56 protein-coding genes and 1 pseudogene are annotated in these 55161 nt (G+C 71.5%); 18 read left to right on the forward strand and 39 right to left on the reverse strand.

Annotation, left to right across the window (positions count from 1 at the left end):
- Positions 1-133: 133 nt before the first annotated feature.
- The gene (locus Pen02_RS30655; protein ID WP_203869635.1) at positions 134-1306 is read left to right on the forward strand and encodes a 4-hydroxybenzoate 3-monooxygenase; all 1173 of its coding nucleotides are present in this window, start codon (positions 134-136) and stop codon (positions 1304-1306) included.
- A 91-nt stretch (positions 1307-1397) separates the two neighbouring features.
- Here the strand turns inward: Pen02_RS30655 and Pen02_RS30660 are convergent, their stop codons facing one another.
- The 3 genes from Pen02_RS30660 to Pen02_RS30670 all read right to left on the reverse strand — a co-directional run bounded on the left by Pen02_RS30660 (position 1398) and on the right by Pen02_RS30670 (position 3284).
- Positions 1398-1844, reverse strand: coding sequence for a DoxX family protein (locus tag Pen02_RS30660; protein ID WP_203869636.1), 447 nt, complete (start codon positions 1842-1844; stop codon positions 1398-1400).
- Positions 1845-2035: 191 nt separating this feature from the next.
- Positions 2036-2401, reverse strand: a complete 366-nt coding sequence (locus tag Pen02_RS30665) for a protease inhibitor I42 family protein (protein WP_203869637.1) — start codon at positions 2399-2401, stop codon at positions 2036-2038.
- Positions 2402-2450: 49 nt separating this feature from the next.
- Positions 2451-3284, reverse strand: a complete 834-nt coding sequence (locus Pen02_RS30670; protein ID WP_203869638.1) for a C1 family peptidase — start codon at positions 3282-3284, stop codon at positions 2451-2453.
- A gap of 684 nt (positions 3285-3968) precedes the next feature.
- On the opposite strand from Pen02_RS30670, the gene Pen02_RS30675 reads away from it, so the two are divergent.
- Genes Pen02_RS30675 through Pen02_RS30685 form a run of 3 tightly spaced genes read left to right on the forward strand, consistent with a single transcriptional unit; the run spans position 3969 to position 5853 of the window.
- Positions 3969-4382, forward strand: a complete 414-nt coding sequence (locus Pen02_RS30675; protein ID WP_203869639.1) for a hypothetical protein — start codon at positions 3969-3971, stop codon at positions 4380-4382.
- An 8-nt stretch (positions 4383-4390) separates the two neighbouring features.
- Complete coding sequence (locus Pen02_RS30680; protein ID WP_203869640.1) at positions 4391-5323, forward strand: hypothetical protein; 933 nt, start codon at positions 4391-4393, stop codon at positions 5321-5323.
- 14 nt (positions 5324-5337) lie between these two features.
- Complete coding sequence (locus Pen02_RS30685; protein ID WP_203869641.1) at positions 5338-5853, forward strand: hypothetical protein; 516 nt, start codon at positions 5338-5340, stop codon at positions 5851-5853.
- Positions 5854-5889: 36 nt separating this feature from the next.
- Here Pen02_RS30685 and Pen02_RS30690 read toward each other — a convergent pair whose 3' ends face one another.
- From Pen02_RS30690 to Pen02_RS30705, 4 genes are all read right to left on the reverse strand, one after another.
- Positions 5890-6570 (reverse strand): CG0192-related protein, encoded by a 681-nt coding sequence (locus Pen02_RS30690; RefSeq protein ID WP_307837748.1) that lies wholly within the window; start codon positions 6568-6570, stop codon positions 5890-5892.
- A gap of 138 nt (positions 6571-6708) precedes the next feature.
- Entirely contained in the window at positions 6709-7608 is a 900-nt protein-coding gene (locus Pen02_RS30695) for a hypothetical protein (RefSeq protein WP_203869642.1), read from the reverse strand.
- Positions 7609-7689: 81 nt separating this feature from the next.
- Positions 7690-7881 carry a DUF397 domain-containing protein gene (locus tag Pen02_RS30700; RefSeq protein WP_203869643.1) on the reverse strand — a complete coding sequence of 64 codons (192 nt, stop codon included), beginning with the start codon at positions 7879-7881 and terminating at the stop codon, positions 7690-7692.
- Complete coding sequence (locus Pen02_RS30705; RefSeq protein ID WP_203869644.1) at positions 7868-8665, reverse strand: helix-turn-helix domain-containing protein; 798 nt, start codon at positions 8663-8665, stop codon at positions 7868-7870. Before Pen02_RS30705 ends, Pen02_RS30700 begins: the two co-directional genes overlap by 14 nt.
- A gap of 235 nt (positions 8666-8900) precedes the next feature.
- On the opposite strand from Pen02_RS30705, the gene Pen02_RS30710 reads away from it, so the two are divergent.
- Both Pen02_RS30710 and Pen02_RS30715 read left to right on the forward strand, forming a co-directional pair.
- Positions 8901-9167, forward strand: coding sequence for a hypothetical protein (locus Pen02_RS30710; RefSeq protein WP_203869645.1), 267 nt, complete (start codon positions 8901-8903; stop codon positions 9165-9167).
- A 67-nt stretch (positions 9168-9234) separates the two neighbouring features.
- The gene (locus Pen02_RS30715) at positions 9235-9420 is read left to right on the forward strand and encodes a flavin reductase (RefSeq protein WP_203869646.1); all 186 of its coding nucleotides are present in this window, start codon (positions 9235-9237) and stop codon (positions 9418-9420) included.
- A 163-nt stretch (positions 9421-9583) separates the two neighbouring features.
- Here Pen02_RS30715 and Pen02_RS30720 read toward each other — a convergent pair whose 3' ends face one another.
- The 11 genes from Pen02_RS30720 to Pen02_RS30765 form a co-directional block, all read right to left on the reverse strand.
- Positions 9584-10399 carry a class I SAM-dependent methyltransferase gene (locus Pen02_RS30720; protein WP_203869647.1) on the reverse strand — a complete coding sequence of 272 codons (816 nt, stop codon included), beginning with the start codon at positions 10397-10399 and terminating at the stop codon, positions 9584-9586.
- A 136-nt stretch (positions 10400-10535) separates the two neighbouring features.
- Positions 10536-11435 carry an ABC transporter ATP-binding protein gene (locus Pen02_RS42110; protein WP_239141567.1) on the reverse strand — a complete coding sequence of 300 codons (900 nt, stop codon included), beginning with the start codon at positions 11433-11435 and terminating at the stop codon, positions 10536-10538.
- Positions 11435-12181, reverse strand: a complete 747-nt coding sequence (locus Pen02_RS42115) for an ABC transporter ATP-binding protein (protein ID WP_239141569.1) — start codon at positions 12179-12181, stop codon at positions 11435-11437. The genes Pen02_RS42110 and Pen02_RS42115 overlap by 1 nt, the downstream gene beginning before the upstream one ends.
- Positions 12178-12342 carry a hypothetical protein gene (locus Pen02_RS30730; RefSeq protein WP_203869648.1) on the reverse strand — a complete coding sequence of 55 codons (165 nt, stop codon included), beginning with the start codon at positions 12340-12342 and terminating at the stop codon, positions 12178-12180. Before Pen02_RS30730 ends, Pen02_RS42115 begins: the two co-directional genes overlap by 4 nt.
- A complete protein-coding gene (locus tag Pen02_RS30735) occupies positions 12339-13442 on the reverse strand; it encodes a branched-chain amino acid ABC transporter permease (RefSeq protein WP_203869649.1) in 1104 nt (367 codons plus the stop codon). Before Pen02_RS30735 ends, Pen02_RS30730 begins: the two co-directional genes overlap by 4 nt.
- Positions 13439-14356, reverse strand: a complete 918-nt coding sequence (locus Pen02_RS30740; RefSeq protein ID WP_239141571.1) for a branched-chain amino acid ABC transporter permease — start codon at positions 14354-14356, stop codon at positions 13439-13441. The genes Pen02_RS30735 and Pen02_RS30740 overlap by 4 nt, the downstream gene beginning before the upstream one ends.
- Complete coding sequence (locus tag Pen02_RS30745; protein ID WP_203869650.1) at positions 14353-15552, reverse strand: ABC transporter substrate-binding protein; 1200 nt, start codon at positions 15550-15552, stop codon at positions 14353-14355. Before Pen02_RS30745 ends, Pen02_RS30740 begins: the two co-directional genes overlap by 4 nt.
- A gap of 186 nt (positions 15553-15738) precedes the next feature.
- Positions 15739-16119 carry a roadblock/LC7 domain-containing protein gene (locus tag Pen02_RS30750; protein ID WP_203869695.1) on the reverse strand — a complete coding sequence of 127 codons (381 nt, stop codon included), beginning with the start codon at positions 16117-16119 and terminating at the stop codon, positions 15739-15741.
- Between the two features lie 20 nt (positions 16120-16139).
- Positions 16140-18752: a sensor histidine kinase gene (locus Pen02_RS30755; protein ID WP_203869651.1), complete on the reverse strand. Its 2613-nt coding sequence runs from the start codon at positions 18750-18752 to the stop codon at positions 16140-16142.
- A 297-nt stretch (positions 18753-19049) separates the two neighbouring features.
- A complete protein-coding gene (locus Pen02_RS30760) occupies positions 19050-19721 on the reverse strand; it encodes a helix-turn-helix transcriptional regulator (RefSeq protein WP_203869652.1) in 672 nt (223 codons plus the stop codon).
- A gap of 466 nt (positions 19722-20187) precedes the next feature.
- Complete coding sequence (locus Pen02_RS30765) at positions 20188-21480, reverse strand: cytochrome P450 (protein WP_203869653.1); 1293 nt, start codon at positions 21478-21480, stop codon at positions 20188-20190.
- A 627-nt stretch (positions 21481-22107) separates the two neighbouring features.
- Between Pen02_RS30765 and Pen02_RS30770 the strand changes: the two genes are divergently transcribed.
- From Pen02_RS30770 to Pen02_RS42660, 3 genes are all read left to right on the forward strand, one after another.
- On the forward strand, positions 22108-23181 hold the full coding sequence (locus Pen02_RS30770; RefSeq protein WP_203869654.1) for a zinc-dependent alcohol dehydrogenase family protein: 1074 nt from the start codon (positions 22108-22110) through the stop codon (positions 23179-23181).
- A 199-nt stretch (positions 23182-23380) separates the two neighbouring features.
- Positions 23381-25039 (forward strand): NAD(P)/FAD-dependent oxidoreductase, encoded by a 1659-nt coding sequence (locus Pen02_RS30775; RefSeq protein ID WP_203869655.1) that lies wholly within the window; start codon positions 23381-23383, stop codon positions 25037-25039.
- A gap of 70 nt (positions 25040-25109) precedes the next feature.
- Positions 25110-26573, forward strand: coding sequence for an ATP-binding protein (locus Pen02_RS42660; protein WP_203869656.1), 1464 nt, complete (start codon positions 25110-25112; stop codon positions 26571-26573).
- Between the two features lie 142 nt (positions 26574-26715).
- Here the strand turns inward: Pen02_RS42660 and Pen02_RS30785 are convergent, their stop codons facing one another.
- Entirely contained in the window at positions 26716-27300 is a 585-nt protein-coding gene (locus Pen02_RS30785) for a sigma-70 family RNA polymerase sigma factor (RefSeq protein ID WP_203869657.1), read from the reverse strand.
- Positions 27301-27464: 164 nt separating this feature from the next.
- Here Pen02_RS30785 and Pen02_RS30790 point away from each other — a divergent pair, with 164 nt between their 5' ends.
- Positions 27465-28223 carry a zf-HC2 domain-containing protein gene (locus Pen02_RS30790; protein ID WP_203869658.1) on the forward strand — a complete coding sequence of 253 codons (759 nt, stop codon included), beginning with the start codon at positions 27465-27467 and terminating at the stop codon, positions 28221-28223.
- A gap of 154 nt (positions 28224-28377) precedes the next feature.
- On the opposite strand, the gene Pen02_RS30795 is transcribed toward Pen02_RS30790, so the two are convergent.
- Positions 28378-28686: a DUF6582 domain-containing protein gene (locus Pen02_RS30795; RefSeq protein ID WP_203869659.1), complete on the reverse strand. Its 309-nt coding sequence runs from the start codon at positions 28684-28686 to the stop codon at positions 28378-28380.
- Between the two features lie 439 nt (positions 28687-29125).
- On the opposite strand from Pen02_RS30795, the gene Pen02_RS30800 reads away from it, so the two are divergent.
- From Pen02_RS30800 to Pen02_RS30810, 3 genes are all read left to right on the forward strand, one after another.
- The gene (locus tag Pen02_RS30800; protein WP_203869660.1) at positions 29126-30121 is read left to right on the forward strand and encodes an aldo/keto reductase; all 996 of its coding nucleotides are present in this window, start codon (positions 29126-29128) and stop codon (positions 30119-30121) included.
- Positions 30122-30131: 10 nt separating this feature from the next.
- Positions 30132-30716: a TetR/AcrR family transcriptional regulator gene (locus tag Pen02_RS30805; RefSeq protein WP_203869661.1), complete on the forward strand. Its 585-nt coding sequence runs from the start codon at positions 30132-30134 to the stop codon at positions 30714-30716.
- Positions 30717-31104: 388 nt separating this feature from the next.
- Positions 31105-32529 (forward strand): glycosyl hydrolase family 18 protein, encoded by a 1425-nt coding sequence (locus tag Pen02_RS30810; protein ID WP_203869662.1) that lies wholly within the window; start codon positions 31105-31107, stop codon positions 32527-32529.
- A 112-nt stretch (positions 32530-32641) separates the two neighbouring features.
- Here the strand turns inward: Pen02_RS30810 and Pen02_RS30815 are convergent, their stop codons facing one another.
- The 6 genes from Pen02_RS30815 to Pen02_RS30840 all read right to left on the reverse strand — a co-directional run bounded on the left by Pen02_RS30815 (position 32642) and on the right by Pen02_RS30840 (position 37712).
- The gene (locus Pen02_RS30815) at positions 32642-33289 is read right to left on the reverse strand and encodes a DUF4232 domain-containing protein (RefSeq protein ID WP_203869663.1); all 648 of its coding nucleotides are present in this window, start codon (positions 33287-33289) and stop codon (positions 32642-32644) included.
- A 24-nt stretch (positions 33290-33313) separates the two neighbouring features.
- Complete coding sequence (locus Pen02_RS30820) at positions 33314-34312, reverse strand: MBL fold metallo-hydrolase (protein ID WP_203869664.1); 999 nt, start codon at positions 34310-34312, stop codon at positions 33314-33316.
- 274 nt (positions 34313-34586) lie between these two features.
- The gene (locus tag Pen02_RS30825; protein WP_203869665.1) at positions 34587-36026 is read right to left on the reverse strand and encodes a hypothetical protein; all 1440 of its coding nucleotides are present in this window, start codon (positions 36024-36026) and stop codon (positions 34587-34589) included.
- Positions 36023-36547 carry a SigE family RNA polymerase sigma factor gene (locus tag Pen02_RS30830; protein ID WP_203869666.1) on the reverse strand — a complete coding sequence of 175 codons (525 nt, stop codon included), beginning with the start codon at positions 36545-36547 and terminating at the stop codon, positions 36023-36025. The genes Pen02_RS30825 and Pen02_RS30830 overlap by 4 nt, the downstream gene beginning before the upstream one ends.
- A gap of 191 nt (positions 36548-36738) precedes the next feature.
- Complete coding sequence (locus tag Pen02_RS30835; protein ID WP_203869667.1) at positions 36739-36927, reverse strand: DUF397 domain-containing protein; 189 nt, start codon at positions 36925-36927, stop codon at positions 36739-36741.
- Positions 36918-37712: a helix-turn-helix domain-containing protein gene (locus Pen02_RS30840; protein WP_203869668.1), complete on the reverse strand. Its 795-nt coding sequence runs from the start codon at positions 37710-37712 to the stop codon at positions 36918-36920. The genes Pen02_RS30835 and Pen02_RS30840 overlap by 10 nt, the downstream gene beginning before the upstream one ends.
- A gap of 246 nt (positions 37713-37958) precedes the next feature.
- Between Pen02_RS30840 and Pen02_RS30845 the strand changes: the two genes are divergently transcribed.
- Together Pen02_RS30845 and Pen02_RS30850 are read left to right on the forward strand one after the other, a co-directional pair.
- Entirely contained in the window at positions 37959-38273 is a 315-nt protein-coding gene (locus Pen02_RS30845) for a hypothetical protein (protein ID WP_203869669.1), read from the forward strand.
- Positions 38274-38354: 81 nt separating this feature from the next.
- Complete coding sequence (locus Pen02_RS30850) at positions 38355-38603, forward strand: hypothetical protein (RefSeq protein ID WP_203869670.1); 249 nt, start codon at positions 38355-38357, stop codon at positions 38601-38603.
- A gap of 125 nt (positions 38604-38728) precedes the next feature.
- Here Pen02_RS30850 and Pen02_RS30855 read toward each other — a convergent pair whose 3' ends face one another.
- A complete protein-coding gene (locus Pen02_RS30855) occupies positions 38729-39826 on the reverse strand; it encodes a GDSL-type esterase/lipase family protein (protein WP_239141575.1) in 1098 nt (365 codons plus the stop codon).
- 253 nt (positions 39827-40079) lie between these two features.
- Here Pen02_RS30855 and Pen02_RS30860 point away from each other — a divergent pair, with 253 nt between their 5' ends.
- The 3 genes from Pen02_RS30860 to Pen02_RS30870 are packed head-to-tail and all read left to right on the forward strand — an operon-like array spanning position 40080 to position 42027.
- Positions 40080-40478, forward strand: a complete 399-nt coding sequence (locus tag Pen02_RS30860) for a VOC family protein (RefSeq protein WP_203869671.1) — start codon at positions 40080-40082, stop codon at positions 40476-40478.
- Between the two features lie 14 nt (positions 40479-40492).
- Entirely contained in the window at positions 40493-40834 is a 342-nt protein-coding gene (locus Pen02_RS30865; RefSeq protein ID WP_203869672.1) for a YciI family protein, read from the forward strand.
- Positions 40831-42027, forward strand: coding sequence for an RNA polymerase sigma factor (locus tag Pen02_RS30870; protein ID WP_203869673.1), 1197 nt, complete (start codon positions 40831-40833; stop codon positions 42025-42027). Before Pen02_RS30865 ends, Pen02_RS30870 begins: the two co-directional genes overlap by 4 nt.
- Positions 42028-42090: 63 nt before the next feature.
- Here Pen02_RS30870 and Pen02_RS30875 read toward each other — a convergent pair whose 3' ends face one another.
- The 12 genes and pseudogenes from Pen02_RS30875 to Pen02_RS30930 form a co-directional block, all read right to left on the reverse strand.
- On the reverse strand, positions 42091-43518 hold the full coding sequence (locus Pen02_RS30875) for a BNR repeat-containing protein (RefSeq protein WP_203869674.1): 1428 nt from the start codon (positions 43516-43518) through the stop codon (positions 42091-42093).
- A 175-nt stretch (positions 43519-43693) separates the two neighbouring features.
- Positions 43694-44467 carry a glucose 1-dehydrogenase gene (locus tag Pen02_RS30880; RefSeq protein ID WP_203869675.1) on the reverse strand — a complete coding sequence of 258 codons (774 nt, stop codon included), beginning with the start codon at positions 44465-44467 and terminating at the stop codon, positions 43694-43696.
- A gap of 155 nt (positions 44468-44622) precedes the next feature.
- On the reverse strand, positions 44623-45477 hold the full coding sequence (locus Pen02_RS30885) for a helix-turn-helix transcriptional regulator (protein WP_203869676.1): 855 nt from the start codon (positions 45475-45477) through the stop codon (positions 44623-44625).
- 155 nt (positions 45478-45632) lie between these two features.
- The gene (locus tag Pen02_RS30890) at positions 45633-45947 is read right to left on the reverse strand and encodes an antibiotic biosynthesis monooxygenase family protein (protein ID WP_203869677.1); all 315 of its coding nucleotides are present in this window, start codon (positions 45945-45947) and stop codon (positions 45633-45635) included.
- Positions 45948-45976: 29 nt separating this feature from the next.
- Positions 45977-47191 (reverse strand): beta-ketoacyl synthase N-terminal-like domain-containing protein, encoded by a 1215-nt coding sequence (locus Pen02_RS30895; protein WP_203869678.1) that lies wholly within the window; start codon positions 47189-47191, stop codon positions 45977-45979.
- A gap of 116 nt (positions 47192-47307) precedes the next feature.
- The gene (locus Pen02_RS30900; protein WP_203869697.1) at positions 47308-48612 is read right to left on the reverse strand and encodes a beta-ketoacyl-[acyl-carrier-protein] synthase family protein; all 1305 of its coding nucleotides are present in this window, start codon (positions 48610-48612) and stop codon (positions 47308-47310) included.
- A gap of 44 nt (positions 48613-48656) precedes the next feature.
- Positions 48657-49094: a cupin domain-containing protein gene (locus tag Pen02_RS30905; RefSeq protein ID WP_203869679.1), complete on the reverse strand. Its 438-nt coding sequence runs from the start codon at positions 49092-49094 to the stop codon at positions 48657-48659.
- Positions 49087-49914: an SRPBCC family protein gene (locus tag Pen02_RS30910; protein ID WP_203869680.1), complete on the reverse strand. Its 828-nt coding sequence runs from the start codon at positions 49912-49914 to the stop codon at positions 49087-49089. The genes Pen02_RS30905 and Pen02_RS30910 overlap by 8 nt, the downstream gene beginning before the upstream one ends.
- A 308-nt stretch (positions 49915-50222) precedes the next feature.
- A pseudogene (locus tag Pen02_RS30915) lies at positions 50223-51563 on the reverse strand (acetyl-CoA carboxylase biotin carboxylase subunit); the annotation flags it as partial.
- 19 nt (positions 51564-51582) lie between these two features.
- Positions 51583-52083, reverse strand: coding sequence for an acetyl-CoA carboxylase biotin carboxyl carrier protein (gene accB, locus Pen02_RS30920; protein ID WP_372445704.1), 501 nt, complete (start codon positions 52081-52083; stop codon positions 51583-51585).
- Between the two features lie 254 nt (positions 52084-52337).
- A complete protein-coding gene (gene accD, locus Pen02_RS43100; RefSeq protein ID WP_203869682.1) occupies positions 52338-54335 on the reverse strand; it encodes an acetyl-CoA carboxylase, carboxyltransferase subunit beta in 1998 nt (665 codons plus the stop codon).
- Positions 54332-54676, reverse strand: a complete 345-nt coding sequence (locus tag Pen02_RS30930; protein WP_203869683.1) for a TcmI family type II polyketide cyclase — start codon at positions 54674-54676, stop codon at positions 54332-54334. Before Pen02_RS30930 ends, accD begins: the two co-directional genes overlap by 4 nt.
- Positions 54677-55161 lie beyond the last annotated feature (485 nt).

Raw genomic sequence — 55161 nt, forward strand, 5'->3', positions numbered from 1 at the left:
GGTGAGCGCGCTCGGCGCCGGCCGGGACGGGCAGGTGTGAGGTGAGTGTGCTTGGCGGCGGCCGGGGCCGGCAGGTGTGAGTCGTAGGGTCCGAGGAGAGTTCGGAGTGGTCGGAGAAGGTCGGGAGGCAACGATGCGTACCCAGGTCGGGATCGTCGGGGCGGGGCCGGCGGGTCTGCTGCTGTCGCACCTGCTGCACCGGGCCGGTATCGACTCGGTGGTGCTGGAGTGCCGCAGCCGGGAGTACGTCGAGCACCGGATCCGGGCCGGCGTACTGGAGCAGGGTTCCGTCGACCTGCTCCGGCGCAGCGGGCTCGGCGAGCGACTGGACCGGGAAGGGCTCCGACACGAGGGCATCGAGCTGCGGTTCGGCGGCGCCGCGCACCGGATCGCGATGACCGAGCTGACCGGCCGGGCGATCACCGTCTACGGCCAGCAGGAGGTGGTCAAGGACCTGATCGCGGCCCGCACGGCCGTCGGTGGTGACCTCCGGTTCGAGGTCGAGGACGTACGCCTGGACGGGCTCGACTCGGACGCGCCGGTGATCCGGTACCGGCACCAGGGCCGCGACGAGGAGTTGCACTGCGATTTCGTCGCCGGCTGCGACGGCTCGCACGGGGTGAGCCGGCCGAGCGTGCCGGCCGGGGTGCTGACCGAGTACGACCGCAGCTACCCGTTCGCCTGGCTCGGAATACTCGCCGCTGCCCCACCGGCGACCGAGGAGTTGATCTACGCCCACCACGAGCGGGGGTTCGCGCTCTACAGCATGCGCTCCCCCGAAATCTCCCGGCTCTACCTCCAGGTCGACCCGGAGACCGACATCGCGCAGTGGCCGGACGAGCGGATCTGGGCGGAGCTGCGAACCCGGCTGGAGACGGTTCCGGGTTGGACGCTGAACACGGGACCGATCCTGGAGAAGAGCGTCACCGGGATGCGGAGCCTGGTGGTGGAGCCGATGCGGTGGCGGCGGCTCTTCCTGGCCGGCGACGCGGTGCACATCGTGCCGCCGACCGGCGCCAAGGGGATGAACCTGGCGCTGGCCGACGTCACGCTGCTCGGCGACGCGTTCGCCGCCTGGTATCGCGAGGGCCGCGACGATCTGTTGGACGCCTACTCCGATACCGCACTGCGTCGGGTCTGGCGGGCCCAGCACTTCTCCTGGTGGATGACGTCGCTGCTGCACCGGTTGCGCACCGACGACCCGTACGAGGCGAAGTTGCAGCTCTCGACGCTGCGCTACGTCACCTCGTCCCGCGCGTACGCGACCAGCCTCGCGGAGAACTACGTCGGTCTCCCCGAGGTCTGATCAGCGAGCGGCGGCAACCAGGTTCGATCAGGTTTGGCAGTGGCGGCAACCAGGCCCGGTCAGGTGGGCCGGTGGCGGCAGCCGGGGCCGGTCAGGAGGTGGCGCCCACCGTGACGGGCTCCTGGGCCACGCTGCGGCCCCGACGACGGGCGAGTGCGGCGTCCAGGGACCAGCGTCCGCCTCCGATGGCGGCGACCAGCAGGAACGACCAGCAGAACAGCGCGGCCGTCTCGCCGCCGTTGTTCAGCGGCAGCAGCCCGTCGGGCTGGTGCACGACGAAGTACGCGTACGCCATCGAGCCGGAGCAGATGATCGCGGCGGGACGGGTACTCAGGCCGACCAGCACCAGCAGTCCGCCGACGAGCTGGATGACGGCGGCGTACCATCCGGGCCAGGTGCCGAGCGGGATCGCCTCGCCGGTCCCCCGGTTGCCGCCGAAGATCCCGAACAGGGAGGCGGCGCCGTGCAGGGCGAACAGCAGGCCGAGCACGATCCGGAACAGGGTGGTCACGAGGTCGGTGACACGGGCAGTGGACATGGGACACTCCTTGCGACTGGCAGTAACAGTTGTTGGGGTCCCACGGCGAAGCCACGTTATCCAGTCGCATTGATGACTGTCAATACTTGTTCATAGAGCCTTTACAATCCTCACCTACGGTCGACCGCAGCTCCTGGATAAAAGGCGAGGCTAACGCGTCGCGCGCAGTTCAAATTGGAACAGCTCCAATTTCAGTCAATCGTCGGGGCGCCCGGTCCGGCACCCGTCGATCCAGCGGCGCCGACGTGGATCGTCACCTCGAAGCGACGCGCCGGGCGCTCGGCCGTCTCCCAGCCGCGCCGCAGCACCAGCCGCAGCGCCGTCCGGCCGGCGCCGGTGGCGGTGAAACGCAGTTGCCTCGTCCCGACCCCGCCCAGCCCCTCGTGCTCGGGCCGGAACGAGTCCCCAGACGGGGCGAGCACGGCGGTCTCCACCGCGTCGAGCTGCCACCGATAGCCGGAACTGGGAGTCTCGGCGAGCCGGACGACGAGCAGGTCTCCCAGCGCCGCCGGGTACGACCGGCCGCCGTCCGCCTCGGTCAGGTCAAGCCGCGCCACGCCGGACCACCGCCGTCCCCGGACCCGGCCGGCGACTCGCCCCGGCCGGTCAGTGCGGCAACTCGACCGCGCAGCACGCCTCTCCCTCGTTCTGGAGCAGACCGTCGAAGTCGCTCCGCTTCATCTTGAACCGGCCGCCCCAACCCCACGCCTCACCCCAGGCGTTCTGGAACAGATAGGCGTCCTCGGACTCGATCCGGTCGAGCATCAGATAGCAGTGCCCGCCCGCCCCTTTACCGGTCGGCTTGACGAACCCGTTCTCGTCCGGCTTGAACATGTCGGCCGTCCAGGCGGTACCCACCACGATCGAACCCTGGTTGTCGATCCAGTCGTCGATTTCCGCCAGCGTACGCGCGAACGCGAAGGCGGCGAGCCGGCCCCGCTCCCGGACTGCGAGCGCGCCGGAGCGTACGGTCGAACCGTTCTCCTTGCCCGGCTCGCCGTCGATCACCTTCGCCTCGTAGTAGAGGGCGTGCCCGTCGGCGTTCTGGTACGTCCCGGCGACCGGCATGGCATCCACCCAGCCCGCCCAGCCGAACCCGACGCAGTGCCCGGTCTGTCCCTGGTCGAGTTGGACACTCAACTCCCAGGCCGGCGCCTTGTCCCGGACCACCTCCGGGGTCGCCTTCGGCTGCCGCTGGGTCCGCAACCAGCGCCAGAAGACCAGGTACGCCCGCCAGTCCGAGAAGTACGGCGTCTCGGTCAGGATCTGCTCCACCGTCATCTGCCGGATCGACTCGGCCGGCTCGGCGATCTCCAACAGGCGCGGGATGTCCCAGTCCCGGGCATCCGGCCGGTAGAGCCGGCCGAGCAACTGCGGGCCGGGGGTGGCGCTCGCGCTCATCTCCGGCGGATCCACCGCGAAACGTCTGTCCTGCTCCATCGACTCGCCTTCGACCGGGCCCTGACGGGCGGCTGGATAACGGCGCACTCCTCGTCGAGTCCGCACCGGGCCGGAGCGGCCCGCCGTCGCACCGCCCGGTGGACCGGGACCGGTACTGCCCCGCCGGGGCCGCCGCGCCATCCATTCTGCGCCCCGCCGCCAAGCCGCCGGGTCCGTTCCACTGAGTCGGGCCGACGCGCCGGGCACGTACGCTGCCGGTGTTCCATTGACCGGCAGCGGTCTCCGCTACACCCGTGGACCGGTCGCGCCGCCCGTGCGGGACTGCTCGTACATTCCTTCGAGGCTCTGTCGACCGCAACCGAACCGCAGTGCCTCGACTGCCCCGAGCGGGTGACGGCTGGAAGCCGACCCGGCCGTTCCCGACCCCGACCCGCCCTCACTGCGACCATGGACATCCAGATCCCGGCCCTGGCCTGGCAGGGCATCGGCGCCGACCGGTAAGCCATGATCTCTCAGGGGCGCGCGCTGACGCCCGGCGTCAGCGATACGTCAGCGCCCTATAAGGCCGCCCGAGAAGAGTGGACATCATGCGGGCAGGCAAAGCGGCAAATGGTGCCCGGACGTTCTCATGACGGTGTCCAGTGCGATGTGTGCCGAGCGGGCGGGCCACGGGAGTCGGTGAACCCCCGGTCGTGGCACTCGTCGGTGCTCGGGGAGGCGACGATGACAAAATATGACTCCGGCGAGAGACTCGGTGCGAAACTTCAGGAATTCGTCCGAGCGGCCAATGGCGAGTTACCGATTGTGGAGGCAGCGTTTCGACGGGTCCTCGACAAGCTCCAGAACTCGCAATACATGATGAGCACCGCCTTCTTGCGTCACCCGAACTTCGGAGGGGGTGGCGGCGACAAGCACACGGCCGTCGTGGAGCAGTTCGCAGAAACCATCGCGGAGTGCGTGAGCAAGGCCGAGGAGCGCGTCAGCCTGACCGGCGATGCCTTGCGTCTTGCTGCCCAGGAGTATTCCCGGGCCGATGACGGCGCGCGCACGGAGCTGCAGAAACTGATGCGCAACGACTACACGATGAACAAGGCCAACGAAAGGCGCGATATTCCCAACATCGAGCTTCCATTGTAGAGGACACGATGAGCTACGAGGTCGAGCTGCGGAACAAGGCGCACCAGATATGGAAGAAGTGCGTGGAGTGGGCCGAGAAGATGCAGAGCAAGGAAGACCAGCCCAGCCCCCCACTGGATGCGGGCCAGCGGGCGGAGATGGCGAGCTGGAGTCAGATCCCCGGCCTGTTCGAGCCGTTCGCGCAGCTACCCGATCCGGATAGCGGCGCATTTCAGACGATGATCGAAGATCTTAAGGCGGCGATGGGCGAGCTGTCCGACGGGAAGATCATGCCCCACGACAAGCCCAACAAGCAGGGCGAGCAGATTCCCATGGTCGGCGACATGGTGCACATGGACATACGGAATCTGATCGACGGGTGGACGGGCAGCGCATCGCAAGCCTTCATCGAATTCTTCATCAAGCCCTTCCCCGCCAACCTGCAGAGTCAGTTCATCGCGGTTCACACGCTGCGCAGCGCGATCCAGGCGTACCAGAGCGTTTGGCGGAGCGCTCGCAAGGACGCCATGGAGGTTGCGGACAAGACCCTTGACTCGCTGGAATCCAACTGCAGTGCCGGCCTCAGCGCCTCCGTGGCGCTGACGGTAGTGGCCTCGGTCGCCGGGGTCGGCACGGCGTTCGCCAGCGGTCCACTACTCCCCGGCGTACTGGTCCTGCAGGTAATCGCCGGCACAGCGCAGGTCGGAGCAGCCGCAAGCCAGGAGAAGAAAACAGAGATCACCATATCGGGAGCCGATCCGTTGGTAATCGTCCCCAAGCTCCGCCAGGCACTGACGAAGCTCCAGGAGTCCATCATCGAGGAGCAGGACGAGGTCCTCAAGGTTACACAGGAGAACCTGAAACGCCTTGGGGCCGGGAAGGACGCATTGATTCCCAAGGAACCGCAACTACACAAGGTCACCAGAGGCAACGTCAGGGACATAATTGGTAATTCGTACTGAGTCAGGAGTGCGCGATGACGATGAGGCTGGGCGAGCGCATCGACATGATGGTGGTCACGGCGTCCACTCCGGACAGGAGTATCAGCGCCGAACTGTTCGACCGGGACCAGGTTGTGCTGCGCTTCGAGCCGGGCTACTACCGCCGGGTCGACGAGCACGCCCTGGAAAACCAGCTTGCCGCGTTGGCCCGGATACTCTGGGCACATCGGATGCGAGAGTACTACGCTATTCTCAGCGATCTGGCCGACACGCAGATCACCGGCGAGCCGATGCCGAGGAATGAGGCCCAGGTCGAGTTCCTGGAGCGTCGTGATGACATCACCGCAAGAGGGGTGTCCGGCGACGGCCGCATTTCCATCTCCGTGACAGGTATGCAGCAGTGGAAGGTACACATTCAGGAAGGGACTCTTCATCGACTGCCGGAGAGCGGGTTCACCCAGGCCGTCCGTGAAGCCGTGAAGCAACTTCTGGACGACCAGATGCGACAGATCACCGTACTCAAACTGGAGTTGGGCGAACGAATGGGGTAGGTCGTTACCCGCCTGATGACATCGTCTGTCCGCAGTTCAGCGGCGGAAGGCGATGGCGAGTACGACCGGGTTCGACTGTCCGCTCCAGGTACAGGTGAGCGACGGGATTGCGGCGGACGGTGGCCGAATGTAGAGCTCGAGGCAGCGCATGACCGACAGGATCACGGGAGCGGTGACGATCGTGGTGATCAGGTCACTGTCCATGACACCGCCCAGCCCCTCGATCACCGGCATGTCGCCGGTCGCCTCGACCGTCGAGGCGATGGCCATGGACGGTGCGCGGCGTTCGAGCCGGCCGTCGATCTCCACAAGTTCCTCGGCCTGCTCGGTGCCCGCGAGGACCGCGCCGGCCAACGCGGCGGCGTAGACCGGGTCGCCGCACGCGTCGTAGATCCATCGCCTTCCCAACACGGAGTGCTCGGAGGTGCCGATCAGCCAGTCGTCGCGGCCGGGCAGCGGCGCGCCACGGTAGGTCAGCGGTACATGGACAATCTTCTCAGGGCCGACGCTGACCAGCATCGTCTCGATGCCGACCTCGCCCGCCGGGTCGTCGAACCGGAAAGCGGCCACCCGGGTGAGCTGCGGCGCCGCTGGTCCGGGATACCACCGGCGCTGGGGCAACCAGCCGGCGATCAGTTCAAGCTTGGTGGGGTTCAGGTCCGCTCGATGCAGCAACGCCATACATCGATCCTCGCAGGCGCTGCCGCTTCGCAGCACCGCGCGAAGCTTGGTAAGGATCTCGTGTGACGGGAGAGCCTCCGGCTGGTGCGGGTCCTGGACGACCAACACTCGGACCGGAGGCTCTCCTCATGTCAAGATCACGCAGCGGGGCTATGAACTCCTGGCCCGGTACACCTAGTTGGTCGCCAGGTCGGCGCAGCCCTTCTCGTCAGGCAGCAGCGGACGCAGGCTGACCTGCCAGCGCTTCCCGTCGGAGGTCCACGGGGTACGGGTGTTCGCCTTGGTGGCGGCATCGAGCAGCGCGGTCGCCTCGGCACCGCGTACCTCGACGCAGCCCTGGTCGGGGCCGGACGCCGGTGGTGACCCCGGCAGGGCCGGACCAGGCCACTTGATCTCAGCCGAGGCGGCCAGCCCGTTGTCGTCGGCCTGCCACGGGATCGCCACCGCCGCGACCGCCTCCGCCTCGTACGGCTGTGGTTGCCCTGCCTTGTCCGCTCCCAGCGTCCCGGTCAGGTTGGTGAGCGCGGCGAGCAGCTCCTGCAACTTGGTCCGGGCTGCCCGCTGCGCCTCGGTCAGCCCGGCCGCCGCCTCGTTGTTACCCTCGGCGAGCCCGTAAACCTCCAGCACCTCCTTGCCGGACCCGGACGACACGGTGAACCGGGTCGACGGGACGTCGGTGACCGACGGTTGGCCGAGGTCGATCTTCTCGCCAACGCCGGCGGCGCGGGCCCGCTTGATCAGCGTGTCGACGTCCTCGGCCGCGATCCGGTTGAGCTGGAGGTTGGGCAACGCCGGCCCGGGATACATCATGGTCTGCGGCCCCTCGGTGATGACCCGCCCGTCCGCGTAGACGGTCACCATCGGCACCCGGGTCAGCAGGGTGGTCGGCGCCACGTATCCGCCGACGTGCTCCACCCGGAGCACCACCGCGTTCGGGTCGGCCGGGCCGGCGTTTCCGCCCGACCCGCCGCCCGATTCGTCACTACCCGATCCGGAGCCCTCGCGCGCACAGGCGGCGACCAGCAGAAGCAGTACGCCGACAGAGGTTATCCGGACAGCTCGCCACGTTCTCATGGCAATCAGACGGGCCGGTGGCCCGGTCGGTTCCGCCCCACCGCACCCGTCACGGTCAGGCGAACGGGTGACGGCGGCGAGTCAGCCCTGCCGGGCAGCGAGGCTCACGAAGGCCCGCCACGCCTCCGGCCCGAAGGTCAACACCGGACCCGCCGGATCCTTGCTGTCCCGTACGGCAACCACGCCGGGCAGGTTGTCGGCCACCTCGACACATCCGCCACCGTTGGTGCCACTGCGCGTCGACTTCCGCCACCGGGCGTCACTGAGGGGCATGCTGGCTCTCCACTTCCTTCAACAGGGCGAGCGACAGGCTCTCCGGCAAGGCTACGCCGCGCACACCCTCCCAGCGCCGGAGGAACGTGGCGATGCCCTCCTCGTCGCCGACGACAAAATCGGTGATCTGGTTCTCGATGTTCCCCACCCAGTTGCCGTCGGCGGACCTCGCCAGGGAGAGCTGCCCGTTGAGGCCGACGTGCAGCCCGGCGTCGGCGGGGATGAGGTGCAACTGGACATGGGGCAGCTCGGCCATCCGCAGCAGATGCCTGAACTGCTCGGCCATGATGGCCTCCCGGACGCGCAGCGCGGACTCGTCAATGACGGCGATCACCAGGGGCGGCTGATCGCGGGTCAGAATCTCCTGCCGTTCGAGCCGGGACGCGACCAGCTTCTCCACCTCCGCCTCCGACCGAGTGGGTTCGAGACGCAGCACCGCGCGGGCGTAGTTCTCGGTCTGGAGCAGGCCGGGGATCAGGGTGGGGTGGTAGTTCCGGAGCTGCGTGGCGGCTCGTTCGGCGTCCAGCCAGCGCTTGAACCAGGTCGGCTCGCTGTCCCGCTGTGCCGCCTTGAGCAGCGACATGAACAGGCCGCCGGTCTCCAGGATCTCGTCGGCCCGCTTGGCGTACGGCATGTCGATCTGCCGGGTACCGGTCTCCACTGCGGACACCGTCGAGGCCGAATAGTTGGCCCGTTTGCCGAACTCGTCCTGCGACACGCCGCGCAGGGCTCGCTGCCTGCGGAGCTGGTCGCGGATGAAGGCGAATGCGTCCTCGTGTCCCATCGATCCTCCAGAGCTTTCGTCTAGATCACCAGGTGTCACCGGTCGCCTCCGACCATCCACCAGATCAGCACCGTGACCTGCTGGATCGCCTTTCTACCCTAGTGCCGTCCATACCAGAGTGTCACCCAGCGGAACTGCTCGGTGACCGCCAAGCGCCCGGGTGGAACCGCCTCGGGGCCGGTCCCATCCCCCGCCCGGGGACCGGCCCCTTCCCCACTCCCCCGAGGAGGTTCTGATGAAGAGGCTGCTCCGGCTCCTGAGCGGACCCCGGCCCTACCACCGCCGGGACTGGCGCCGGTTCTGGCGGTACTGCCGCTGCGGCTGGCACTGGCGCTGCCCCGACTCGGTCGAACTGGTGCCCATGCCCTACCAGTCACCGCCGCCGATCGGCGCCCGGATGCCCAACCGCCCGCCTCGGTGGGACGAGCCGGCCCGCCCGCACCTGGGCAACGGCCGCTCGGGTGGACCGACGCCCGCGCGGAAGCATCGGACCCGGGCGTGACCCGGTGATCGGCCCGCAGGAACGGTGGCGCAGGCACGTACCGGCCCACCCGTCGTACCGCTGCCGGATGTGCGCCGATCCCTGGCCTTGCCAGCCCGCCCGGCTGGCGTTGGCGACCGCGTACCGCGACGATCGGGTCGGCCTGATGGTGTACCTCGGCGTGCACCTCGCCCGCGCGCTGCGCGAGTTGCCGGACACGCATCCCGCACTGCTCGCGGGGCAGATCCTCTACTGGGTACCCCGCCGTCGCTGACTGCCCGACCGCAGTCGGCCGGACATAGTGGTCCGGCGGTCGACCGTAGCGCTCCGGTCGACCGCCGGACCTGCCAGCCGGGTCGGCGGGTCCTTGCGGCTCGCCGTCGGGGAGGGGACGGCCGCCGTCGGCCCCGACCCGCCGCCCGCTGGTCGGGGAAATGTCAGTTCACGCTGCCGGGCCCCGGCCGCCGGCCCCGGGTGGAGACGAACTGGTACGACAACGACGCGAACGTCGGATCGTTGGCCAGTTCCCGGAATCCCTGCAACTGCGTCGGAGAGAGTCCGGTGGCGAGCAGCTTCGGTTCGAGTTGCCGGGAGTTCGTCTCGTGCAGCGAGGCACCGGTCGAGCCGCCCGGCCAGCTCTGCGAGTGGGTGATGGTGTCCACGTCGGTCAGCCCAGCCAGCACCATCTCGGTGTGTACGTCCTGCGCCCACGCCAGGTCCGCGCCCCGGTCCTGGAGGATGTCCAGGGTCGCCTCCATCACCTGCTGGAAGAGCTTCGCCGCGTCGTCGGTCGGCGCGGCCAGCACCCGCAGCCCGGCGGTGCAGTCGAACTCCTCCACGACCAGCCAGCCGCCCGGGGCGAGCGCACCGATCAGCTCGGCCAGTACCCGCCGTCGCTCGGGCAGGTGCAGCAGGACCAGCCGGGCATGGATGACGTCGAACGGGCCACCCTCCGGCGCGCCGGTCCGCACGTCGTGCTGGCGTACGACGAGGTTGTCCTCACTGGACAGTCGGGACGGCTCGATGTCGGTGGCGATGACCAGGCCGGTGGGGCCGACGACCCGGGCCATGTGCCGGGCGATCGAGCCCCCTCCGGCGCCCAGTTCCCAGCACGTCGCTCCGGGGGTCAGCACCGGGGCGAGCCGCTCGGCCGTTATCGGGTCGAGGAACGACTCCAGCGCACGCATCTGCGCCTCTGCCTCGGGAGAGCGGTTGTCGAACGCGTAGCTGCTCTTGACAGGGGTGGCAGTCACGATCGGTTACCTCCTTCGTAGTGATCTGTGACGACGACCCGGCCACGCGTCATCGCGCGTCGGCACCGGAGAAACATGGGGGTACCGGTGCGGACACGGAGTCAGCGAGGTGACGGGCGTCGGGATCCGACGGGCGTCAGGGTGCGGATGAGGAAGGGGATGTGGTTGTGGCGGAGCTGGTGGGATGTACCGAGGAGTCGGAGTTCAGGACGAGTCCGTCCGGGCCTCCCGTTGGCCCGGGGCGGGCGGAGTCGGGCCCGGTCCGGGCCGTGGGCTCCTGACCGGGCGGGATCGGTCCGGTCCCGTCCGGAGTGGCCGCGCCCGCCACACTGAGTACCGCCTCCACCGGGGCGGGGTCGGCGCGCACGGCGGCCGTCGAGTCCGCGAAGACCAGCCGGCCGTAGTCCAGCACCGCGATCCGGTCGGCGACCTCGATCGCGTGCTGGAGCTGTTGTTCGACGAGCAGGATGCACAACCCGGCCCCGGCGAGCCGGGTCACCAGGTCCCGGACCCGGGCGGCCAGGTCCGGAGCGAGCCCTTCACCGGGTTCGTCGAGGAGCAACACCCGGGGCTGGGTGAGCAGGGCGCGGGCGATGGCGAGCATCTGCTGCTCGCCACCGGAGAGCTGGTTACCCCGGTGGTCCAGCCGTTCGGCCAGCCGGGGCAGCAGCTCCAGCACCCCCGGGACCGTCCAGTTCGGACCGGAACGGGACGCGCCCCGGCGGCGCAGCGAGGCGGCCAGCGTCAGGTGCTCCGCCACGCTCAGTCGAGGGAACACCCGGCGTCCCTGCGGCACCAGGCCGACCCCGGCCCGGGCCACCCGGTGCGCGGGCCGGCCGGCCAGGTCCGCGCCGTCCACCGCGACGATTCCCCGGTACGGCCGCAGCAGCCCGGCGACGGCGTGCACCAGGGTGCTCTTGCCCGCGCCGTTCCGGCCGACCAGCGCCTGCACGCTACCGGCCGGCACGTCGAGGTCGACGTCGTGCAACACGGTGCCGCCGTCGTACCCGGCGGAGAGGCCCCGGATCCGCAGCATCACCGCACCGCCTCGGCGTACGCCCGCCGGACCTCGGGGGCGTGCCGGATCTCGTCCGGCTCGCCACTGGCCACCAGCCGGCCGTCGTGCAGCACCGTCACCGTGTCGGCGAGTGCGTACACCAGGTCCAGCCGGTGTTCGACCAGCAGCACCGACACCTCCCGGGGCAGTTCGGCCAGCAGCCCGGCCAGCCGGCGTACCTCCACACCAGACAGTCCGGCGGCCGGCTCGTCGAGCAGCAGCAACCGGGGCCGGCCGGCCAGCGCCATCGCGATCTCCAACTGGCGCCGCTGGCCGTGCGACAGGTGCGCCGCCGTGGTCGACGCCGTGTCGACCAGTCCGACCTGCTCCAGCAGCGCGGCGGCCGGCTCGGCCAGCCGGCTCCGGAACCGTGCACGGCTGCGGACGCCGCGGAACCCGCCGACCTGCTGCCAGCCGGCGACCACGACGTTCTCCAGTGCGGTCAGCGACGGCCACACCGCCGGGCGCTGGTGGATCCGGCCGATGCCGATCCGGGCCCGGCGGGCCGGGCCGAGCCGGGTGACGTCCCGCCCGTCGAACCGGATCCGGCCGCCGTCGACCCGGGTGGCCCCGCCGATCAGGTCGAGCAAGGTCGTCTTGCCGGCGCCGTTCGGGCCGATCAGGGCGTGCCGCTCGCCGTCCGCGATCCGCAGGTCCACCCGGTCTACCGCGACCAGCGAGCCGTACCGCCGGACCACCGCCTCGGCGCTCAGCAGTGCCGTCATGGCGTCACCTCACCGGTCGACGCGTTGCCCGTCGACGCCCTGCCGGTCGACGCCTTGCCGGTCGACGCCTTGCCGGTCGACGCCTTGCCGGTCGACGCCTTGCCGGTCGACGCCTTGCCGGTCCGGCCCGGCCGGTCGAGGTTCGCGCTCGGTCCCGTCATGGCAGCTCACCGCCGTGCCCGGTGGACCGGTTTCCCGACGGACCGACCTGGAGCGGCGCGACGCCGACGGGTTCGCCCCGGGACGGGCGGCCCTGGATTCCCGTCCCGGGGCGATCCCCCGGCCCGGTCCGACCCCGCGAGCGGGACCTGACCAGGCTGGCGAGTTCGGTCGAGAAACCGGCCACGCCACGGGGGAAGAGATAGGCGGTCAACACGAACAGCCCGCCGAGCAGCAGCGGCGCGTACCCGGGCAGCAGGCCGGAGAGCCAGTCCCGGACCGCGATCACCAGTGCGGTACCGGCGATCGCGCCGCCGATCGAAGTCGCGCCACCGATCACCACGCCGAGCAGCAGCAGGGCGGCGACGTCGAAGCCGAAGTCGGCCGGCGAGACGTACTGCTGTGCGGTGATCAGGAGTGATCCGGCCACTCCGGCCACCGCTCCGGCCCCGACGAAGGTCACCGCGAGGTAGCCGGTGACCCGGTGTCCGGAAGCCCGCATCCGCGCCTCGTCGTCCCGACTGGCCCGCAGCAGCAGACCGGCCGGCGTACGCAACAGCATCACCATGGTCGTTATCACCACCCCGACCACGACCAGCGTGTACAGATAGCGTGCCCGGTCGCTGGCCAGCGGAGCCATGCCCCAGACGGGCTGGATCGCGGGGATTCCGGCGAGCCCGTCGGTCCCTCCGGTGACCGAAGTCCACCGACCGGCGGCGGTCACCGTCAGTTCACCGATGGCCAGGGTAATCATCAGGACGACCACGCCTCGGGCGTACACCACCAGGGGAACGGTGAGCAGGGCGAAGATCGCGCCGGTCGCCGCACCGGCCAGCACCTGCACCACACCGATCGTGGAGACGTGCATGGCGACCAGGGCACCGGCGTACGCGCCGGCCGCGTACGGGCCGGTCTGGCCGAGCGTCGGCAGCCCGGCCAGCCCGGTCAGCAGAGCGACGCTCACCCCGACCAACGCCAGCACCAGCGTGCGGGCGAAGAGCGAGGTGGTGTATGCGTCCACCGACCAGGGCAGCGCGACCGCGACGACCAGCAGTCCGGCACCACCGGCCCGGAGCAGCCAACGCCGGGCGGCCGGGGTCACGCCGTACCCCCGGCCCGCAGCCGCAGGAACCGGCCGGGCAGCCCCCGGGCCCGAACGGCGAGCACCAGCGCCATCGCCGCAAAGAGCAGGAACGGCGCGAAGGTCGGCGCCAGCGCCACCCCGAGACTCTGGATCTCGCCGACGGCGAGGGCGGCCAACAGGGTTCCCTGGACCGAGCCGAGACCGCCGAGCACCACCACGACCAGGGAGAGCAGCAGCACGGTGTCGCCGGTGGTCGGTGCCGGGCCGATGATCGGTGCCCCGAGCACCCCGGCGGCCCCGGCCAGCGCACCGGCCGCGGCGAGCACGCCGAGCCGGATCCGGGCCGGGTTCACCCCGAGACAGGCCACCATGTCGGCGTCGTCGACCGCCGCCCGGACCAGCATGCCGGCCCGGGTCCGGGCCACCGCCAGCCAGAGCAGCACCGCGATCAGCGCGGCCACCCCGATGAAGACCAGCCGGTACGCCGCGTAGCGGTAACCGGCCACCTCCACCGAACGGTCCAGCGCCGCGGGAATCCGTACCGGAAGACTGTCCGGACCGAACGCGGTGACCAGCAGCGCGCCCCCGCCCAGCGCGACGCCGAAGGTGAGCAGCGCCTGGGTCAGGTGGTCCCGCCGGGCGACCGGCGCGAGCAGGCCCGCGAGCAGACCTCCCGCACCGGCCGCCGCCAGCGTCCCGACACCCAGGGCGAGCAGCAGGCTGCCCCAGCCACCGTCCATCAACCCGGCGGCCAGGTACGCGCCGATCGCGTACAGCAGGCCGTGTGCCAGGTTGAGGATGTTCGCGACGCCGAAGCAGAACACCAGCCCGGATGCCGCGACGAAGAGCAGCAGTCCGTAGGCGACGCCGTCCAGCGCCGGGATCAGGTACGGGTCGACCGGGCCGAGGACCGGTGCCGCCTGTGGCATCATCCGCCCACGGTCGCCAGGTCACCGACGACGGTGTTGGACAGCGCCCGGCCGTCCTGCCGGACCTGCCGCAGATACCACTTCTGCACCGGCGAGTGGGTCGTCTTGGAGAACTGCCAGGTGCCGCGTGGGCTGTCGATCTGGCCGAGCCCGGCGATCGCCTTGTTGATCGACTCCGCCGTCGGGTTGTCGCCGGCCGCGCCGATCGCCTTGTCCAGCACCGCCGCCGCGTCGTACGAGGCCATCGCGTAGGTGGTCGGCGAACCGTCGTGGTTCTCCTTCCAGGCGGCGACGAAGGAGCGGTTCTCGGCGTTGTCGAGGTCCGGCGAGTAGTTGAGTACGGAGTAGATGTTCCGGGCCGCCTCGCCCTGGGCGTTGAGCACACCGCCCTCGGTGAGGAAGCCGGCGGCGTACAGCGGCAGGTCCTTGATCTCCGACTGGGCGTACTGCTTGACGAAGTCGACGGCGGCGGTGCCGGCGTAGAAGGTGTAGACCGCCTCGGCACCGGACGCCTTGATCTTCGCGAAGTACGGCAGGAAGTTGGTGGTCTGCGGGAACGGTGTCCACAGTGTCTTGCCGTCCGGGTTGGCGAGCTTGCCGCCGACCTCCTTGAAGGTGTCGGTGAAGCCACGGAGCTGGTCGTAGCCGCCCTGGTAGTTCGGGCCGATGGCGAAGACCTCGCCCTTGACGTTGTCCCGGACGTACTCGGCGATCGCCGCGCCGGTCTCGTCGGAGAGGTAGGAGGTGAACCAGGAGCGGGAGACGTCCTTCAGCCCGGGGTTGCCGTTGGAGCCGACGAACGGGATCTTCGCCTCGGCGAGCACCGGGGCGACCCCGGCGACCGACCCGCCGCCGACGATGCCGGTGAGCGCCTGCACCCGGTCCTGCTTGATCAGCTTCGTCGCGGCGGGTACGGCGGTCTGCGCGCCGTTACCCTCGTCGGCGACGATCAGGTCGATCTTGTGTCCGCCGAGCTTGCCGTCGTGCATCCGCAGGTACAGCTCGAACCCGTCACGGATCTCGGTGCCGACGGCCTCGTACGTGCCGGACAGCGAGGCGAGCAGACCGATCTTTATCGTGCCCGGCGTGCCGCCGGCGTCCTCGCCGCTGTTGCAGGCGCTGCTTGCCACGGTCAACCCGAGGGCGAGCAGCACGCCGGTCAGGGCGCGACGCCGGCTCGTACCGGTGGGGAAAGGCATGACTTCTCCAGTCGAGGGGGTGAGGAAGGTTGTGGGGAAGATGTGGTCGTGGTGGTGGCCGCCGGGCTGGCGACGGCGGCCGGGAGGTGGCCGGGGCGCCGACCCTCGCGAGGACGGACCCGGGCCACCCGGCGGTACGGCGCGACGGTCCGGCGGAGAGGCTCCGGACCGCCGGCCGCCGGACCGTCAGCGGCGTCCCTGTGCCACCGCGGCGCGGGCCGCCGGTGTCAGTACGTCTCCAATCCGGTTCGCCAGTTCCGTCATCTCGTAGGAGACCTTGCCGACGTCGCAGTTGGGCGCGGCGAGCACCAGCAGCGAGGCACCGTCGTTGAACGCCATCGAGAACATGAAGCCGCCCTCAAGCTGCGTGACGTTGGAGATCACCGCGCCCGCCTCGAAGAATCCCGCTGCCCCCCGCAGCAGGCTGACCAGGCCGCTGCCGGTGGCCGCCAGTTGGTCGGCCCGGTCCGGCGGCAGGTTCCGGGTGGACGCCACCATCAGCCCGTCGGCGGAGATGGCGATCGCGTGACTGACCTCCGGGGCCCGTTCGACGAAACTGTCCAGCATCCAGCCGAGATCTCGTTGGTTCACGTATTACTCCCTGTCGCGTCGCTTGTCGCCGAGGCGTTCACCAACTTGGGACGGCGGGCGGCCACACCCCGGGCGTAGGCGGCCATCGCGTTGGCCACCTCGGCCGGGTCGCGGTGCTCCGAGACCGGCTGCTGCTCCGGAGGCAGCGCGACACCGCCCGGCACGAGGTGCCGCTGCGGCTGCCGGATCGGGAGCCCGGACGGAGTGGTGCCGACGATGTCCGGGTTGGCCAGTCCGGTGGCCGCCCGCCATCCGTCGTCGCCCCGGGTCTGCCAGCCCGTCGCGGCGTAGCCGCCGCCCGTACCGTTGGAGCCGTCGGTCCCGCTCGGCCCGGCATCGGTCGGAACGGCACCGCTCGGCGCGGGGCCCGGAGCGCCGACCGGGACCGGACTCACCGGCGCCACCGGGATGTTCGCGCCGTTGCCCGGTCCCACGCCGTTGCCCGGACCTGCGCCGTTGCCCGGACCCGCCGCGACCTGACTGCCCGACCGGTCGGTACGGAACCAGTTGTTGACCTGCTCGAAGATGACCAGCTCCTGGGTCGGGTCGTCGCCCCGGTCCGTCCGCTGCGCGGCCGGGCGGAACACCGACGCGGCCGGCAACGCCCGCTCCGACGCCTGGCGACGGGCCGGACCGTTCGGAGTGACCGCCGGGGCGGCCGGTACGGCAGTGCCGCGCACCCGGCCGTCGGGCATCGCCGTCAGCCGGCCCGGTGCCAGCAGTTGGTTCTCCGGCGGTACGGGACGGATCAGCGGGCCCGGCAACGAGACCTCGGCGATGGTGCCGAGCTTCGGGCCGGGGCGCAGCTCGACCGCCACCCCGAGCCGGCCGGCGAGCTGGCCGACCACGACCAGACCCATCGCCCGGACCGCCGCGACGTCGGTGGCCGGTGGCCGGGCCAGCAGGTCGTTGAGCTGGGCAAGCCGTTGCAACGAGAGCCCCACACCCTCGTCGCTGACCTGCACGATCACCCGGTCGCCAAGGCTGCGTGCGGTCACCCACGCCTCGGTCTCCGGCGGCGAGTACGCGGTCGCGTTGTCCATCAGCTCGGCGAGCAGGTGCACCACCTCGTCGACCTTGTCGGCGGCCACCGCCACGTCCGGGTCGACGACGCCGATCCGGACCCGGGTGTAGTGCTCGATCTGCGACAGCGCCGCCTGCACGACCTTCTGCATGGGTACGTCCTCGTGGCGTACCCGCCCGACGCCCACCCCGCCGAGCACCAGGAGGCTGGCGTTGATCCGTCCCATCCGGGTCGCCAGGCTGTCCAGGGTGTAGAGCTGCTGTAGCCGTTCCGGGTCGGTCTCGTCCCGCTCGACCCGGTCCACCTGGGCCAGTACCGCGTCCACCAGGCGCTGCTCGCGCCGGCTGAGGTGGACGAAGATGTCGGCGGTGTTGGCCCGCATCACCGCCTGCTCGGCCGCGGTACGCACGGCCGCCTGGTGCACGGCGGTGAACGCCTGGCCCACCTCGCCGATCTCGTCGCCGCTTGTTGCCTCCAGTGTGGAGACGGACGCTCGGGCGAGGGCCTCCGGATGGATGCCGGCGCTGTCGAGGCTGCGCAGTTCGGCGACCATCGCCGGCAGCTCGGTGTAGGCGACGGAGTGCGCCGCGTCCCGCAGTCGCCGCAGCCGCCGGGTGATCTGTCGGGCGACCGCCCAGGTCACCAGTACGGTCAGCAGCAGCGCGACCGCCATCGCGGCGCCCTCGGCGATCGCCCGCCAGCGCTGCTCCACCCGGGCCGCGTCCACCTCGGCCAGTACGGCGGCGTCGACCCGCTGCTGCACCTCGAAGAGCCGGGCGGCCCAGCCCTGGGTGGCGCCGATCCAGGCGTTGGTCTCGACCTCCAGCGGCGCGCCGATCTCGGCCCGGGAGACCTGGTCCTGGAGGCGTTGCAGGGTCAGCGCCTCCTTGCCACTGCCGGCCTGCTCCCACCACACCTGCCACTCGCTCGGGGCGAGGCCGAGGAAGGCGAGGCTGTTCTCGGTGAAGCCGGTCCGGGCGGCGGTGATGTCCTGCTGCATCGCCGGGGTCAACTGCCCGGCGGCGATGGACCGCAGCACCGCGACCTGTTGCTGGCCGAGCGCCTCGGCGGTCTTGGACAGCGCGGCGGCGGCCCGGATCCCGTCCGCGACGTCGGCCGAGACGACGCCCTGGGCGATCGACTCCCGGTACGCGAGCAGGTCGGCGATGATGATCCGGTAGCTGAACGTGGTGGCGGAGACGGCCGCGTGCGCGGCGGTCCGCACCTGGGTGCGCAAAGGTGCCAGATCGGCCAGCGCGTTGTCGATCCGGGCCAGCACACTGTCCGGCCCGCCGACCGACGCCGGGGCGAGCGCGCGTTGGCGCTGGTAGCGGGCGACGATGTCGTCGGTCTCGCCGGCCTGCCGGGCGTAGGTGTCCTGCTGTCGGGGCGTGGCGGCGGTCAGCAGGTCTGCGGCGGCGGCCCGTTCCCGCTGGAGCTGGTAGGCCAGTCGGCCGGCCTCGGCGCCGAGCTGCGCCAGTACGCCGAGGTCGCTGGCCTGCTCCGCCTGCCGGGCGCTGTCGGCCAGCGCCAGCCCGGCGAACCCGACGACCGCCACCAACGGTGCGGCCACGATGATGCGCATCCGAGAGGCGATCTTCCAGCCACGAGGTCGTACGGGCTGGGGCCGGGCCGCGTGGGATCGGGTGGACGTGGCCAAGACTGACTCCCACGGCTCGTCATCGAGGGGATCTGCATCTTGCAGTTAGCAAGTCCCATTGCGCCGGACAGGAAGGACGGATAACAGGGTTAACCGTGGTACAAACAGCTCGTACCACTATCTGTACCCGCCGATGAACAGGCAGTTACTTCCACAGGCAGCGTTACCCGAGAAGCCCGGGTTGGCGGCTTTCATCGACCGCCGTACCCCCTCTTTCGTCACTCAGTGTCGGCGGCGCGTCGCGCCGATCCGACCCCGTCGATGCGACTCGACCAACGGTCGGCGGACCTCGCCGGCCGGGCGTCGCGACTCGGCCACCGGCTGCCGGGTCTCCCCCGCCGGCCGTTGCTCCGTCGATCGTTGCTCCGTCGGCGGACCGGCGTCGTCGCCGTGCAGCCGGTGCGCCTCCGTCGCCAGCCGGTGCGCCTCCTCGGTGAGCCGGTGCGCCTCCTCGGGCCGCCGCTCGGACCCACCCGGGAAGTGCACCCGCAACATCTGGTCGATCAGCTCCCGCAGCTCGTCGATCGCGTCCACCACGGACTGCCGCTCCGGCGCACCGGACGTCGGGCCGGCGTCGGCCGGGTCCGGGTCCGGGTCGTCGACCCCTGCGCGCGGCCCGCGCCGCCCGTCCGCGGCGATCTGTTCAACCGCCACCCGGGGCCAGAGCGCGGTGAGCAGCCCGCCGGTGCCGAGTACGTCGTCGCAGCGCACGGCCAGTTCCTGACTGCCGTACCGGCGACCCGCCTCCACTGCCGCCACCGTCTCCCGGCTGAACCGCACCCGGTCGGCGAGGGCGCGCTGGGTCAGGCCCTTGCGGGTACGCCAGCGGCGCAGTTCACGCTGGAACTGCCGGGTGGCCATCGAGTCTGCGGTACCTGACGACGCAGCGTCCATTTGCTCACCTTCGTTGGTCAGCGATCGATCCCCAACCACCAGATCATGAGACGCGCGGAACAGATCATGACCCGGCATTTGCCGGGGCCAATTCTTACCCTCAGACGGACGGGTGTGAAGACGTACGCGCCATCTATCGTTGACGGCAAGTGAAAAACCTCGCACGCTGATCCACTTGACGGTACGAAAATGATCTACGAAGGAAGGGCACGCCACTGGTTGCCCGGATTCATCCCTTCCGCCGTGACCGGCGAATGGCGACACTCCGCAATCACCGACCGTCGGCCGGGCCCTCCGAGCCGCATCGACGTGACGACGCTGATCGATCCCTTGTGGACCATTGACGGACCGTGAGCCGGGGCGGCCGGGGCGCCGCCGGTCGACGCCCTGCCCGGTGGCCCGGTACGTCGACTCGGCCGCCCCCGAGCCGCGCCGGCCCGGATATCACCGGCGGATGCGGGATCCGCTATGCGGCGCGTACAGTAAGCGCGTCCGGGGGATCTTCCTGCCGTTCCCTCGGTGCACCGGCGATATCGACGACCGCAGGCAGCACCTGGTGCGCCCGGAACGCGACATTGGGCTTGTAGGCGCTTACGTGCCCCGGCGCCAGACGCAACCCGGGAATTGCCTCCGCGAGCCGGACGAGCGCGATCCGCGCCTCGAGGCGGGCGAGTGCCGCACCGATGCAGAAATGCGGACCGTAACCAAAGGACAGATGATCCTTCACGTCCTCCCGGTCCGGATCGAACCGATCCGGACCGGTGAACGTCGCCGGGTCACGGTTCGCGGCGCCGATGAGGAGCAGGCACCGTTGCCCGGCGGGGATGGTGACGCCGCCGATCTTGACCGGCCGCAGGGTGACCCGCAGCCAGCCGTCGATGGCGGGGCCGAACCGGAGCGCCTCCTCCAGGAACGCCGGCACACTGGTCGGGTCCTCGGCGATGCGTTCCCACCGGCCGGGTACGGACAGTGCCTGCTCCAGGCCGTGGGCGAGAAGTCCGGCGGTGGTCTCGTGGCCGGCGACGAGGAGGTTGAACGCCATCGAGGCGACCTCGTCGACGGTGAGGATCTCGTCGTCGCCGTCGCGGTAGCGCAGGGCCCGGGAGATGAAGTCGTCACCGTTCAGGTCGCCGTCGGCGCGCCGGGCGACGAGGTCCTGGCAGTAGTGCCAGAAGTCGAGCAGTCCCTGGGCGAGGCGGACCTGTTCGGCCGGGTCGGGTTGGCCCCAGACGAGGGCGATCTGGCCGTCGGCCCAGCGGCGGATCCGCGCGGTGTCCCGGTCCGGCACACCGAGGATGTCGAGTACGACCAGCAGCGGCAGCAGGGCGGTGAACTCCGGGATCAGGTCGACCACCTCGCCCCGGCGGGCGGCGATGGCGTCGACGAGGTCGTCGACCCGGCGCCGCACGATCGGCCCGTACTGGGCGGCGACCCGGGGGCCGGTGTTGGCGAAGGTGGCCCGCAGCGCCCGCCTGGTGCGGGTGTGCACCGGGGAGTCGGCGGCGGCCGTCGTCGGCGGCACGTCCAGGCGCATCACGATGGCGAGCGCCTCGGGAGACATCTCGTAGACCGGCGCCAGCGTCAGCGCGTTGCCGAAACTGTCCGCGTCCGCGAACGCCTGCCGGACGTGCTCGTGCCGACTGATCAGCCACATGCCCAGGTCCTCGGCGTGGTGCACCTGCTCGGGACGGTCCAGGAGATCCCGCCACACGGCGGCGGGGTCGGTCAGATAGGTACCGGCGAACGGGCTGAGTTCCATGGCCGCCTCCTGGCCCACGCTTGGCGCGCTGTCGTCCGGCCGCGGTGGCAATAGTTCACCCACCGGAATCAGTGCCCCCGCAACTTCCAACGACATCTGGAAATCTCACGATGCGCTGCGGCAGACGGTAAGTCAAGATATTCGCTTGTGCCATTGTATTGACGCGCGGCAGCAGCGGACCAGAGCAGCCCGGGTGCCAGGTGGCAACTTGCAGCATGCAGCTTGCCACCTGGTCACGGCGCCGGTCGGAGGGCTACCATCGGTCACCGTGCACCGGATCCGGTGCACGGTGTGCGGCACTGCCGGGGCCCTCGGCCTGCCCGCCCGGCGCAGCTCTCCCGAAGGACCGGATAATTGAGGCGAAACTGTCCCTATTGAACGATGACTAGGGTTGATCGTCGCCAATACTAAACAGCTCCGGAGTACCATGGCCGACGCCCTCCGGAAACGTGTGGGTTCCATTGTGGTCACCAACGCGCCACGCGGGCCGTCGACCGGCGCCACGACGAGGGCGTTCTCCGACCGGGGCTGCGGGACCGGCGACGACGGCGGGGCGCGACGTTCCTGTGAGGGCCGGCGATCGGGGGCCGTTCCGGGTCGGCGCCGGAGCGTGTGAGGATGATCCGCATGCGGGCGGTGGTGTTCGAGGAGTTCGGCGGCGAGCCTGAGCTGCGTACCGTGCCCGATCCGGTACCCGGGCCGGCGGGCGTGGTGGTCGAGGTCGGGGCGACCGGGCTGTGCCGCAGCGACTGGCACGGCTGGCAGGGGCACGATCCGGACATCCGGCTGCCACACGTGCCGGGGCACGAGTTCGCCGGGGTGGTGGCCGCGGTCGGCCCGGAGGTCCGGGGCTGGCGGGTCGGCGACCGGGTCACCGCCCCCTTCGTCTGCGCCTGCGGCACCTGCCCGGCCTGTCTCACCGGAAACCAGCAGGTCTGCGAGCGGCAGACCCAGCCCGGTTTCACCCACTGGGGCTCCTACGCGGACCTGGTCGCGGTCGAGCACGCGGACGTGAACCTGGTCCGGCTGCCCGACGAGCTGAGTTTCGCCGGGGCCGCCGCGCTGGGCTGCCGGTTCGCCACCGCGTTCCGGGCGGTGGTCGCGCAGGGTCGGGTGGCCGCCGGTGAGTGGGTGGCGGTGCACGGCTGCGGCGGGGTGGGACTCTCCGCGGTGATGATCGCGGTGGCCTGCGGCGCCCGGGTGGTGGCGGTCGACGTCAGCCCGGCCGCGCTGGACCTGGCCCGCCGGTTCGGTGCCGCCGTCTGCCTGGACGCCGGGACGCTGACCGGTCCCGGAGCGCTGGCCGATCCCGGAGCGGTGGCCGCCGCGATCCGCGAGCTGACCGGCGGCGGCGCGCACCTGTCGCTCGACGCGCTGGGCAGCGCGCCGACGTGTGCCGGGTCGATCGAGAGCCTGCGGCGGCGAGGCCGGCACGTGCAGGTCGGGTTGCTGCCCGCCGCGAACGGTCACCCGGCGGTGCCGATGGACCGGGTCATCGGGTACGAGTTGGAGCTGCGCGGCAGCCACGGGATGGCCGCGCACGCGTACCCGGAGATGCTGGCGCTGGTCGGCGCCGGGGTGCTCCGACCGGCCGAGCTGGTCACCCAGACGATCGGGCTGGCCGAGGCGCCGACGGCGCTGGCCGGTCTGGACCGGCCCCCGGTCGGCGGCATCCGGCTGATCGAGCCGGGCCTGGACTGAGCAGACCGGGCCGGAACTGACCGCACCGAGCCGGAACTGATCGAACCAGGTCAGGACGGAGGTGGCCGCAGGCAGACCCGGTGCAGGCCCATGACTCCGGTGACGGTGGTGACCGGCGGCGGTGGGCCGCGCCGGACGCTGCCGGCGGGATCGGCATCGGGGTTCGTCAAGGCCCGTTCCGGATGCTTTCATTGGTGCCATGGCGAACCCGGTGATCTTGACGGTCGACGACGACCCCGCGGTGTCCCGCGCGGTGGCCCGGGACGTCCGGCGGCGTTACGGCGACCGGTACCGGGTGGTCCGGGCCTCCTCCGGCGACGAGGCGCTGGCCGCGCTCCGGGAGATCAAACTTCGCGGCGACCAGGTCGCGGTGCTGCTCGCCGACTACCGGATGCCGGGGATGAACGGCATCGAGTTCCTCGAAGCGGCGATGGACCTCTTCCCGACGGCCCGCCGGGTGCTGCTCACCGCCTACGCCGACACCAACGCGGCGATCGACGCGATCAACGTCGTCGACCTCGACCACTACCTGCTCAAGCCCTGGCATCCGCCGGAGGAGAAGCTCTATCCGGTGCTGGACGGCCTGCTCGAAGCCTGGGCGGCGACCCCGGAGGCCGCACCGGACGAGGTACGGGTGGTCGGGCACCGGTGGTCCGCGCCGTCGTTCGAGATCCGCGACTTCCTCGCCCGCAACCTGGTGCCGTACCGCTGGCTGCTCGCGGACGAGCCGGAGGGCGGGCGGCTGCTGACCGCCGCCGGAGCCGGGCCGGAGGACGTGCCGGTGGTGATCACCCCGGACGGCACCGCACTGGTCAAGCCGACCGAGGTCGAGCTGGCGGCCCGGGTCGGGCTCTCCACCACCCCGGCCGCCGACTTCTACGACCTGGTGGTGGTCGGCGCCGGCCCGGCCGGTCTCGGCGCGGCCGTCTACGGCGCCTCCGAAGGGCTGCGCACGGTACTCGTCGAACGCCAGGCGACCGGCGGCCAGGCGGGACAGAGCAGCCGGATCGAGAACTACCTCGGCTTCCCGGACGGCGTCTCCGGGGCACAGCTCGCCGACCGGGCCCGTCGACAGGCGCTGAAGTTCGGCGCCGAACTGCTGACCACCCGGGACGTGGTCGGGCTGGAGGCGGCCGGCGCCACCCGGCTGCTCCGGTTCAGCGACGGCACCTCCATCGCCGCACACACCGTGGTACTCGCCACCGGGGTCGCGTACCGGCAGCTCACCGCGCCCGGCCTGGCGGACCTGAGCGGTCGGGGCGTCTTCTACGGCTCGGCGTCGACCGAGGCACCCAACTGTGCCGGACAGGACGTCTACATCGTCGGCGGGGCGAACTCGGCCGGCCAGGCGGCGGTCTACTTCGCCCGGCACGCCCGCCGGGTGCACCTGCTGGTACGCGGCCCAGACCTGCAACGGTCGATGTCGCACTACCTGATCGAGCAGATCGAACGGATCGACAACATCGAGGTGCACCCGCACTCGGAGGTCGTCGGCGGGGAGGGCACCGACCACCTGGAGCAGCTCACCATCTGCGACAACCGGGTCGGGCAGCAGCGCACCGTGAAGGCGTCCTGGCTGTTCGTCTTCATCGGCGCGGAGCCGCGTACGGAGTGGCTGGCCGACGTGGTGGCCCGGGACGCCCGGGGCTACGTGCTGACCGGGCTGGACCTGAGCAGCGACGGGCGGCGCCCGACCGGCTGGGCGCTGCCCCGCGACCCGTACCCGCTGGAGTCGAGTTTGCCCGGGGTCTTCGCGGCCGGCGACGTCCGGGCCGACTCGATCAAACGGGTCGCCTCGGCGGTCGGCGAGGGCGCGATGGTGGTCTCGCTGGCTCACCAGTACCTGGCGGCACAGTGAGGACTTTCCGGGGACGCGGCGGGGTTCTCCGGGCTGGGAGACGGTCCACGAGCGGGGATACGGTGGCGGGATGACCGGGTCGGACGAGCGGCTGGCGATCGAGGAGCTGCGTACGCTGTTCCTCTTCGAGTCGCTGGACGCGCAGAAGCTGGACTACATCCACGAGCACGGTCGGATACAACGGCTGCCGGCCGGTGCCGACGTCTACGTCGAGGGCGCCGAGGCGAACTGCTTCTTCGTCCTGCTCCACGGCACCGTCTCGCTGACCCGGCTGGTCCAGGGCGACCGGGTGGAGATCATCCGTACCGAGCAGCGCGGCGCGTACGCCGGGGCGACCCAGCCGTACCTGAACGAGCAGCGGGTGCAGACGTACCCGAACGGGATGCGGACGATCTCCGACGCCACCTTCTTCGTCCTGCCGGCCGAGGTGATCAGCACCGCCATGCGCCAGTGGTTCCCGATGGCGATGCACCTGCTGGACGGCCTCTTCCTCGGCATGCGGACCACCCAGACCGTGGTCGGCGAGCGGGAGCGGCTGCTGGCCCTCGGCTCGCTCTCGGCCGGGCTGACCCACGAGCTGAACAATCCGGCCGCCGCCGCCGTCCGGGCCACCTCGGTGCTGCGGGACCGGGTCGCCGGAATGCGGCACAAGCTGGCCATGATCGCCGACGGCCGGCTGGACGGGGCCCGACTGCAACGGCTGGTCGAACTCCAGGAGGCGGCGGTCAAGAAGGCCGCCTCGGCGCCCGCCCTCTCCCCGCTGGAGACCAGCGACGCGGAGGACGCCCTCGCCGACTGGCTGGACGAGCACGACGTCACCGCAGGCTGGGACCTCGCCCCGACACTGACCGCCGGTGGCATCGACGTGGACTGGCTGGAACAGGTCAGCACGGCGGTCCGCCAGGACGACCTGGAGCCGGCCGTCCGGTGGCTGACCTACACCGTCGAGACCGAGCTGCTGCTCGGCGAGATCGACGACGCGCTGAGCCGGATCACCGGGCTGGTCGGTGCGGCGAAGCAGTACTCGCAACTGGACCGGGCACCGCACCGGACGGTCGACGTGCACGACCTGCTCGACGCCACGCTGGCGATGTTCAACACCAAGATCAAGCCTGGCGTACGGGTGGTCCGCGAGTACGACCGCAGCCTGCCGGCGATCCCGGTCTACGCCGCCGAACTCAACCAGGTCTGGACCAACCTGGTCGACAACGCGCTCTACGCGATCGGCGAGGAGGGCACGTTGACGGTACGCACCGCGCGGGACGCCGACTCGCTGGTGGTGGAGGTCGTCGACACCGGACCGGGCATTCCGGCCGACGTCCGGTCCCGGATCTTCGAGCCGTTCTTCACCACGAAGCCGATCGGCGACGGCACCGGGCTGGGACTGGACATCTCGTACCGGATCGTGGTCAACAAGCACCACGGGGACATCCGGGTCGAGTCCGAGCCGGGGCGTACCAGTTTCCGGGTCTGCCTGCCGATCGCCGGACCGGAGCCCGAGCCCGGCGCGGTCGACACCGCCGCCCTGTCCTGAGCCGCCGCTGTCCTCTCTCCTGAGCCGCCGCCCGGGCCTGAGCCGCCGTCGCCTGCTGTGCAGCCCGGTCCTGAGCGGTCGGGTCGCGCTGGGCTGTGCGGCGACGGTGAGCCGTCGTCCGATGGCGCCGGGCGCGGGTCGGTCAGCTTGTCGAGCGGAGTCGGCGGTGGCCGGAGCCGTCGGCCCGCATCGCCGCGACGAGGTCCTCGCGGGCCCGGGCCACCCGGGACCGGATGGTGCCGACCGGGCAGTCGCAGACCTCGGCCGCCTCGGCGTAGCTCAGCCCGGCCACCTGAGTCGCGACGAACGCCTCGCGGCGGTCCGGCGGCAGGTCCGCCAGCAGCCGGTCCAACTCCACCGCGCCCTCGAAGCCGGCGCTCCCCCGGGCCAACTCGGCGTCGGCGACGAGCTGCCAGTCCGGCAGCGACGCGACCCGGGGACGGCGCATGGCCGTCCGGACGTGGTCCACGCAGGCCCGCCGGGCGATCGCGAGCAGCCAGGTCTTCGCCGAGGAGCGGGCCGCGAACCGGGGCAACGCGCGCATCGCCCGCAGGTAGGTCTCCTGGGCGAGATCCTCCGCCTCGCCGGCACCGACCAGGTGCGAGACGAAGCGGTGCACGTCGTGCTGGGTCGCCCGGATGAAGGCCGCCGCCGCCGTGCGGTCGCCGGCCTTGGCGGCCAGCGCCAACCTGGTGATCTCGTCGTTCTCGACGCCGGGGGGAGGCATGCCCCAAAGTTACCCGTACCAGCCCCGACCTCGAATACCCCCGGTGGGCATCTGATCGCCTTCCGGGTCGATCAAGGGGCCGCCGGGGGGCGTCCGAACCGACTTCGCGTCAGAATGCTTACCCCCGAGGGAACCGCCGGCGGTCCGGGGCCGACTATGAACGTGTGGGGTGCGAACAGTATCGGGAAGCGCTGTCGGCTCGACTGGACGGCGAGGAGCATCCGGCCGAGCGCGCGGGGGTGGACCGCCACCTCGCCGGCTGCGCGGACTGCCGGGGCTGGCTGGAGAGCGCGACGGCACTGAACAGGCTGGCCCGGACCAGTGTCGTACCGCCGCCGATGGAGATCGACGACGAACTCCTCGCGGTCGCTCCCGGGCCGGGCCGGGCCCGGCTGGCCGGTACGCTGCGGATCGCGCTCGGTGTGGTGGGCGTCGCCCAGTTCCTGCTCGGCGCGGCCCAGATCGCCGGGATCGGTTCGACCAACCATCCGCACGGCCTCGAGGTCGTACTCGGTGGCGGGCCCGACCACCTGTGGCACGAGTCCGCCGCCTGGAACGTCGCGCTCGGGGCCGGCTTCGCCTGGATCGCCCTGCGCCGTACCCGGCCGTTGGGCCTGCTGCCCACGCTTACCGCGTTCGTCGCCGTGCTGACCCTGCTCTCGGTCAACGACGCGATCGCCGGCCGGGTCGACCCGAACCGGATCCTCAGCCACGGGTTGATCCTCGCCGGCTACGTGATCATTATCGGGCTGTCCCGGCCGACGTTCGAGTCGGGCGACCCGCCGACCCGGCACGGTGAGCGGAGTGGGCCGGGCTGGCGGGTCAGGTTCGAGGAGGAGCCGGCGCCCGCGCCGCCACGGCTGCGACTGGTCCGCGCCCGGCCGAACACCGCCCAGGCCCGCACGGACCGCCGCGCGGCCTGAACCGGCGGACCGTCCGGTCCGGCAGCGGTACCCACAGATCCTCCGCCGGGCTACCGGCGACCGCTCTGCCGCGTTACTACTGCTCGCCCGCGCTGCTACTGCCCCGCCGGGCGTTTCCGGGAGGAGCCGGCCGGAGCGCGCACCGGTTCCTGGCCTACCGGCGACCGCCGTGTGCCGGGTTCGGGGTGTGCGGGAGCTTGCCGAGTTGCCGCCAGTCGGACTCGGCGACCTGGATGTCGTAGTGCTTCGCCGCCGCCAGGATGTTCGCGAACGCCTGGTCCCGTTCGGCGTCGCTGACGTCGTGCGTCTGGTCGAACCGGGCGATGGCGTTGCGGACGTGCGACGCGTCGGTGAGCGGCTCCTTGCGCTTGCCCGGGAAGGCGAACGCGGTGTCCGGCAGTTCCCGGGACTGCTTGCTGCTGATCACGCCGTGCTGGTCGACAGGCTTCCAGGTGATCTTCATCGTCTCCTCCTCGCCGTTCGTTGCGCCACGACGGCCCGCGCTCCGGCGAGGTCCGCCGCAGGTCACTCCGCCGGTCGGGTCCTCCCCCGCGTTCTCCTGACCCGGCTTTCTCCTACCCGCCTTCTCCTACCCGGGCGGCCGGCCGGTAACCCGCGCACCGGCGGCTGCCGACAACGGAGTTGGGCTGACAGATTTTGCAATCTGTCAGCCGTCAGTCCATACTTGCCGAAGTACGCGCGGCGGGGCGGGTGACCAGCCAGCCTGGAGTCGCCCGTGCCAGCACCTCGCGGAACCAATCGACCTGAACTGGGATTTCAGCCAGTTCGACCACGACAACAGGAACCGAGAAACCAGGCACCGAGAACCCGGGGAACCGGGCGATCGACAACCGGGAACCGGTCCGACGGGGCTACCACGGCGAATCGAACAGGAGCAGAACATGGAGAACCGGACACTCGGCAGCAACGGCCCCACCGTCTCGGCCCTCGGCCTCGGCACCATGGGCATGTCCGACCTCTACGGCGCGACCGACGAGACGGAGAGCGTCGCGACCATCCACGCGGCCCTGGACGCCGGGGTCACGCTGCTGGACACCGGCGACTTCTACGGGGCCGGGCACAACGAGATGCTGCTCGGCCGGGCGCTGCGGGACCGGCGGCGTGACCAGGTCACGATCAGCGTCAAGTTCGGCGCGCTGCGCGACCCGGAGGGCGGCTGGCACGGCAACGACGGCCGTCCCGAGGCGGTACGGAACTTCCTCGCCTACACCCTGCAACGCCTCGGCACCGACTACGTCGACGTGTACCGGCTGGCCCGGCTCGACCCGTCGGTGCCGGTCGAGGAGACCGTGGGTGCCATCGCCGAGCAGGTGACGGCGGGCCGGGTACGGTACGTCGGACTGTCCGAGGTCGGCGCGGAGACGCTGCGGCGGGCGCAGGCCGTACACCCGATCAGCGATCTCCAGATCGAGTACTCGCTGCTGTCCCGGACCGTCGAGGCGGCCGTCCTGCCCACCTGCCGGGAGTTGGGCATCGGTGTGACGGCGTACGGGGTGCTGTCCCGGGGGCTGCTCAGCGGGCACTGGACCGCCGACCGTCAGCTCTCGCCCGGTGACTTCCGGTCGTTCAGCCCCCGGTTCATGGCGGACAACCTGGAGGCGAACCTGCTGCTGGTGGACGCGCTGCGGGAGGTCGCGCAGGCGCGCGGCGCCACCGTCGCCCAGGTCGCCATCGCCTGGGTACTCAGCCGGGGTACCGACATCGTGCCGCTGGTCGGGGCCCGGCGCCGGGACCGGCTGGCCGAGTCGCTCGGCGCGCTGGAACTGACCCTCGACGCCGACGACCTGGCCGCGATCGAGCGGGCCGTACCGGTCGGCTCCGCCGCCGGTGCCCGGTACGCGGCCCCCGCGATGGAGCACCTGGACAGCGAACGGTGAAATGGTGCCCATGGCCGACACGACGCTGACTCCGGAACGGATCCTCGAAGCGGCGGAGGAGGTCCTCCGCCGCTTCGGTCCGGGCAAGGCGACCGTGGTGGACGTCGCCCGGGTGCTGGGCGTCAGCCACGGCAGCGTCTACCGGCACTTCGCCAGCAAGACCGCACTGCGCGAGGCGGTCGCCGACCGCTGGCTGGACCGGGTGCACGCGGACCTGCCGGCGGTGACGGCCGGTACGGCGCCCGCAGCGGAGCGGCTGCGGTCCTGGCTGCACACGCTGCACGGCACGAAACGCGCCACGGCGCTGGACGATCCGGAGCTGTTCGCCACCTACGTCGCGTTGGTCGCGGAGGCGAGTACGGTGATCGCCGCCTCGCTGGACGGGCTGGTCGCGCAGCTCGCCCGGATCATCGCCGACGGGGTGGAGTCCGGGGAGTTCGCCGTCGACGACGTGCCGCGCAGCGCCCGGGCGGTCTTCTACGCCACCGTCCGGTTCCACGATCCGACCCACAGCGCCCAGTGGGCCGACCCGGACATCGAGCAGCAACTCGACGCCGTCTGCGACCTCCTGCTCGACGGCCTCCGTCCACGTTGAGCGCTCCGCACCAGCCCTGCCCGACGGCCTGCATCAACGTTGAGCGCTCCCGGACCGGCCCTGCCCGACGGTCTGCGCCGACGTTGAGCACCTCCGCACCGGCCCCGCTCGACGGCCTGCGTCCACGTTGAACGCCGTCGGACCGGTCCTCGGCGGCGCGTGCCGCCGGTAGCAGCGTCGTGAGCAGGTGGTCGGCGGGCGTGAAGGATGCATTGACATTATTAGTTAACTTTCCTAATGTTTCAGCAACTCAGCGACATCGATCCCGATCCCGCTTCGCCCGGTGCCGGCGCCGGAACTCCGCTGCCGCCGCACCGGCGCTGCGGCGACCCCACCCCCACCCGACGGGATCGAGCCGCCGAGGCGCCTGCGACAGAAGGGAACCTCGATGTCACCCACCCTGAGCGCCGAGCGGGTCCGCCCGCCCGGACGCCGCCCCGGCGTCCGGTCCAGGTTGTTCACCGGAGCACTCGCGCTCGTCACCGCCGCGACCGGGACGGCCATCGCGCTCGCCCCGCTCACCCCCGCCCAGGCCGTCGTCCTGCCCAACAACTTCAAGAGCGTCGGCTACATGCCGAGCTGGGCCGGCGACGTCAACACCATCCAGTACAACAAGCTGACCCACATCAACTACGCGTTCGTACTGCCGAACGCGAACGGCACCCTGCGGGCCGTGGAGAACCCGAGCAAGCTCTCCGCGCTGGTGTCCCGGGCGCACGGCAGCAACGTCAAGGTGTCGATCGCGATCGGCGGCTGGAACAACGGCGACGACTCGGCCTTCGAGGCGCTGGCCGGCAACGCCACCAGCCGGACGACGTTCGTGAACAGCGTGATCAGCTTCGTGACGCAGTACAACCTGGACGGCGTCGACATGGACTGGGAGTACCCGGACCCGGGCACCTCGGCCAACAACTTCACCGCGCTGATGCAGCAGCTCAGCGGTCAGCTCCGCAGCCGGGGCAAGCTGCTCACCGCCGCCGTCGTCTCCGAGGGCGGTACGGTCAACGGCGTACAGCCGGCGGTCTTCGGCTACGTCGACTGGCTGAACATCATGGCGTACGACGGCGGCAGCCCGCACGCCAACTACGACTGGTCGATCAACGCGATGAACGGCTGGAAGTCGCGCGGCCTGCCGGCCAGCAAGGCGGTGCTCGGCGTACCCTTCTACAGCCGCCCCGGCTACTACACCTACTCGGCACTGGTCGCGATGGACCCGGCCAACGCCAACCGGGACTGCACCACGGCCGGCGGAGCCCAGCAGTGCTACAACGGCATCCCGACGGTGAAGCGCAAGACCCAGTGGGCGATGGCCAACGCGGGCGGGATGATGAACTGGGAATTGTCCCAGGACACCAACAACGCCACCTCGCTGGTCAGCGCCATCTACGACACGGTGATGGGCGGCGGCACTCCCCCGCCGACCGGCGGCCGGACCGGCCAGATCACCGGCATCGGCGGTAAGTGCGTCGACGTCGCGGCGGCCTCCACCGCGAACGGCGCGGCGATCCAGCTCTACGCCTGCAACGGCAGCACCGCCCAGCGGTGGACGGTCGGCACCGACGGCACCCTCCGGGCGCTGGGCAAGTGCGCCGACATCACCGCCGCGGCGACCACCAACGGCGCCAAGGTGCAGCTCTACGACTGCAACGGTACCGGCGCGCAGGTCTGGCAGGCGCAGGGCAACGGCACCCTGCGCAACCCGACCTCGAACAAGTGCCTGGACGCCACCGGCAACAGCTCGGCCGACGGCACCCGGCTGCAGATCTGGGACTGCTTCGGTGGCGCCAACCAGGTCTGGCGACTGCCAGCCTGATCCCGGCACCACGTCCGGCCCGGCCGCCACAAGCGGCCGGGCCGGACCGCGTTCAACCCGCTCCGGGTACGGCCACGTCCGATGCCCCCGTACCGGCCGGGCCGGACCGGATTCAACCCGCTTCGGGTACGGCAACGTCCGGTGGCCCCGTACCCGCCGGGTTGGACGGCGGCACGCTGCCGTGGGCCTGCACCGGCCGCCACACGTTCACCGCCAGCCGCCCGGTGTTGCCGAGGTCGATCCCGCCGCGCGGCGCGACGAGGTGTACCGGTGCACCGGGCGTCGGCGCGATCTCCAGGTAGCTCGCGTCCGTGGCCGGTTCGGTCGACTCGGTGACGGTGTTGCGCCAGAGCACCCGGGCCCGCGCCACCTCGCCGGGTTGCAGGATCACCGGCCGGGGTGGCACGTCGTAGCCGTCCGGCGCGCTGACCGGCGCCGACCCGTTGCCGACCGTGACGTCCAGCGCCTGCCGCTGCTGGTCCAGCACCCGGACCACCGGATAGCCGTCCATCCGGTAGGGGACGGTGCCGCAGTTGCGCAGCTCGATGCCGAGCGCCCGCAACCCGAGGGCGGGCTCCACCTCACCGGCGGTGATCAGAAAACCGTCCGGACATCCGACCGTCGGCGCCGGATCGGCGGTGTGGGTCGGCTCCGGTACCGGCCGGACCGGGGTACCGCAGGCGGCGAGCAGCGCCACCGCGCCGAGCAGCGTACCGAGGGGGCGTGCTCGCCCGAGCCGGGACGACGGGGTGCCGGGCATGAACGAGTGCCTTTCCAGAGCCGGTCAGCCGAAGGTGTAGCTGGTCAAGTATTCCGGCAGGACGATCCGGCTCCTCGGGGACGCCTTCCGGATCGTGTCGACCATCGCCGCCAGGCGCGGCCGGTCGGCGGGCGCGACCGGTGGCGGGTTGCTCAGCGGGGTCTCGAAGTTGTCCCAGTGCACCGGCACCACGATCGCCGGATGGCCGAGCGCGTCGAGCAGCCGTGGCAGGTACTCGTGGGTCGCGGTGCTGGCGGCCATTGCGACCATCGCGATGTCGGGCCGCAGCCCGGTCACGTTGCGTTCCACGAAGTCGCTGGCGCCCATGAAGAACACCGCCGGCCCGTTCCGGACGGTTAGCTGGTAGGCGAGGGTGTCGCCCTCCGGCAGGTCGCCGACGGTGGCCGGCTTCGGCGGCCGACTCAGCCGCAGCCCCGGGATGCCGATCGAGTACGCCGCGTTCCGGCTGTGCAGCGAGGCGACCACCTCGACGGTGTAGTCGCCGAAGTCGAGCACCTCGCCGCCCTTGAACAGACCCAGTTGCCCGGACGGGATGCCGGCGGCCAATCCGAGCTGGTACGTCGTCATGGTGCCGAGCACCCGCGCTCCGGTCGTCGCCGCGATGTGCGGTACGTCGTTGAAGTGGTCCCAGTGCGAGTGGGTCACCAGTACCGTCTCGGGGCGTCCCACGTGCTGGTCGACGGTGGCGGTGTCGACGGTCAGCGGGGTGGCCAGGTCCATGGCACCCTCGAACAGCCCGGTCCGGTAACGGCTCAGGTACGGGTCGACAAGTACGGTCCGGGTGCCGATGTCGATCCGCCAGCCGGCCGTACCGAACCAGCGGAACGTCGCGGCGGCGCCGGCAGCGCTGCGCGACCTGTCCCGGGCGGCCGGGGCCGGGCGTCCCGCCGCACCGGCCGGCGCCGCCGGTCCGGCCAGCGTGCCGGCGGCGAGCCCGGTGGCGGCGGCGCCGACGGCGGCGCTCCGGAGCAGGTCCCGGCGGTCGAGTCGGGCCTCAGGCATGGAGTTCCCCCTCCGATCGGGCTCGACCGGAGCGCTGGCGCGGCCCTCGCAGGACGCCGGCAGCGCTCCGGCCGAGCGGTCGAGTGCGGAAACCCAATCACCGCCCGGCCGGCGCCGTCCAAGACCAGCCGACCGGTCCACCGATACGTGTTCCGATATCAGCGCTGGTCAGCGACTGTGGCAGGGCCGTCGCGGGTACCGGAAGTCGGCGACCGGACGAGCGACGGACGTCCTCCTCGCACGAGCGAGGTCGGTCCTCCTCGCACGAGCGAGGTCACTCCTCCTCCCAGCCGTACTTCGTGTAGCCGTCGTCGTTCCCCGTGCCCGGAAGCGAGGCGATCTCGCCGGTGCCGATCACGCTGCCGGAGGCGTCGAGCCCTTCCAGGACGATCTTGTCGGTGGACGGCACGACGAGCAGCGCCGCCCCGTCCGAGACCTGCGCCCGGACCAGTTCCCGACCGTCCTGGACCGCCCTGACGTGCTTCGCCCCGACCGGGCTGACCACCAGCAGCGTCGAATCGGACGGTTGGAGCGGGATAGCCAGCAGCGATCGCGGGTCCGCCAGATCGACAGTGGTGTCGAAGAAGACGGCCGGACTGCCCAACGCACCTCGCGGCGTGGGTTCGTCGTACTCGACGGTGAGGATGCCGGTCCAACCGCCGCCGAGTATCGGGGCGGCGGCCACGGCGGCGGCGCCGTCGTACTCCTTGCCAGGGGTGCCGGTGGTCCGACCGCCCCAGAACAGGGTCGGCAGTTCGCGCGCGTGCGTCCGGACCGAGCTGTCCGCCTCCCGGATGGCCGAGCGCGCGTGCTGGTCGTCCGGTGTGCCGCGCGCCCCGGCGATCGCCTGGTCGAGGTGTGCCTCGGTCAACTCGCCCCGCAACGCCGAACGCGGGCCGGGCACCCGCTCCCGGAGTACGCCGTCGCAGGTGATCTGCCACCACTCGTTCCGCAGCGTGTTCGGGGGGCGTACCAGGTAGGAGCCGGTCGGCTCCCGGGTCCAGACCGGCGACGGCCCGGTCAGCGCCGACCGGGGTGCGGTGGCGAAGTCGCACCCGTCGGGTGCGATGGAGACGACGTACAGACCGCTGGACGAGCGGGGCTCGCTGTAGAGCGTGAGCTGTTCGTGCGGCTGCAACCTCGGGCTGACGGCCTGCACGGCCTCCGGGTTGCCCAACACCTCCGGCGCGGCGCCTGCCTCGGCGACCAGCCACCTGCCGGCGTTGGCCGTGCCGGAGTCGGGATCCGGTTCCGCCATGACGAAGGCCACGAAGGCGACCCGGACCGGCCCGACGTCGTCGACGAAGAGCACCCGCACGTCGCGCATCGGCATCGTCAACTGCGCGAACCGGCCGGCCTCCTGTTCCGTCCGGATCTTCTGATGGAGCGCGGTCATGTAGGCCGAATCGCCGCCGACGGCACCCCGGGGCGGGGACTGCACCAGTCGGTCGACCCAGACCTGCGCCCGTCCCTCGGGCGTCGTCGGCTTCGGGGTGGCGACGACGCTGCCGTCGGGGGTACCCCGGTGGCCGGTGCCGGCGACGACGACGCCGGTGACCACGAGCACGGCGACCACGGCGAGACCCGCCGCGACCGCCCGCCGGCGCAGCATCCGCCGATGCCGGGCCAGCACCCGGGCGTACGGGTCGGGCACGGGCGTGAGCTGCTCGGTCATCTCGACCAACATCCGACCGACCTGGTCATCCCCGGTCATCCCTTCGCTCCCATCACGTCCACAGCCTGAGGCGTCTGGCCGAGCGCCTCCCGCAGCCGGGCCAGTCCCCTGGACGCGCGGCTCTTCACCGAACCGACCGAGCAGCCGAGCGTCCGGGCCACCTCCGCCTCCGGCAGGTCGGCGACGTACCGCAGCACGATCACCGTCCGGGTACGCCTCGACAGCCCGCGCATCGCCTCGCGCAACGCCTGGTGCTCCACCACCCGCTCCGCCACGTCCCGCTCGGCGACGTCCCGCCCCGGCCGGTCCGGCAGGATCGACGTGAGCACCTCGACGGCCCGGTACCGCCGCCAGACCGTGATGTGCTGGTTGACCATCGCCCGGCGCAGGTACGCCATCGGCTCGTCGATCCGCCGCCACCGTCGCATCGCCTTGACCAGCGCGGTCTGCACCAGGTCCTCCGCCTCCTGGGCCGATCCGGTCAGGTGGTACGCCACGCGTAACAGATCCATGTAGCGCGTCTCGACGAACTCTCGGAAGCCGTCGTCGTCGACTGTCATCTGCTCTCCGCTCCTGTCAGCTACTCCCATGACCCGGGGCGGGGCGGAAAGGTTGAAGCACGACGGCAGAAAATCATCCCCGTCGGGGAAATGACGCGCGGCGACGTACCGGACGGTCGAGGTCCGGTACGTCGCCGTACGAGTGGGCTATTCGAGGATGTGGCGATCGTGGGCCGAGCGGGCGGTACGGCTCAGCGCGGGTGCACGTTCCGGACGAACGCCCGCCACGCGTCCGGCGCGAACGCGAGCACCGGCCCCTGCCGATCCTTGCTGTCCCGCACGCCGACCACCCCGGGCAGATTGCTCGCCACCTCAACGCAATTGCCGCCGTTGTTGCCACTACGCGTGCTCTTGCGCCAGATGGCGCCGGTCAGCTCCATGACGTCGCTACCTTCTTGATCAGCTCTAGAGATTGGTCAACCGGGAGGGCATAGCCCCGGATTCGTTCCCACCTCCCGACGAGGGTAGCAACGTCCTCGGCTCCGTCGCCGATTCGTGCGGCGAGCTGGTTGTCCGCGTGACCCGCCCGCCGGTTGTCCGGTAGGTCGGCCAGGGTGAAGGGTCCGCCGTAGCCCGGATACATGCCAACCGTCGTCGGCACCACCTGTAGCTGCACGAAGGGCAGTTGTGCGCAGGCCACGATGTGGGCCAACTGCTCGGCCATCATGGACTTGGCGCCTTCGGCACCACGCTCGATCACGGCTTGGTCGACCACGGCGGTGATCAGTGGCGGGCGGTCCTTGGTGAGGATCGCCTGCCGATCCAGTCTCGCTGTAACTAGCTGGTCCACCTCGTCCGGTGTGAGTCGCTCGCCGGCCAGCGTCGCCCGCGCGTACGCCTCGGTTTGAAGCAGGCCGGGCACGTAGGCCGTTTCGAACCAGCGCAGGGCGATGGCGCGGCGTTCGATCTCCAGCCAGTCGCGGAACCAGGCCGGTGCGGTGCCGTCGCGTACCAGTTCCTCCCACAGCTCGACCAGGAACCCGCCCGCGCCGAGTTCGTCGTCGACCGCACGGAGGTAGTCGAGCTTGATCGGCTTGGTGCCCGTCTCGACGGCACTCACGTGCGTGTCGGAGAAGTGCACCCGTTCACCCAACGCCGCCTGGGTCAGGCCGGCGGCCACCCGACGCCTTCTCAACTCGCGCAGCAGAAATTCCAGTGGCGACATTCCCACGATTCCCCCAGGATTCCCAGGCCGGAAGATTCAATTCCCATCGGGTTGTCGGACTCCCCCGATGGCTCTGTTGCCCTAGCGAGCCTAGAGGCTGTTCGTCCAGGGTGGAAGGTAGGCGCAGCCGTTCGGATCCGGAAAGTGAATGGTTCGAAAGGACGGGCGGGTGTTGCCGGCGGGGGCGGTGTCGGGCACTGGAAGATTCGACGCCGTCCCCGTTTCCATTTCGCGACGGGAGACGACATGAAAAGATCACGAACGATCGGTACGCGACACCGACGGGACTGGCGTCGGCTGTGGCGGTACTGCCGCTGCGGCTATCGCTGGCGCTGCCCCGACTCGGTCGAACTGGTGCCGAGACCGTACGAGCCGACGGTGCCACCGCTCGACCGTGCCGCGTACCGCCGGGCTGTGCAGGTCACGGCGGTGGTGGCGGTGCCGGGCCGGGTGCGGGCGGTCAACCAGCGCTCGGCCTGGCGGGTGCCGGGTCGGAATACCCGGCCGACGGGTACGCCGACGGATCGGTCACGGTACGCCGCCGGACGCGTTCCGAGCTGAGCCTGTCGTGCCCCGGCTGGAGACGACACCCGAGCACGATCGCGGCGACGGTTACCGGCTCGGTGAACTGGCTGGTCGGTGATGCTGCGCCCGTACGCAGGATTCCGCGCGCACACCCACACCCGCCCGCTGTTCCGCTGCCGGGCGTGCGGCGCGCCGTGGCCGTGCGGTCGGGCCCGGCTGGTACTGACGGCGATGTACCGCGACGACCCGCAAGGTCTGCGCGACCACCTGACCGCCCGGCTGGTCGCCGCACTGGCCGATCAGCCGCAGGCCGACCCGGTGGCGCTGGCCGCCCGGTTCCTCGACTGGATACCGACGGACCGTTGAACCGACCCACCTGCCCCGGAGGCTGCTGTCCGGGGCAGGTGGGTCGGGTCGAGACGCCGGCGGTCGCGATCGACACGGTCGGAGGGGGCGTTCCGGAACCGGTGCGCGGCGCCTCTCGGCAGCGGTCAGCGGGCGACGCAGCTCGTGCCGAGCCCGACGCCGCTGCCGGTGCCCTGGAAGCCGAACTCCGTCGACTGCCCGGCGGCGATCCGCCCGTTGTAGCTCACGTTGCTGAACTGGACTACGCCGCTGTTGCCGCTGCGTTGGGTGTTCCAGGCGTTGGTGACCGTGGTGCCGGACGGCAGGGCGGCGCTGACGGTCCAGCCGTTGGTGCCGGACGAGCCGGCGGTGACGCGTACCGTCGCGACGAAGCCGCCGTTCCAGGAGTTGAGCGACACCGAGGCGGTACAGCCGGCCGGCGGGTTGGTCGGCGGCGTGGTGGGCGGCGTGGTCGGCGGGACGGTGGGACCGCCGGTCGGGGTGGTGGTCGGCGTCGGGGTCGGGGTGGTGCCGCCGTCGGTGAGGCTGCCGGGTACGGCCAGCAGCGCGTTGTACCAGGTGGTGGCCATCTTGCTGTACCCGGTCGCGTTCGGGTGTACGCCGTCGGCCAGGTCGGCGGCGGTGAGCGCGTTGTACATGTTGACCAGGTACACCTGACGGCCGGCGTTCGCCCGGGTCTGCACGATCTGCGGGATGGCGGCGTTGAAGCTGCGCACCTGGGCGTCGGTACTCGCCGATCCGGCCGGGACGATCGTCGCCACGAAGAGTTTCGCGTCGGGGGCGGTGGTGGTGATCCGGTCGATCAGCGCGGCCAGCCGGTTCGGGGCGTTCGGCAGGTCGCGGTTCTGGAAGATGTCGTTGGTGCCGATGTGCAGCAGGATGGTGCGGGGCTGGAAGGTGTTGAGCCAGTTGACGATGTTGGCGTCGATCTGGTCGATCCGCCAGCCGGAGTGGCCCTCGTGGTTCCGGTCGCCGAGGCTGGCCGGGCCGTTGGTCTGGGAGCCGACGAAGTCGACGGTGTAGCCGCCGGCCACCACCTTCTGCCACAGGTCGATCCGGTACCCGCCGGGTACGTTGAAGCCGTCGGTGATCGAGTCCCCGAGTGGCAGTACCCGGACCGCGGCCGCTGCCTGCACCTGGTTGCCGGTGTGCGCCAGGATGGCCACCGTCACCAGCACGGCCGCCAGCAGCGCGCCGGCACACCGACGCATGGTCGTGGACATAGGCCACCCACCTTCCAAAGCATCCATCGCCTTCGATTGACTCCATTGAATGTCCCGACCTCGGCGGGTGGCGGACCGGCGCGGGCCTGAGCGGCGAACGCGCCGTCATGTGCGCCGAACGGGCGAGCGGGCGCCAGGCCCCGCCCGGGAAAAATCTTGCGCGACTGTCGGATCCGGGCTCGTGCCGGTCGTCTACGAGGTGACGACAACGGCCGCCCGCGCGGGCGGTGCACGGTGAAAGGGAGTCAACCAGATGAAAGCGACAATGAACGCGATCGACGTGATCGTGTCGGACCTGGACGCGTCCGTTGCCTTCTACCGACTGCTCGGCCTGGAGTTCCAGGTCGACGAGAGGATGCCCGAGCACGCCTCCTGCGAGTTTCCTGGGGGTCTGCACCTGATGCTGGACACGGAGAAGTCGACGGTGACGGCCCGACCGGGTTGGTCGCGGGCCGCAGGGAGCCCGCCGGCGTTCTTCGCGTTCGAGTTCGGCAGCCCCGCCGAGGTGGACGCCGCATACGCTGAGTTGACCGGCGCCGGGCATCGGGGGTCACGGGAGCCGTGGGACGCGTACTGGGGCATGCGGTACGCGACGGTGCTGGACCCGGACGGTAACGGCATCGATCTGTACGCCGCGTTGCCGGCCAACTGAGGAAGGGCTGGGCCATGAAGTACGTGCTGATGTTCGTGGAGACCGAGCAGTTCGCCGCCGACCTGCGGGCGATGGACGAGCCGGAGCGGGAACGGGCGTACGCGCGGGTACGGCAGTGGTTCGCCGACCACAGCGACAAGATCACGCATCACACCCACCTGCTGCCGGCGGACACCGCGACCACGGTGCGGCTGGAGGGCGGGGAACCGTTGATCTCCGACGGGCCGTTCGTGGAGGGCAAGGAGGTGGTCAGCGGCTACGTCGAGGTCGAGGTCGCGGACCTGGACGAGGCGTTGGCGATGGCGCGGGTCTGGCCGGCCTGTCCGGTGGTCGAGATCAGACCTGTCGCCGGATGACCGAAGTGTCGCACGGCGAGCTGGTCCGGGTGGTCCGGGACCACGCGGGCCGGCTCGCCGCGTCGCTGGTGCAGTTGATCGGTGACTTCACCGCCGCCGAGGACCTGGTCCAGGACGCGGTGGAGGCGGCGCTGCGGCACTGGCCCGTGGACGGGATCCCGGACCGACCCGACGCCTGGCTCTACACGGTCGCCCGGCGGCGGGGCCTGGACCTGCTGCGCCGGGACGCCGTACGGCGCGGCAAGCTCGCCCTGATGGTGTGGCCGACACAGCCGGATCCGGGCGACCAGCTCCGGTTGATCTTCACCTGCTGCCATCCGGCGCTGCCGCGTACCGCACAGGTCGCGCTCACCCTGCGGGTGGTGTGCGGGTTGACCACCGGCCAGATCGCGAAGGCGTTCCTGGTCCCGGAGAGCACGGTGGGACAGCGGATCACCCGCGCGAAACGGAAGATCGCCGAGGCCGGCATCCCCTACCGGGTACCCGGCGACGACGAACTCGGCGACCGGCTCGCCGAGGTGCTGTCCGTGGTGTACCTGCTGTTCAACGAGGCGTACCTGCCCAGCACGGCCGACCTGACCCAGGGCCGGGACCTGGCCGACGACGCGGAGTTCCTCGCCGCGACGCTGCACAACCTGATGCCCACCGAGCCGGAGGTGACCGGGCTACTCGCGTTGATCCGACTGCACCGGGCCCGGGCGTCCGCCCGGTTCGACGAGAACGGCGGCATCGTCCAGCTTCCCGACCAGGACCGGACGCTCTGGAACCAGCAGGCGATCACCGACGCGACCGCGCTGATCGCGAACGCCGCCGCCCGACGACGACCCGGCCCGTACCAACTCCAGGCGGCGATCGTGGCCTGTCACGCCGATGCCCCGCGCTGGGAGGACACCGACTGGACGCAGATTCTCGTCCTCTACGACATGCTGCTGCACCTGGCCCCGTCACCGGTCACCCGGCTGCACCGCGCGGTCGCCAACCGCTACGTCGCCGGCCCGGCCGCCGCGCTCGTCGAGGTCGACGCCCTCACCGACGCGCTGGACGGCTACCACCTGTTCCACGCCACCCGCGCCGAACTCCTCCGCGACCTGGACCGCCCCCACGACGCACGTGCCGCCGACGAGCGGGCTCTCGCGCTGACCGCCAACCCGGCCGAGCGGTCGCTGCTACGTCAGCGCCTCAACTGGACCTGACCCCAGGCGCCCGGCCGGCAGGCACTTTCTGCTGCATCCCACCGACGCCCGTCGGGAAGTGCGTCAGCCGAGCCGGAAGTCGACCACCCGGATCGGGGACGGGGTGCTGCCGCTGGAGGCGCGCTGGTAGAGGATCGACAGGACGCCGTCGCTCTCCACCCGGGTCCGGTCCACCACCACCTCGCCGAAGGCACTCAGCCCGGCACCGTCGAAGCGCAGCGTCCAGTCGGTGTAGCCGCTGGCCCTGCTGGCGGTGACGATCCGGCCGTACGGCAGCACGACGTAGGCGTTGTCGGCGGCGTCGAGGACGATCTGGGAGCGTCCCGTCGCGTTCAACGCCACCGGAAGCTCGACCTTGCGCCACACCCCGGACGAGTTGCGGAACAGGTGGAAGGCCCGGCCGTTGGCCCGCCGGGCCGAGGCGTACGAGGTGACGCACGAGGTGAACCGGCCGGGTACGTAGCTGATGACCACGTGCGGGTTGCCGGTCGAGTCGACGTCCTGGCTCTCCTGGTTGATCAGCCCGTAGTTCGGCGGCAGCGGGTCCACCACCAGTCCCGGGCCGGAAACCGAGACCAGGGTGCCGGAGTTGGTGGTGCCGACGAGCGTGCCGGCGTTGTTGCGCCAGGTCCGGCCCTGGTCGTCGCTGTGGACGTAGCCGGTGTCGTGGTTGGTCAGGCCGCCGCTGTTGCAGGTGATCGCGGAGTTGCCCTCCCGCCAGGTGAACGCGGCGTGCAGCCGGCCACCCGGCCCGTACGTCAGCCCGTGCAGGTACATGTTCCGGGTGGTGCTGGTGGCGCCGTTCGCGCTGTACGACCCGGTCGCCGCCGACCAGCGGCCGAGCCGGCGCCAGGTGGAGCCGTCGTACTCGGCGAGTTCGTTGGTGCCGTTGCCGGAGCGCCCGGTCCGGTAGTTGAACTGGAGCCGGTTGCCGGGCGCCAGCCGGAACTGCGGGTACGTCATCGCGCCCAGCCCGACCCCGTCCAGGCTGCGCTGCACGGCGCCGAACCGGCCGGCGACCCAGGTCCGCGAGGCCGGCGCGGAGACGAGCCCGGCCTCGGACCTGACGTAGTGGATCTCGCTGTCGTGGGTGTCCATCGCGATGTGCAGCCGGCCGTCGTCCGGTGAGATGCCGAGCGAGATCGAGTTGTGCGAGTCGTTGGTGGTCAACCGGTGCGACAACTGCACGGTCTGCCACGCGCCGGACGGCAGTTGCCGGCGGGCGATCACCGCGTTGCGGCTGGCCGTGTACCAGGCCGCGTACTGGTAGCCGGCGTGGCTGACGATGCCGTCGGCGTACGAGTTGTTGTTGACCACCCCGTCGTAGGAGACGAAGTAGAGCGCGCTGGCGTCGAGCTGGGTGTCGCCGAGCCGGGTCACCCCGGGCGCCGCCGCCACCGCCGGTCCGGGCGGCACGACCAGCACCCCGGCGAGTACGCCGAGGACGAGCGACGCCGCCGACGCGGCCCGACGGGACGACGGGGCGGGCATGGCTTCTCCCTCGCGCCGGGCGCCATCGGCGCTCCCGAATGAATGGATTCAACTTACATCTATGTCCATCGATCCAAAAGCCGTGGCCACACCCCGGAACGCGGACAGCCCAGCCGCCAACTCGGCCGGCCGTCGGTGGCCGGGGCGACGTGGGTCGTCCGCGCCGGGCCGTGGGCTACCCCGCCACCGCCTCCCGTACGGCGGCGACCAGGCCACCGTCGATGACCAGGTCCTGCCCGTTGACGTAGGACGCCTCGGCGGAGGCGAGGAAGGCGACCGCGTCGGCGACGTCCTCGGCGGTACCGAGCCGACCGGCGGCGATCCCGGCGACGACACCGGCATGCGCCTCGACCGGAATGGCGTCGTGGAACATCGGGGTCGCGATGTAGCCGGGGCTCACGGAGTTGACCCGGATTCCCCGGGGGCCCAGTTCGGCGGCGAGGGTGTGCGTCAGGTTCTGCACCGCCGCCTTGGTCGCCGCGTAGAGCGAGGCACCCGGCAGACCGCGGTACATCGTCCAGGACGCGTTGATCACGATCGCCGCCCGCTCGGACAGCAGCGGAACGGTCCGCTGGACGGTGAAGAAGACACCCTTGAAGTTGATCTCCACCACCCGGTCGAAGTCGGCCTCGGTGAAGTCTCCGTTCGGCCGGAACAGCGCGACACCGGCGTTCGCGAAGACCACGTCCAGGCGGCCGTACCGGTCCCGGATCGCGGCCGTCACCGCATCGACGTCGGCCAGGCTCGCCACGTCGCCGCGCAACGCGAGTACCCGGTCCCCGCCGCCCAGATCGTCGACCGCGGCGTCCAGCCGGGTCCGGTCACGTCCGGTGATGACCACCCGGGCACCCTCGGCGAGCAGCCGCCGCGCGGTGGCCAGGCCCATTCCGCTGGTACCGCCGGTGATGAGCGCGATCCTGTCGTCGAACCGGAAGAAGCTGTGCGTCATGGGAACGAGCGTGTCAACCGGGGTACGGAGCGAACAGTGCGCAGCTATCCGGGGAGCGGCACCACCACCCTCGCCGACGCCCTCGTCCGCGCGGTTCTCGGCGCGGGCGGAAGCGCGACGTGCCGACGAAGACGCTCGTCGGATCGATCGATCGGTCAGACCGGCACGGCGGCGCGGGTCGGCAGCAGCCGTTCGAGCCGGGCTCCGGTGCCGGTGCCGGAACGCGGGTGGGACAGCTCCAGATACCAGTCCGGGTGGTCGACCACCGCCAGGGTCGTGGTGTCGAGGAACAGGTCGCCGACCTCGGGATGCCGCACCGCCTTCACCACCTGGCCGGGAACGCCGACGTCGTGCCGGGCCCACAACTCGGCGAACTCCGGGCTGACGGCGTGCAGGTCGTCAACCACCCGGCCGAACTCCGGGTCGCCCGGGCAATGCGCGGCGTCGGCCCGGAACGCGGCGACGACGGCCGGCGCCGCCGACGCCCACTCTAGGCACACGTCCCGGTACCGGGCGCTGGTGAAGAACGTGATCAGGCAGTTGTGGTCGGTGTCGCCGTAGCCGAACACCGTCCGCGCCGCCCCGTTGACGGCGAGCAGATTCCAGTACCGGTCCCGCAGCACCGCAGGGCGGGGCGCCCAGGCGTCGAGGAGCTGCCACAACTCCGAGGTGACCGGCGCGGCGCCGGCACCGCCCGGCCGGGGTGGGTGGAGACCGGCCAGCAGGTACAGGTGCTCCCGCTCCGGCCCGGTCAACCGCAGCGCCCGGCCGATCGCGTCCAGCACCTCGACCGAGACGTTGATGTCGCGGCCCTGTTCGAGCCAGGTGTACCAGGACACCCCGACCCCGGCCAGCACGGCGACCTCCTCGCGGCGCAGCCCCGGCGTCCGGCGCCGGCCACCCGCCGCCATGCCGACGTCACCGGGGGTCAGCCGCGCCCGCCGGGTACGCAGGAAGTCGCGGAGCTGCTCGCGGCGACGCCGCGCCACGACCGGGGATTCGCTGGCCATATGTCACGGTAGCCCGGCCATATGGCTCGGTAGCAACGCCCGGAGACCGGGCAGCGGGGTGGTGCGACGGTACTCACGCGCGCAGCAGCGTCACGGGCGGCGGATCGTGCGGCGGTGCCCGCGTGCGTAGCAGTGTCCCGCGCCCGTCAGCCGTGTCACGGGCGGCGGGCCGAGGTTTCCTCCCGGACCACGAACCGGATCGACCTGGCCTCGGTGATGCAGGCGCGCAGCGGCGCGGCCAGTTCACGGTGGCCCGGGCTGCGCTCCCACGCCTCGAAGTCGGCAAGCGACGCCCACTCGCTGGTGATCAGCCACTGCTCGGTATCGCTCGACGCCTCGCAGACCTGGTCCACCAGGTGCCCCGGCACCCCCTCGGCGACCTGGTAACGGATCTGCTCGTACGCCTTCAGGAAATCCTCGGTACGCTCGCGCGGCACCCGGATCAGGAACAGCACTCTTGCCTTCGACATCCCGGTCGTCCCTCCGTCCTCTCCCCCGGCTACGCCGGACCGCGCCGGACCACCACGGCGCTGTTGAAACCGTCGAACCCCCGGGCGCCGACCAGCGCCACGTCCACCCGCCGGGGCCCGGACTCCCAGACGAAGTCCAGCTCGCAGCCGGGCGCCGGCCGGTCCACGCCGGCCGTCGGCGGCAGCACCCCGTGCCGGATGGCGAGCAGCGCCGTCGCCACGTCCAGCGCCGATCCGCCCTGGTGGGCCCGCCCGACCAGCGGCTTCTGGGTGGTCACCGGCGGCGGCCGTACCCCGAACACGCCGCGGAGCGCCTCGGCCTCGGCGCGGTCGTAGCGGAGTACGCCGAGCGCGTCCGGGAAGACCACGTCCACCTCCGCCGGAGCCACCCCGGCCCGGTCCAGGGCGAGCCGCATCGCCCGGGCGTACTGCACCGGGTCGCCCGAGGTGAGCCGGTCGGTGTGCCGGGCGTCGTGGCTGGCACCCCAGCCGGCGACCTCGGCATAGCCGCGCACCCCCCGGGCGCGGGCGTGCGCCAGGTCCTCGACGACGAAGACCGCGCCGCCCTCCCCCGGTACGTAGCCGCTGGCCGCCACGTCGAACGGCCGGTACGCCAACGCCGGCTCCGGACAGGTGCTCAGCAGCCCGCCCCGCATCTGGCAGGTCAGCGCGTACGGGCTCAGCGGGCACTCGGTGCCGCCGGCCAGCACCACGGGTGTGCCGCGCCTGATCATCCGTACCGCGTGCGCGAGGCTGTCCAGCCCACCGGCCGACTCGGCGGCCAGGACCCCGCACGGGCCCTTGAACTGGTGCCGGATGGAGAGCTGGCCGACGCTGGCCGCATAGAACCAGGCGATCGACTGGTACGCCCCGACGGTCCGGGCCGGTCCCCGCCAGAGTCGTTGCAACTCGCGTTGCCCGAACAGGTTGCCGCCGGAGGAACTGGCCAGCGTCACCCCGTACTCGTACGGGTCGGCGGCCAGCTCCGGCAGCCCGGCGTCGGCGAGCGCGAGCCGGGCGGCGGCGAACCCGAGGTGCGTCCAGCGGTCGGTCTGCACCAGTTGCCGGCTCTCGGTGTAGTGCAACGCGTCGAAGTCGGCCACCTCGCCGGCCAGCCGACTGGGATAGCGGTCCGGGTCGAAGAGGGTGATCCGGCCGATCCGGTTCTGCCCGGCCAGCACGCACTTCCAGTGCGCGTCCGCACCGATCCCGCTCGGCGCCACCACACCGACACCGGTGATCACCGCCCGGCCCTCGCCCGAGCGGTCCGGAACGCCCGCCGGGCGCCGAACCCCGCCCCCGCCCGAGCGGTCCGGAACGCCCGCCGGGCGCCGAACCCTGCCCCCGCCCGTCCCGCCGGTCACCGGTCCGGCCCGCCGAACCGGGTGAAGACCATCGCCGACTGGAAGCCGCCGAACCCGCTGCCGACCGAGAGCGCCACCCGTACCGGCAGTTCCCGGGCGGTGTTCGGGGTGTAGTCCAGGTCGCACTCGACGTCCCGGTTGGCCCAGTTGGCGGTCGGCGGCACCACCCCGTGTTCGATCGCCAGCGCGCAGGCCGCCATCTCGATCGCGCCGATCGCCCCGAGCGAGTGCCCGACCATCGACTTGATCGAACTGATCGGCACCTGGTACGCCGCCGACCCGAGCGACCGTTTGAAGGCCGCCGTCTCGTGCCGGTCGTTCTGCCGGGTACCCGAGCCGTGCGCGCTGACGTACGACACGTCGGTCGGGTCGCACCGGGCCTGGTCCAGCGCGTCGTCGATGGCCAGCGCCATCTCGACACCGTCCGGGCGGAGTCCGGTCATGTGGTACCCGTTGCTGCGGTTGGCGTACCCGGCGGCCTCGCAGTAGATTCGCGCGCCCCGCCGCCGGGCGTGCTCGGCCTCCTCCAGCACCAGCACGGCCGCCCCCTCGGCGAGTACGAAGCCGTGCCGGTCCCGGTCGAACGGCCGCGAGGCGTGCGCCGGATCGTCGTTGTCCGGAGTGGTCGCCTTGATCGCGTCGAACGAGGCGACGGTGACCGGGGAGATCGGACTGTCCGAGGCGCCGGCCAGCACCACGTCCGCCTCGTCGTCCGCGATGAGCTGCTGGGCGTACCCGATGGCGTCGATTCCGGAGGTGCAGCCGGTGGAGACCACCTGGGCCGGACCGTGCAGCCCGTGCCGGCAGGCGACGTCGGCGGCCAGACTGCTCGGCATAAGCGCCTGGTAGAGAAACGGGCCGGCCCGGTTCGGATCGACCAGCCAGTCCGCGCCGGAGTCGCTGACCTGCACGTACTCCCGCTCCAGCAGCATGGTGCCGCCGACGGCCGAGCCGAGCACCACCCCGGTGCGCTCCCGGGTCGCGTCGGACAGTTCCAGCCCGCTGTCCGCCAGCGCCTCGATCGACGCGGCCAGCGCGAACTGGACGTACCGGTCGGCCCGCTGACGCTCGGCGACGCCGAGCCCGGCGCGGACCGGATCGAAGTCGCACTCGGCCGCCACCTGGGAGCGGTACGGCGACGGGTCGAAGAAGCTGATCCGGCGGGTCGCCGTCCGGCCGGCGGTGATCGTCGCCCAGAACTCGTCCCGGCTGGCCCCACCGGGGGCGACCACCCCGATCCCGGTCACCACGCTCCGGCGCCCGCTCCCGCCCACCGCGCTGCGACTCCCGGCCCCGTTCATCGCGCTCCGGCGCTCGCGCACGGTTTCCGCGCTCTGGCGCCCGGTCACGGTCCGGCCTCCGGAAGCCCGGCCGGCACGCCGACGGCGGACGGTTCCGCCGCCGACTCGGTGTCGACGTGCCCGAGTTCCGGGCGCGGTGCCAGCGGACCGAGCTGGAAGACCACCTCGGCGGGCTCGTCCGCCACGTTGCGCAGCCGGTGCCGGACGTTCACCGCCACGTACAGCGCCTCCCCGGTGCCGACCGGCACCGGCTCGTCGTCCAGGTCGACCACTATCGCGCCCCGGGCCACGTAGAGGAACTCCTCGCTGTACGGGTGGTAGTGCTCGGCGATCCGCTCGCCCGGAGCGAGGTTCGCCACCCCCATGAAGCCGGAGATGCTGCCCACGGTGCGGGGGCCGAGCAGTACCCGGATCTCGCCACCCCGGCGGCGGTCCGAATCGATGTCGCGGGCGGCCACCAGCCGGCGGCCCGGCTCACTCATCGCCGGCTCCGGCGACCGAGGCGGCGGCCGGCGGGGTGACCTCCAGCTCGGCGGCGATCCGCTCGATCTTGTCCCGGATGATGTCCAACTGGATCCGGCTGTTGGCGTTGATCCGGTCGGTCATCTGGGCGGTGGTCACCGGCGCCGTCGGGCGCATCTCGAAATCCTGCGTCCAGGTCATCCGGGTGCCGCCCGGCACCTCGGCGTAGCGCCAGTGGATCCGCATGTACTCGAACGGCCCGGTCTCCACCCGGTGGGCGTGCACCTCCCGCCGGACCGGATCGGCCGTACGCTCGCTGACCCAGCTCCAGGTGACCCCGTTCTCGTCCGGATACATGGTCAACCGGAACCGTACGGTGTCACCGCTCCGCTCGATGATCTCCACCGACTGGTACTCGGTGAACAGCCCGGTCCAGCCCGCGACGTCGTTGGTCAGGTCCCACACCAACTGCGGCGGGGCCACGATCAACACACTGTTCTCGGTGTGCCCCGGTCGGCCGGTGGCAGCGGGGGCCAGCGACGCCGGTTCCTCGCACTGGTGCGCCACCACCTCGGCGACCTCGGGGATGCTGAGCCGTCCAGCCTCCTCGGGGAGCTGCACCCGGTAGCGGTCCGCCACCACCGCCTGTAGTTCGAGCAGCGCCAGCGAGTCCATCCCGAGTTCTTCCAGCGAGGCGTTCGGCGCGGCGGCTGCGGCGTCGGCCGCCAGTCCACAGTGCCGGACCAGGATCGCGGTGATCTCCGCTGCCGTCACCGGCGACGCGGCCGGCTCCCGCTGGGTCGGTCCGGTCAGTGCCGGGTCGTCGTGCCTGACGGTCATCTGGTCCTCCTCGGAGAATTGGTGGTAGTGGACGGGACAGCTCGCGGCTCGGCGGCGGCCTGGCCAGTAACGGGGCCGGGCTGGTCGGGGACGGGACCGGGCTGACCGGAGACGGCGACGGCGTCGGGCTGACCGGAAGCCGCGCCGGGCTGGTCGGGGGCGGGAGCGGGGGCGGCGGGGGCGGACTGACCGGGGACGGAAACGGCCTCGGGCTGACCCGGGGCTGAGTCGGCGTGGTCGGGGACGGGCGCGGGCTGGTCGGGGACGGGGGCGGGCTGGTCGGGCAGGGGCGGCGCGGCGGCGGTGCCGAGCAGTCGGTCGACCAGGCCGGTCGAGTACCGCCCCTTGCGGAAACCCGCGTCGTCGAGCACCCTCCGCAGGAACGGGATGGTGGTGCGTACGCCGGGGCCGTCGACGTCGAACTCGTGCAGCGCCCGTTCCATCCGGGCGAGCGCCAGATCCCGGTTCGGCGCCCAGACCAGCACCTTGGCCAGCAGCGAGTCGTAGTACGGCCCCACCAGGTAACCCGGGTAGCCGTGCGTGTCGACCCGGGTGAACGGCCCGCTGGGCGGGGCGAACCTGGTCAGCCGACCGGGAGTCGGCGCGAAGCCCCGGTCCGGGTCCTCGACGTTGACCCGGCACTCCACCGCGACCCCGGAGATCCGGACGTCCGCCTGGCGCAACCGCAGCGGTACGCCGGCCGCGACGTGCAACTGCTCGTGCACCAGGTCGACTCCGGTGATCATCTCGGTGACCGGGTGCTCGACCTGGATCCGACAGTTGACCTCGATGAAGGAGAACCGCTCGGCCTCGTCGACCAGGAACTCGAAGGTCCCGGCACCGCTGTAGCCGACCCGCAGCGCGCCGCGCAGCGCGGACTCGGCGAGCGCGTCGAGGGTACCGGCCGACAGCGAGGGCGCCGGACCCTCCTCGACCAGCTTCTGGTGCCGCCGCTGCACCGAGCAGTCCCTGGTGCCGAGGTGTACGCCGTTGCCGTACCCGTCGCAGAGCACCTGCACCTCGACGTGCCGGGCCTGGGTCAGGTACCGCTCGACGTAGACCCGGTCGTCGCCGAAGACCGCCTGCGCGGTGATCCTGGTCCGCTCGTACGCCGAGGCGAACTCCTGGGCCGACCGCACCACCGTCATCCCGCGCCCACCGCCACCGGCGGCGCACTTGACGATCACCGGGTACCCGATCTCGTCGGCGACCTCCCGGGCCCGGGCCGCGGTGTCGAGCGTGCTCAGGCTGCCCGCCGGCAGGGGAAGGCCGGCGTCCCGCATCAGCGCCCGCGCCGTCGCCTTGTCGCCGAGCGCCTGCATCACCTCCGGCCGGGGTCCGATGAAGACCAGCCCGTTGTCGGCACAGATCTCGGCGAAGTCGGCGTCCTCGGAGAGGAACCCGTAGCCGGGGTGCACGGCCTGTGCCCCGGTGCGGCGGGCCGCCTCGACGATGGCGGCGGCGTTGCGGTAACTCTGCCGGCCCTCCGGCGGCCCGATGCAGACCGCCTCGTCGGCCTGCCGGACGACGGCCGAGTCCCGGTCCGCGACCGAGTACACCGCCACGGTACGCACGCCGAGCTCGCGGCAGGCGCGGGCGACCCGGAGCGCTATCTCGCCCCGGTTGGCGATCAGGATCTTCTCGAACACCGCCGCACCGTCCTGGAGTTCACGCGGGTAGCAGGGCGATCAGGGGCTGCCCGAACTCGACCGGCTCGCCGTCCCGGACGAGTACCTCGACGACCCGGCCGACCTGGTCGGCGACCACCTCGTTCATCAGCTTCATCGCCTCGACGATGCAGACCACCTGACCGGGCTGTACCTTGTCGCCGACGTCGACGAACGGCGCGCCACCGGGCTCGGCGGCCCGGTAGTAGGTGCCGACCATCGGTGCGGCGACGATCCGGCGGCCGTCGTCACCGGCATCCCGGGCCGGCACGGTGCGAGCGGCCGAGTCGGCCAGTACCGGGGCGGGGGTACCGACCCGGTCGGGCGGAGCAGCCGTACCCTGCCACTCGACCTCCAGCACCGTGTCACCGCTGCGCAGATGGATCCGGCGCAACGGCCCGGGCGTCTCGGCCACCAGCCGGCCCGCCTGCCGGCGCAGCTCGGTGAGTTCCGTCTCCCGGTCGCCCGAACCGTCGAGCAGACCGTCGCCCGAACCGTCGATCGATCCGTCGATCCGACCATCGAACGAGCCGTCGCCCGAACCGCCGGACGAGCCGTCGACCGAACCATCGAACGAGCCGTCGGCCGGCCCGGCAAGCCTGTCGGTCGGTTCGGCGAGGTCGGCGTCACCGCCGACGTCCTGTGGTTCCGCCGCCACGGTCGGCCGGGTGAGTTCGGCACCGCCGCCGACGCGCTGCTGTGCCGCCGCCGAGGCCGGCCCGTCGGGGCCCGGCTGCCCGGGGATCGCCGGGGCGGTCACTCGGACCCCGTTCCCGCCGGCAGCACGCTGGCCGCCGCACCGTACCGGCGGAAGCGCCCGCGTCGGCGCCGGACCAGGTCCCCGGCGGGCACGTCGAGCAGCGGTGCCAGGTTCTCCAGCAGCGCCCGGCGGAGCAGCCGGGCAGCACCGGCAGGATCCCGGTGCGCGCCCTCGGGCGGCTCGGCGACGATCTCGTCGGCGACCCCGAGCCGCAGCAGGTCGGGTGCGGTGAGCCGGAGCGCGTCGGCGGCCCGGGGCACGGCGGCCCGGTCGTGCCAGAGGATCGCGGCACAGCCCTCGGGGCTGATCACCGAGTACACCGCGTTACGCAGCATCAGTACCCGGTCGGCCACGGCCAGCGCGAGCGCTCCGCCACTGCCGCCCTCGCCGATGATCACCGCGACGACCGGGGTGGGCAGTCCGGTCATCGCCAGGATGCTCTCGGCGATCGCAGCCGCCTGGCCCTGCTGCTCCGCCTCCACCCCCGGGTGCGCGCCAGGGGTGTCGACCAGGGTGACCACCGGCAGGCCCAACCCGGCGGCCAGCCGCATGACCCGCATCGCCTTGCGGTAGCCGGCCGGGCTGGCCATGCCGAAGTTCCGGGCCCGCAGCTCGCTGGGCTGGTGTCCCTTCTGGTGCCCAACCACGGCAACGTACCGGTCACCGAGCCGGGCCAGTCCGGCGACGATCGCCGCGCAGTCGACGCCGAGCCGGTCACCGTGCAGCTCCACGAACCCGTCGAAGGCGGTGGCCAGGTAGTCCAGCGTGGTCGGCCGCCCGGCGTGCCGGGCGGACCGGACTATCCGCCAGGCGTCGCTCCCGTCCCGGGGGTCGGCGCCACCGGTTCGCGCCCGCGCCGCCGGGCTCGGCACGCCATCCACCACCCCGCCCGACGAACCGGGAAGCACTCCGCCCGACGGCCCGGAAAGCACTCCAGCCGACGGACCGGGAAGCACTCCGCCCGACAGCTCGGGAAGCACCCCGCCCGACGAAGCGGGAAGCACTCCGGCCGGCAGATCGGGGGGCGCTCCGGCCGGTAGATCGGAGGGCGCTCCGGAGACCCGGCCGAGCCCCGTCCCGGACAGCCGGTCGGGAGCCGGTGCCGTTTCGGCCGGGTGGTCCAAAACCGGCACCGTCGGGGCCGGACGGCCGGGAGCCGGGGCGGCGGCGGCCAACAACCACCGCAGCCTGGCACGCAGGCCGTGCCGCTCCACCACCATGTCGACCTGACCGTGCCGGAGCAGGAAGTCGGTGGTCTGGAAGTCGGCCGGAAGCGTCTGCCGGATGGTCTCCAGGATCACCCGGGGACCGGCGAACCCCAGCCGGGACCCGGTCTCGGCCAACACGATGTCGGTGCAGGTCGCGAACGAGGCGGCCACGCCGCCGTAGGTGGGGTCGGTGACCAGGCTGACGGTCAGCAGCCCTGCCTCGCGCAGCGCGGCGATCGCCTGGCTGATGGTGGCCATCTGCATCAGCGCCAGCACGCCCTCCTGCATCCGGGCCCCGCCGGACGCGGTGACCAGGAGCAGCGGCAGGCGGTCGGCGAGGGCGTGTTCGGCGGCCCGGGTGATCAGTTCGCCGGTGACCGAGCCGAGGCTGCCGCCGAGGAACCGGAAGTCCATCACGGCCAACGCCAGGGGGTACCCGCCGAGCGTCGCCGTACCGCAGAGCACCGCCTCGGTCAGGCCGGTCTCCGCGCGGGCGGCGGCAAGCCGCTGCGGGTACGGCATCGAGTCGACGAACCCGATCGGGTCGACCTGGGTCGCCGGGTTCGGCAACGGCCGGAACGAGTCCCGGTCGACGAGTTGGGAGATCCGCTCCGGCGCATCCAACCGGCGGTGGTCACCACACTCGGGACAGACGTCCAGGTTGCGCCGCAGCCGCTTGCGGTAGAGCAGCGCCGGGCAGGAGCGGCAGCGGATCCACGGCTGCTGGTCGAGGTCGGCGTAGCCGCTCCGGCGCGCGATGGTGCCGGTCGGGGTACGCCGGCTCATCGCTGGGCCCCGGCGAGAGTGGTCGGCGCGTCCCACCGGTAGAAGCACCGGGCCATGGCGTCCGACGGCACCCGCCAGTTCGCCAGGTACGGCGTGATGTGCGGGGCGAGGCGCTCGCTGACCCGGACGAACTCCGGGTGCCGGCGCGCGTTCTCCACGGCGGCGGAACCCGGGCTCTCGGTCTCGATCAGGTGGACGTACAGGTCGTGCAGCCGGTAGAGGGATCGGTGCCGTACGCCCACCAGCCGGGGCAGGTCGGTCCGGTCCGACTCGGCGAAGATCTGCGCCACCCGCCCCTCGGCGTCCGGTACGACCTTCGCGACGATCAGTGAGCGATCCATGGCGCAGCCTCCCTGGGCGATTCCCGCGCTCCGGATGGGTGACACCGGCACCGGGCCGCGACAGGGGCCTCTCCCCGGTCGATCCCCGACCCCCCGGTTGGTTCCCCGGTCGATCGTCGATCTCCCCCGGTTGATCCCCCGACTGCGACCTCGTCCGGACGACTGGTGACCACCCTGCCGACGGGGTGTCAACGGAATGTCACCCGATCGCGTACCGCAGCCACCCGACACGGTGACGCTCCGGTGACGGCAACCGGGCAGAATGCCGGATCGCGACGCTCCGGACACGCCCGGGATGACGCCGCGACTATCGGACTCGGAGAGCTAATGCCCAGCTCAGAGCATCTCTGCGCCGGCCCGTGGGGTACGTCGGATTGCCGACCAGCCGATTGACTGAGCGTGACGGCGATTGATAACCTTCGTCACAGTTTGCGGTGCCGGTCGGCCTACCGGGCGGCGCTCGGAGCGGCATCGGCATACCGGAG

It is taken from the genome of Plantactinospora endophytica (assembly GCF_016862915.1).
GTDB lineage: Bacteria > Actinomycetota > Actinomycetes > Mycobacteriales > Micromonosporaceae > Plantactinospora > Plantactinospora endophytica.

Bases quoted from the DNA above. Each gene is read 5' to 3' on its own strand.
- Pen02_RS30655 (WP_203869635.1), top strand. From the start codon at position 134: ATGCGTACCCAGGTCGGGATCGTCGGGGCGGGGCCGGCGGGTCTGCTG.
- Pen02_RS30660 (WP_203869636.1), bottom strand. From the start codon at position 1,844: ATGTCCACTGCCCGTGTCACCGACCTCGTGACCACCCTGTTCCGGATC.
- Pen02_RS30670 (WP_203869638.1), bottom strand. From the start codon at position 3,284: ATGGAGCAGGACAGACGTTTCGCGGTGGATCCGCCGGAGATGAGCGCG.
- Pen02_RS30675 (WP_203869639.1), top strand. From the start codon at position 3,969: ATGACAAAATATGACTCCGGCGAGAGACTCGGTGCGAAACTTCAGGAA.
- Pen02_RS30680 (WP_203869640.1), top strand. From the start codon at position 4,391: ATGAGCTACGAGGTCGAGCTGCGGAACAAGGCGCACCAGATATGGAAG.
- Pen02_RS30685 (WP_203869641.1), top strand. From the start codon at position 5,338: ATGACGATGAGGCTGGGCGAGCGCATCGACATGATGGTGGTCACGGCG.
- Pen02_RS30695 (WP_203869642.1), bottom strand. From the start codon at position 7,608: ATGAGAACGTGGCGAGCTGTCCGGATAACCTCTGTCGGCGTACTGCTT.
- Pen02_RS30700 (WP_203869643.1), bottom strand. From the start codon at position 7,881: ATGCCCCTCAGTGACGCCCGGTGGCGGAAGTCGACGCGCAGTGGCACC.
- Pen02_RS30705 (WP_203869644.1), bottom strand. From the start codon at position 8,665: ATGGGACACGAGGACGCATTCGCCTTCATCCGCGACCAGCTCCGCAGG.
- Pen02_RS30710 (WP_203869645.1), top strand. From the start codon at position 8,901: ATGAAGAGGCTGCTCCGGCTCCTGAGCGGACCCCGGCCCTACCACCGC.
- Pen02_RS30715 (WP_203869646.1), top strand. From the start codon at position 9,235: ATGTGCGCCGATCCCTGGCCTTGCCAGCCCGCCCGGCTGGCGTTGGCG.
- Pen02_RS42110 (WP_239141567.1), bottom strand. From the start codon at position 11,435: ATGCTGCGGATCCGGGGCCTCTCCGCCGGGTACGACGGCGGCACCGTG.
- Pen02_RS42115 (WP_239141569.1), bottom strand. From the start codon at position 12,181: ATGACGGCACTGCTGAGCGCCGAGGCGGTGGTCCGGCGGTACGGCTCG.
- Pen02_RS30730 (WP_203869648.1), bottom strand. From the start codon at position 12,342: ATGACGGGACCGAGCGCGAACCTCGACCGGCCGGGCCGGACCGGCAAG.
- Pen02_RS30740 (WP_239141571.1), bottom strand. From the start codon at position 14,356: ATGATGCCACAGGCGGCACCGGTCCTCGGCCCGGTCGACCCGTACCTG.
- Pen02_RS30745 (WP_203869650.1), bottom strand. From the start codon at position 15,552: ATGCCTTTCCCCACCGGTACGAGCCGGCGTCGCGCCCTGACCGGCGTG.
- Pen02_RS30750 (WP_203869695.1), bottom strand. From the start codon at position 16,119: ATGCTGGACAGTTTCGTCGAACGGGCCCCGGAGGTCAGTCACGCGATC.
- Pen02_RS30755 (WP_203869651.1), bottom strand. From the start codon at position 18,752: ATGCGCATCATCGTGGCCGCACCGTTGGTGGCGGTCGTCGGGTTCGCC.
- Pen02_RS30760 (WP_203869652.1), bottom strand. From the start codon at position 19,721: ATGGACGCTGCGTCGTCAGGTACCGCAGACTCGATGGCCACCCGGCAG.
- Pen02_RS30765 (WP_203869653.1), bottom strand. From the start codon at position 21,480: ATGGAACTCAGCCCGTTCGCCGGTACCTATCTGACCGACCCCGCCGCC.
- Pen02_RS30770 (WP_203869654.1), top strand. From the start codon at position 22,108: ATGCGGGCGGTGGTGTTCGAGGAGTTCGGCGGCGAGCCTGAGCTGCGT.
- Pen02_RS30775 (WP_203869655.1), top strand. From the start codon at position 23,381: ATGGCGAACCCGGTGATCTTGACGGTCGACGACGACCCCGCGGTGTCC.
- Pen02_RS42660 (WP_203869656.1), top strand. From the start codon at position 25,110: ATGACCGGGTCGGACGAGCGGCTGGCGATCGAGGAGCTGCGTACGCTG.
- Pen02_RS30785 (WP_203869657.1), bottom strand. From the start codon at position 27,300: ATGCCTCCCCCCGGCGTCGAGAACGACGAGATCACCAGGTTGGCGCTG.
- Pen02_RS30795 (WP_203869659.1), bottom strand. From the start codon at position 28,686: ATGAAGATCACCTGGAAGCCTGTCGACCAGCACGGCGTGATCAGCAGC.
- Pen02_RS30800 (WP_203869660.1), top strand. From the start codon at position 29,126: ATGGAGAACCGGACACTCGGCAGCAACGGCCCCACCGTCTCGGCCCTC.
- Pen02_RS30805 (WP_203869661.1), top strand. From the start codon at position 30,132: ATGGCCGACACGACGCTGACTCCGGAACGGATCCTCGAAGCGGCGGAG.
- Pen02_RS30810 (WP_203869662.1), top strand. From the start codon at position 31,105: ATGTCACCCACCCTGAGCGCCGAGCGGGTCCGCCCGCCCGGACGCCGC.
- Pen02_RS30815 (WP_203869663.1), bottom strand. From the start codon at position 33,289: ATGCCCGGCACCCCGTCGTCCCGGCTCGGGCGAGCACGCCCCCTCGGT.
- Pen02_RS30820 (WP_203869664.1), bottom strand. From the start codon at position 34,312: ATGCCTGAGGCCCGACTCGACCGCCGGGACCTGCTCCGGAGCGCCGCC.
- Pen02_RS30825 (WP_203869665.1), bottom strand. From the start codon at position 36,026: ATGACCGGGGATGACCAGGTCGGTCGGATGTTGGTCGAGATGACCGAG.
- Pen02_RS30830 (WP_203869666.1), bottom strand. From the start codon at position 36,547: ATGACAGTCGACGACGACGGCTTCCGAGAGTTCGTCGAGACGCGCTAC.
- Pen02_RS30835 (WP_203869667.1), bottom strand. From the start codon at position 36,927: ATGGAGCTGACCGGCGCCATCTGGCGCAAGAGCACGCGTAGTGGCAAC.
- Pen02_RS30840 (WP_203869668.1), bottom strand. From the start codon at position 37,712: ATGTCGCCACTGGAATTTCTGCTGCGCGAGTTGAGAAGGCGTCGGGTG.
- Pen02_RS30845 (WP_203869669.1), top strand. From the start codon at position 37,959: ATGAAAAGATCACGAACGATCGGTACGCGACACCGACGGGACTGGCGT.
- Pen02_RS30850 (WP_203869670.1), top strand. From the start codon at position 38,355: ATGCTGCGCCCGTACGCAGGATTCCGCGCGCACACCCACACCCGCCCG.
- Pen02_RS30855 (WP_239141575.1), bottom strand. From the start codon at position 39,826: ATGTCCACGACCATGCGTCGGTGTGCCGGCGCGCTGCTGGCGGCCGTG.
- Pen02_RS30860 (WP_203869671.1), top strand. From the start codon at position 40,080: ATGAAAGCGACAATGAACGCGATCGACGTGATCGTGTCGGACCTGGAC.
- Pen02_RS30865 (WP_203869672.1), top strand. From the start codon at position 40,493: ATGAAGTACGTGCTGATGTTCGTGGAGACCGAGCAGTTCGCCGCCGAC.
- Pen02_RS30870 (WP_203869673.1), top strand. From the start codon at position 40,831: ATGACCGAAGTGTCGCACGGCGAGCTGGTCCGGGTGGTCCGGGACCAC.
- Pen02_RS30875 (WP_203869674.1), bottom strand. From the start codon at position 43,518: ATGCCCGCCCCGTCGTCCCGTCGGGCCGCGTCGGCGGCGTCGCTCGTC.
- Pen02_RS30880 (WP_203869675.1), bottom strand. From the start codon at position 44,467: ATGACGCACAGCTTCTTCCGGTTCGACGACAGGATCGCGCTCATCACC.
- Pen02_RS30885 (WP_203869676.1), bottom strand. From the start codon at position 45,477: ATGGCCAGCGAATCCCCGGTCGTGGCGCGGCGTCGCCGCGAGCAGCTC.
- Pen02_RS30890 (WP_203869677.1), bottom strand. From the start codon at position 45,947: ATGTCGAAGGCAAGAGTGCTGTTCCTGATCCGGGTGCCGCGCGAGCGT.
- Pen02_RS30900 (WP_203869697.1), bottom strand. From the start codon at position 48,612: ATGAACGGGGCCGGGAGTCGCAGCGCGGTGGGCGGGAGCGGGCGCCGG.
- Pen02_RS30905 (WP_203869679.1), bottom strand. From the start codon at position 49,094: ATGAGTGAGCCGGGCCGCCGGCTGGTGGCCGCCCGCGACATCGATTCG.
- Pen02_RS30910 (WP_203869680.1), bottom strand. From the start codon at position 49,914: ATGACCGTCAGGCACGACGACCCGGCACTGACCGGACCGACCCAGCGG.
- accD (WP_203869682.1), bottom strand. From the start codon at position 54,335: ATGAGCCGGCGTACCCCGACCGGCACCATCGCGCGCCGGAGCGGCTAC.
- Pen02_RS30930 (WP_203869683.1), bottom strand. From the start codon at position 54,676: ATGGATCGCTCACTGATCGTCGCGAAGGTCGTACCGGACGCCGAGGGG.